This is a genomic window from Pseudobutyrivibrio sp. ACV-2, from assembly GCF_900107545.1.
Lineage (GTDB): Bacteria > Bacillota > Clostridia > Lachnospirales > Lachnospiraceae > Pseudobutyrivibrio.
This window is the reverse complement of the sequence record NZ_FNQZ01000011.1, coordinates 1-57,671: the sequence shown is the minus strand read 5'-3', so window position 1 is coordinate 57,671 and position 57,671 is coordinate 1. Positions and strand designations below refer to the sequence as shown.

52 protein-coding genes and 3 pseudogenes (1 of these 55 running past the window's edge) are annotated in these 57,671 nt (G+C 39.2%); 50 read left to right on the top strand and 5 right to left on the bottom strand.

Annotated elements, in window-relative coordinates; genetic code table 11:
- Nucleotides 1-1,634 carry the 3' portion of a glycoside hydrolase family 3 protein gene (locus BLV53_RS12000; protein WP_090301176.1) on the top strand. Its footprint begins 1,183 nt before the window's first position, so the window shows 1,634 of its 2,817 coding nt (coding positions 1,184-2,817); its start codon lies off the left edge, out of view; it ends in the stop codon at nt 1,632-1,634.
- A gap of 64 nt (nt 1,635-1,698) precedes the next feature.
- Here the strand turns inward: BLV53_RS12000 and BLV53_RS11995 are convergent, their stop codons facing one another.
- Complete coding sequence (locus BLV53_RS11995; protein ID WP_090301174.1) at nt 1,699-2,781, bottom strand: PTS sugar transporter subunit IIC; 1,083 nt, start codon at nt 2,779-2,781, stop codon at nt 1,699-1,701.
- 243 nt (nt 2,782-3,024) lie between these two features.
- Here BLV53_RS11995 and BLV53_RS11990 point away from each other — a divergent pair, with 243 nt between their 5' ends.
- The 4 genes from BLV53_RS11990 (at nt 3,025) to BLV53_RS11975 (ending at nt 5,774) form a co-directional block, all read left to right on the top strand.
- On the top strand, nt 3,025-3,837 hold the full coding sequence (locus BLV53_RS11990) for a flagellin (RefSeq protein WP_090301171.1): 813 nt from the start codon (nt 3,025-3,027) through the stop codon (nt 3,835-3,837).
- A 207-nt stretch (nt 3,838-4,044) separates the two neighbouring features.
- Nucleotides 4,045-4,911, top strand: a complete 867-nt coding sequence (locus BLV53_RS11985) for an NAD(P)/FAD-dependent oxidoreductase (RefSeq protein WP_090301169.1) — start codon at nt 4,045-4,047, stop codon at nt 4,909-4,911.
- A 35-nt stretch (nt 4,912-4,946) separates the two neighbouring features.
- The gene (gene trxA, locus BLV53_RS11980) at nt 4,947-5,258 is read left to right on the top strand and encodes a thioredoxin (protein ID WP_090301167.1); all 312 of its coding nucleotides are present in this window, start codon (nt 4,947-4,949) and stop codon (nt 5,256-5,258) included.
- A gap of 60 nt (nt 5,259-5,318) precedes the next feature.
- Nucleotides 5,319-5,774, top strand: coding sequence for a MarR family winged helix-turn-helix transcriptional regulator (locus tag BLV53_RS11975; protein WP_090301165.1), 456 nt, complete (start codon nt 5,319-5,321; stop codon nt 5,772-5,774).
- On the opposite strand, the gene BLV53_RS11970 is transcribed toward BLV53_RS11975, so the two are convergent.
- Together BLV53_RS11970 and BLV53_RS11965 are read right to left on the bottom strand one after the other, a co-directional pair.
- Nucleotides 5,771-6,958: a hypothetical protein gene (locus BLV53_RS11970; RefSeq protein WP_090301163.1), complete on the bottom strand. Its 1,188-nt coding sequence runs from the start codon at nt 6,956-6,958 to the stop codon at nt 5,771-5,773. The two genes, BLV53_RS11975 and BLV53_RS11970, sit on opposite strands and share 4 nt — an antisense overlap.
- 47 nt (nt 6,959-7,005) lie before the next feature.
- The gene (locus BLV53_RS11965) at nt 7,006-7,953 is read right to left on the bottom strand and encodes a hypothetical protein (RefSeq protein ID WP_090301161.1); all 948 of its coding nucleotides are present in this window, start codon (nt 7,951-7,953) and stop codon (nt 7,006-7,008) included.
- Between the two features lie 141 nt (nt 7,954-8,094).
- Here BLV53_RS11965 and BLV53_RS11960 point away from each other — a divergent pair, with 141 nt between their 5' ends.
- The 7 genes from BLV53_RS11960 to BLV53_RS11930 all read left to right on the top strand — a co-directional run bounded on the left by BLV53_RS11960 (nt 8,095) and on the right by BLV53_RS11930 (nt 16,805).
- Complete coding sequence (locus tag BLV53_RS11960; RefSeq protein WP_170830842.1) at nt 8,095-10,434, top strand: ATP-binding response regulator; 2,340 nt, start codon at nt 8,095-8,097, stop codon at nt 10,432-10,434.
- A gap of 29 nt (nt 10,435-10,463) precedes the next feature.
- A complete protein-coding gene (locus BLV53_RS11955; protein ID WP_090301157.1) occupies nt 10,464-10,703 on the top strand; it encodes a hypothetical protein in 240 nt (79 codons plus the stop codon).
- Nucleotides 10,704-10,745: 42 nt separating this feature from the next.
- A complete protein-coding gene (locus BLV53_RS11950) occupies nt 10,746-12,110 on the top strand; it encodes an MATE family efflux transporter (protein WP_090301155.1) in 1,365 nt (454 codons plus the stop codon).
- A gap of 241 nt (nt 12,111-12,351) precedes the next feature.
- Nucleotides 12,352-13,914, top strand: a complete 1,563-nt coding sequence (locus tag BLV53_RS11945) for a family 43 glycosylhydrolase (RefSeq protein ID WP_242879096.1) — start codon at nt 12,352-12,354, stop codon at nt 13,912-13,914.
- A 171-nt stretch (nt 13,915-14,085) separates the two neighbouring features.
- Nucleotides 14,086-15,615, top strand: coding sequence for a glycoside hydrolase family 43 protein (locus BLV53_RS11940; protein ID WP_090301151.1), 1,530 nt, complete (start codon nt 14,086-14,088; stop codon nt 15,613-15,615).
- 1 nt (nt 15,616) lies between these two features.
- Nucleotides 15,617-16,570 (top strand): glycoside hydrolase family 43 protein, encoded by a 954-nt coding sequence (locus BLV53_RS11935; RefSeq protein WP_170830841.1) that lies wholly within the window; start codon nt 15,617-15,619, stop codon nt 16,568-16,570.
- Nucleotides 16,557-16,805, top strand: coding sequence for a DUF6171 family protein (locus BLV53_RS11930; protein WP_090301238.1), 249 nt, complete (start codon nt 16,557-16,559; stop codon nt 16,803-16,805). The genes BLV53_RS11935 and BLV53_RS11930 overlap by 14 nt, the downstream gene beginning before the upstream one ends.
- 23 nt (nt 16,806-16,828) lie before the next feature.
- Here BLV53_RS11930 and BLV53_RS11925 read toward each other — a convergent pair whose 3' ends face one another.
- A complete protein-coding gene (locus BLV53_RS11925) occupies nt 16,829-17,749 on the bottom strand; it encodes an ArsR/SmtB family transcription factor (RefSeq protein WP_090301147.1) in 921 nt (306 codons plus the stop codon).
- Nucleotides 17,750-18,144: 395 nt separating this feature from the next.
- Here BLV53_RS11925 and BLV53_RS11920 point away from each other — a divergent pair, with 395 nt between their 5' ends.
- The 38 genes and pseudogenes from BLV53_RS11920 to BLV53_RS11735 all read left to right on the top strand — a co-directional run bounded on the left by BLV53_RS11920 (nt 18,145) and on the right by BLV53_RS11735 (nt 56,984).
- Nucleotides 18,145-19,575 carry an ABC transporter substrate-binding protein gene (locus BLV53_RS11920; RefSeq protein WP_090301145.1) on the top strand — a complete coding sequence of 477 codons (1,431 nt, stop codon included), beginning with the start codon at nt 18,145-18,147 and terminating at the stop codon, nt 19,573-19,575.
- 214 nt (nt 19,576-19,789) lie between these two features.
- On the top strand, nt 19,790-20,686 hold the full coding sequence (locus BLV53_RS11915; RefSeq protein WP_090301236.1) for a carbohydrate ABC transporter permease: 897 nt from the start codon (nt 19,790-19,792) through the stop codon (nt 20,684-20,686).
- 1 nt (nt 20,687) lies between these two features.
- Complete coding sequence (locus BLV53_RS11910; RefSeq protein WP_242879095.1) at nt 20,688-21,557, top strand: carbohydrate ABC transporter permease; 870 nt, start codon at nt 20,688-20,690, stop codon at nt 21,555-21,557.
- A 51-nt stretch (nt 21,558-21,608) separates the two neighbouring features.
- Nucleotides 21,609-23,129, top strand: coding sequence for an alpha-N-arabinofuranosidase (locus BLV53_RS11905; RefSeq protein WP_090301143.1), 1,521 nt, complete (start codon nt 21,609-21,611; stop codon nt 23,127-23,129).
- A gap of 171 nt (nt 23,130-23,300) precedes the next feature.
- Nucleotides 23,301-23,540, top strand: coding sequence for an FMN-binding protein (locus tag BLV53_RS11900; RefSeq protein WP_090301141.1), 240 nt, complete (start codon nt 23,301-23,303; stop codon nt 23,538-23,540).
- A 190-nt stretch (nt 23,541-23,730) separates the two neighbouring features.
- Nucleotides 23,731-24,618, top strand: a complete 888-nt coding sequence (locus tag BLV53_RS11895; protein ID WP_090301139.1) for a DegV family protein — start codon at nt 23,731-23,733, stop codon at nt 24,616-24,618.
- A 42-nt stretch (nt 24,619-24,660) separates the two neighbouring features.
- Nucleotides 24,661-25,227, top strand: a complete 567-nt coding sequence (locus BLV53_RS11890; RefSeq protein WP_090301137.1) for an HdeD family acid-resistance protein — start codon at nt 24,661-24,663, stop codon at nt 25,225-25,227.
- 2 nt (nt 25,228-25,229) lie between these two features.
- Nucleotides 25,230-25,463: a hypothetical protein gene (locus BLV53_RS11885; protein WP_090301135.1), complete on the top strand. Its 234-nt coding sequence runs from the start codon at nt 25,230-25,232 to the stop codon at nt 25,461-25,463.
- A 9-nt stretch (nt 25,464-25,472) separates the two neighbouring features.
- The gene (locus BLV53_RS11880; protein ID WP_090301133.1) at nt 25,473-26,042 is read left to right on the top strand and encodes a TetR/AcrR family transcriptional regulator C-terminal domain-containing protein; all 570 of its coding nucleotides are present in this window, start codon (nt 25,473-25,475) and stop codon (nt 26,040-26,042) included.
- A 151-nt stretch (nt 26,043-26,193) separates the two neighbouring features.
- The gene (locus BLV53_RS11875; RefSeq protein WP_090301131.1) at nt 26,194-26,778 is read left to right on the top strand and encodes a manganese efflux pump; all 585 of its coding nucleotides are present in this window, start codon (nt 26,194-26,196) and stop codon (nt 26,776-26,778) included.
- Nucleotides 26,779-26,816: 38 nt separating this feature from the next.
- The gene (locus BLV53_RS11870) at nt 26,817-28,022 is read left to right on the top strand and encodes a hypothetical protein (protein WP_090301129.1); all 1,206 of its coding nucleotides are present in this window, start codon (nt 26,817-26,819) and stop codon (nt 28,020-28,022) included.
- 62 nt (nt 28,023-28,084) lie between these two features.
- Complete coding sequence (gene asp1 / locus BLV53_RS11865) at nt 28,085-29,698, top strand: accessory Sec system protein Asp1 (protein WP_090301127.1); 1,614 nt, start codon at nt 28,085-28,087, stop codon at nt 29,696-29,698.
- Entirely contained in the window at nt 29,699-30,133 is a 435-nt protein-coding gene (asp3, locus tag BLV53_RS11860) for an accessory Sec system protein Asp3 (protein WP_090301125.1), read from the top strand. It begins immediately after the preceding gene.
- Complete coding sequence (gene secA2, locus BLV53_RS11855) at nt 30,133-32,481, top strand: accessory Sec system translocase SecA2 (protein ID WP_090301122.1); 2,349 nt, start codon at nt 30,133-30,135, stop codon at nt 32,479-32,481. Before asp3 ends, secA2 begins: the two co-directional genes overlap by 1 nt.
- A gap of 149 nt (nt 32,482-32,630) precedes the next feature.
- Entirely contained in the window at nt 32,631-34,124 is a 1,494-nt protein-coding gene (gtfA, locus tag BLV53_RS11850; RefSeq protein WP_090301120.1) for an accessory Sec system glycosyltransferase GtfA, read from the top strand.
- On the top strand, nt 34,097-35,452 hold the full coding sequence (gene gtfB / locus BLV53_RS11845; protein ID WP_090301118.1) for an accessory Sec system glycosylation chaperone GtfB: 1,356 nt from the start codon (nt 34,097-34,099) through the stop codon (nt 35,450-35,452). Before gtfA ends, gtfB begins: the two co-directional genes overlap by 28 nt.
- 198 nt (nt 35,453-35,650) lie before the next feature.
- On the top strand, nt 35,651-38,290 hold the full coding sequence (ppdK, locus tag BLV53_RS11840; RefSeq protein ID WP_090301116.1) for a pyruvate, phosphate dikinase: 2,640 nt from the start codon (nt 35,651-35,653) through the stop codon (nt 38,288-38,290).
- 306 nt (nt 38,291-38,596) lie between these two features.
- Nucleotides 38,597-38,932 carry a helix-turn-helix transcriptional regulator gene (locus tag BLV53_RS11835; RefSeq protein WP_090301114.1) on the top strand — a complete coding sequence of 112 codons (336 nt, stop codon included), beginning with the start codon at nt 38,597-38,599 and terminating at the stop codon, nt 38,930-38,932.
- Between the two features lie 80 nt (nt 38,933-39,012).
- A complete protein-coding gene (locus tag BLV53_RS11830) occupies nt 39,013-40,215 on the top strand; it encodes an MFS transporter (RefSeq protein WP_028236229.1) in 1,203 nt (400 codons plus the stop codon).
- A 123-nt stretch (nt 40,216-40,338) separates the two neighbouring features.
- Nucleotides 40,339-41,382 (top strand): DUF5688 family protein, encoded by a 1,044-nt coding sequence (locus BLV53_RS11825; protein ID WP_207646237.1) that lies wholly within the window; start codon nt 40,339-40,341, stop codon nt 41,380-41,382.
- Between the two features lie 127 nt (nt 41,383-41,509).
- On the top strand, nt 41,510-42,439 hold the full coding sequence (locus tag BLV53_RS11820; RefSeq protein ID WP_090301112.1) for a DUF6017 domain-containing protein: 930 nt from the start codon (nt 41,510-41,512) through the stop codon (nt 42,437-42,439).
- 9 nt (nt 42,440-42,448) lie between these two features.
- Nucleotides 42,449-43,273 carry a ParA family protein gene (locus BLV53_RS11815; protein WP_090301110.1) on the top strand — a complete coding sequence of 275 codons (825 nt, stop codon included), beginning with the start codon at nt 42,449-42,451 and terminating at the stop codon, nt 43,271-43,273.
- Nucleotides 43,230-44,162, top strand: a complete 933-nt coding sequence (locus BLV53_RS11810) for a ParB/RepB/Spo0J family partition protein (RefSeq protein WP_090301108.1) — start codon at nt 43,230-43,232, stop codon at nt 44,160-44,162. Before BLV53_RS11815 ends, BLV53_RS11810 begins: the two co-directional genes overlap by 44 nt.
- 11 nt (nt 44,163-44,173) lie before the next feature.
- Nucleotides 44,174-44,653, top strand: coding sequence for a PcfB family protein (locus BLV53_RS11805; protein WP_090301106.1), 480 nt, complete (start codon nt 44,174-44,176; stop codon nt 44,651-44,653).
- Nucleotides 44,650-45,606: pseudogene (locus BLV53_RS11800) on the top strand (type IV secretory system conjugative DNA transfer family protein); the annotation flags it as partial. The gene BLV53_RS11805 and the pseudogene BLV53_RS11800, both read left to right, overlap by 4 nt.
- A 63-nt stretch (nt 45,607-45,669) precedes the next feature.
- Nucleotides 45,670-47,538: a recombinase family protein gene (locus BLV53_RS11795; RefSeq protein ID WP_090301102.1), complete on the top strand. Its 1,869-nt coding sequence runs from the start codon at nt 45,670-45,672 to the stop codon at nt 47,536-47,538.
- Nucleotides 47,539-47,963: 425 nt separating this feature from the next.
- The gene (locus tag BLV53_RS11790; RefSeq protein WP_090301099.1) at nt 47,964-48,239 is read left to right on the top strand and encodes a hypothetical protein; all 276 of its coding nucleotides are present in this window, start codon (nt 47,964-47,966) and stop codon (nt 48,237-48,239) included.
- A 47-nt stretch (nt 48,240-48,286) separates the two neighbouring features.
- Nucleotides 48,287-48,508, top strand: coding sequence for a hypothetical protein (locus tag BLV53_RS11785; protein ID WP_090301098.1), 222 nt, complete (start codon nt 48,287-48,289; stop codon nt 48,506-48,508).
- Nucleotides 48,495-49,418, top strand: a complete 924-nt coding sequence (locus tag BLV53_RS11780; protein ID WP_090301096.1) for a DNA-methyltransferase — start codon at nt 48,495-48,497, stop codon at nt 49,416-49,418. The genes BLV53_RS11785 and BLV53_RS11780 overlap by 14 nt, the downstream gene beginning before the upstream one ends.
- A 19-nt stretch (nt 49,419-49,437) precedes the next feature.
- Nucleotides 49,438-50,268: an EcoRI family type II restriction endonuclease gene (locus BLV53_RS11775; RefSeq protein ID WP_207646236.1), complete on the top strand. Its 831-nt coding sequence runs from the start codon at nt 49,438-49,440 to the stop codon at nt 50,266-50,268.
- A 16-nt stretch (nt 50,269-50,284) separates the two neighbouring features.
- The gene (locus BLV53_RS11770) at nt 50,285-51,202 is read left to right on the top strand and encodes an adenine-specific methyltransferase EcoRI family protein (protein ID WP_090301094.1); all 918 of its coding nucleotides are present in this window, start codon (nt 50,285-50,287) and stop codon (nt 51,200-51,202) included.
- 90 nt (nt 51,203-51,292) lie between these two features.
- Nucleotides 51,293-51,637 carry a hypothetical protein gene (locus tag BLV53_RS11765; protein WP_090301092.1) on the top strand — a complete coding sequence of 115 codons (345 nt, stop codon included), beginning with the start codon at nt 51,293-51,295 and terminating at the stop codon, nt 51,635-51,637.
- A 247-nt stretch (nt 51,638-51,884) separates the two neighbouring features.
- A complete protein-coding gene (locus BLV53_RS11760; protein WP_090301090.1) occupies nt 51,885-53,159 on the top strand; it encodes a MobA/MobL family protein in 1,275 nt (424 codons plus the stop codon).
- Between the two features lie 33 nt (nt 53,160-53,192).
- Nucleotides 53,193-53,330: a hypothetical protein gene (locus BLV53_RS11755; protein WP_090301088.1), complete on the top strand. Its 138-nt coding sequence runs from the start codon at nt 53,193-53,195 to the stop codon at nt 53,328-53,330.
- Between the two features lie 19 nt (nt 53,331-53,349).
- Nucleotides 53,350-54,156 (top strand): annotated as a pseudogene (locus BLV53_RS11750) (VirD4-like conjugal transfer protein, CD1115 family); the annotation flags it as partial.
- A gap of 63 nt (nt 54,157-54,219) precedes the next feature.
- Nucleotides 54,220-54,972 (top strand): hypothetical protein, encoded by a 753-nt coding sequence (locus BLV53_RS11745; protein WP_090301086.1) that lies wholly within the window; start codon nt 54,220-54,222, stop codon nt 54,970-54,972.
- A gap of 135 nt (nt 54,973-55,107) precedes the next feature.
- Nucleotides 55,108-56,448: a M48 family metallopeptidase gene (locus BLV53_RS11740; protein WP_170830840.1), complete on the top strand. Its 1,341-nt coding sequence runs from the start codon at nt 55,108-55,110 to the stop codon at nt 56,446-56,448.
- Between the two features lie 32 nt (nt 56,449-56,480).
- Nucleotides 56,481-56,984, top strand: coding sequence for a hypothetical protein (locus tag BLV53_RS11735; protein WP_090301082.1), 504 nt, complete (start codon nt 56,481-56,483; stop codon nt 56,982-56,984).
- A gap of 294 nt (nt 56,985-57,278) precedes the next feature.
- Here the strand turns inward: BLV53_RS11735 and BLV53_RS11730 are convergent.
- Nucleotides 57,279-57,671: pseudogene (locus BLV53_RS11730) on the bottom strand (ISNCY family transposase); the annotation flags it as partial.

Genomic DNA, 57,671 nt, shown 5'->3' with positions numbered 1-57,671 from the left:
GCTTTGAACAGGAAGAATTAGAGGTAGTAGAACAGCTTTCTGAAGCAATGGCACCAGTAGTAGAATTTGAGAGAATGAAGCCAGCCCTTAATGCAGATGGAAGCTTTAGCATTTCATATGAAAAGACTCCTAAAGCTACGGTTGATCCAAGCAATCTAAGAAATGAAAATCTTAAGTCTGATATACAAAAGACTGAGGATAAGGGCATCAAGCTTGTAGATGTCTACGATAAAAAAGCTACTATGAATGATTTTATAGCACAGCTTTCAGATGATGAGCTTTGCTGCATCGTAAGAGGTGAGGGTATGAGCTCACCAAAGGTTACACCAGGTTGCGGTGGTGCCTATGGCGGTGTCACAGACTCATTAATCGAAAAAGGGATTCCAGTAGCCTGCTGTACAGATGGTCCCTCGGGAATTCGTATGGACTCTGGTAAAAAAGCATTTGCCATGCCTAATGGTACTTGCCTTGCATGCGCATGGAATCTTCCACTTACAGAAGAGCTTTACAACTGGGAAGGTTTAGAGCTTCGCAAAAACAAAATAGATTGCCTCCTTGGCCCTGGTATGAATCTTCATAGAAATCCACTTAACGGACGTAATTTCGAGTACTTCAGCGAGGATCCATTCATTACAGGAAAAAATGCAGCAGCCCAGCTTAAGGGGATGCATAAATATGGAGTCACTGGCACAATAAAGCATTTTGCAATGAACACTCAGGAGACAGGCCGTCATACTGTTGAGCATGTGGCATCTGAGCGAGCAATCCGGGAGATATATTTAAAGGGCTTTGAGATAGCTGTAAAGGAGGCTGGTGCTCACGCTGTTATGACAACCTATGGTTCTGTTAATGGTTACTATACATCCTCTAATTACGATTTAGTTACCAGAATCCTTAGAGGAGAGTGGGGCTTTGATGGCATCGTTATGACTGACTGGTGGGCAAAGGGCGGCAAGTCTTATAATGGAAACAATGCCGATATGGCATCTATCGTAAAGGCGCAAAACGACCTTTATATGGTTACAGGTTCTGCCGAGGACAACACCAATAAGGACAATCTCAAGGAAGCGCTTGCAGCGGGAAATCTGACCAGATTTGAGCTTCAGAGATGTGCTTCAAATATCTGCAAATGGATTATGGAAAAGCCAGTATTTGCCAGATTTATTGAGCGAGGAAATGAGCTTGATATCAAGCTTGCTGAAGAAGCAGATGATGATGAACTGGCATTTGATAACATGATTGACCTTCGAATTGATGAAAGCGGAGTAGCTGAAATTGATCCTGCTGAGATTAAAACAGGTCGCAACAATACTACAATGGTCACTGTTTCATTCAAGGAAAGAGGAGACTACAAGCTTTCACTTACAGTTCGTGCAACTGAATCCTTGAGCGAGCTTGCTCAGATTCCACTTAGCATTTTTAAGGATAAGGAATTGGTAAAGATGGTTACCTTAACTGGTGAGGATAAGGATTGGCAGACAATAGAGGTTCCTTTCGAGGGCTGTGCTATGACATTCTTTATGAAGCTTTATTTTGCTCAGGATGGTATGGAAATAAAGGATGCAAAATTCACCCTGGTTAAATCAAGAGAAGAAGAATTTAGATTAATGTTTGCCCGTATGGGAGAACAGTAAAATTAATTAAATTAAGGCGCCCACTCGTTATGAGGGGCGCCATTTTTTGACTTAAAAATATTTTTTATTGTAGCTTTAAATCTCCACTTTTTACCCATCCGATTTTACGAAGATAGTTATTAATGAATGGACAAATGATAGCTGGAAGCACAAAGCATATAAGCACAAGACCAGCCCAATCCATAGGAGTAATGGCTGTTTTACTTCCGGTTGCGATATCATTAATCCAGCCTGTGTACACTCCAATCTGACCTACAAGTCCGCAGGTTCCCATTCCGGAAGAAACTGCAGCACCGTTCATCTCCATTTTAAAAATGCAGGTAGCAAGAGGACCTGTAATGGCTGAGCAGACAATTGGTGCAATCCAGATACGTGGATTTTTGATGATGTTTGGCATCTGAAGCATTGAAGTTCCAATCCCCTGTGATACGAGACCACCCCATTTATTTTCCTTAAAGCTCATAGTTGCAAAGCCTACCATCTGTGCACAGCAGCCTGCTACGGCAGCTCCACCGGCAAGCCCTGTAAGGGAAAGGGCAGCGCATATTGCAGCAGATGAAATAGGAAGTGTAAGGGCAATTCCTACTATTACAGAAACTAATATTCCCATAAGGAAAGGCTGCTTTGTTGTGGCCCACATAATAAGAGTACCTACAGAGCTTGCAGCTCTACCAAGTGCTGGTGCCCACCATGCCGAAAGGAATATGCCCACACCTATAGTCACTAAAGGTGTTACGAGAATATCGATTTTAGTTTCCTTTGAAATGGCCTTTCCGATTTCAGCAGAGAGGATAGCTACAAAAAGTACTGCAAGTGGACCACCTGCTCCGCCTAAAGCGTTAGATGCAAAGCCTACGCTAATTAGTGAAAACAGTACAAGTGGAGGAGCCTGAAGCGCATAGCCTATAGCAACAGCCATTGCAGGACCACTCATTGCAACAGCAAGTCCGCCTACAGTGTAATCAACACCTGCCACAGTAGCTACAGGAGTAGTGAGATAGCTGATATGAAATTGTGCTCCTATAGTATTGATAATTGTTCCTATTAATAGTGAACAAAAAAGTCCCTGAGCCATAGCTCCAAGGGCGTCAATTAAATATCTCTTTACAGAGATTTCAATATTTTTCTTTTTTAAAAATTGTTTCATGATAATAATCTCCTTCAAGGAAATATTTTATAGGAAGTGAATATTTAAAACAATAATTATCCTAATAAACAACGAAGGAATATTAAATTGCACACAATATGGTTTATGCAACAGAAGAATATATTTGGACTCAGGTTCAACATTTCTTCACATGACATTTGGAAAATAGAGTGTTATCATTTAAGTAGAAGATGAGGTATTTTGTAGTTTTATAACAGATTTAATTGATTGAGGTGATGTTATATGAAAATCCAATCTAATTTTAACAAGGCACAATTCCAAAATAGCATGAATCACATGAAGGCTACTGAGGCTGTACATAAAAAAGCTGGTAAGGAGCTGGCAACTGGTAAAAAGGTAAACACAGCAGCAGATGATGCGGTGGCACTTGCAATCAGTCATAAGCTTTTGAAGGAGGCATCTTCCCTCAAAACAGGAAGCAGTAATATTTCCTATGGTAAGGATGCATTAAATATCGCAGATGGTGCAATGGCAAGCATAGCAGACTCCTTAGGTGATATTGAACAAAACACAGTTCGTGCTATGAATGGTCTGTATTCTGAAAGTGATAGACAGATTTTGCAGAGGGCAAATGAGGAGTCTGTAAAGACAATTAATCAGACAATTAATCAGGCACAGTATAATGGAAAGAATCTTTTAGATGGTTCTAATGGTGATTTCAATATTCACACTGGTGCAGGTAGTATTTCCATCAAGCAGACAGATGCAAAATCTGCAATGTCTGTTCTTGAGAATTTCGATGTTACAGGAGATCCAAATAAGATTACTAAGGATGCCCTTGATAGTGCATACTCATCACTTAATGCCATGAGAAGCCAGGTAGGCGCTCAGACAAATGGACTTACTGCAGCTTACAATCAGAATGAAAATACTGCAGAGAATATTACAGCGGCACAGTCTCGTAAAGAGGATACTGAATTTTATGATGCAGTTACCCGCTATAAAAACAGTGGGGTACTAGGTGCTGCACAAAATATGGCTATGAAGAACCAAATGGAAAACCAGGAAAATCTGGTTAACAAATTGCTTCAGTGAGTCACACAATAAATTAGTAATAAAATTTAATTGTGTGTACACAAAAAAGACATTATTTGATAATATAATATATATGGGCTTTGGAAGAGACCAAACTCCGAAGCCTATATTTTTTTGATCACCTGTTGACAAAAACAATTTAATTGAGTACAATTCGATTATATTAAAAGTTGCGTACAATTAAATTTGTTTTACGGAGGTATTAAAATGGAAAGATTTGATATAGCAGTTATTGGAACAGGCCCTGCAGGTCTTGAAGCTGCTATTACAGCAAAAGTTAGAAATAAGTCAGTTCTTCTTTTAGGAAGCAAGGGATCTTCAGATAAAGTGGAAAAGGCTCACAGCATTCAGAACTATCTAGGTTTACCTAATATTCCTGGAGACAAGATGGCACAGACATTCCTTGATCACGCCGCTTCAATGGGTGTAGAGATTACAGAGGACAAGGTTAATGCAGTTTACTCTATGGGTAGCTATTTTGCATTACAGTGCCATGGCGGTGATTACGAGGCTAGTTCAGTTATCGTAGCTGCTGGTATGTCAGCCATGAAGCCATTTCCTGGAGAAATGGAAAATCTTGGACGAGGCGTTAGCTATTGCGCAACCTGCGATGCAGCTTTATACAAAGGAAAGACAGCTATCATCCTTGCATATAGTGCAGCAGATGAAGAAGAAGCAGAGTTCCTTGCTGAGAGAGCTGAAAAGGTTTTTTACCTTCCGCAGTATGAATATGCAGGAAATCTTGGAGGCAATATCGAGGTTCATGATGGCATCAAGGCTACATCTATTGAAATGGCAGATGGGCAGGCAGTTCTTAATGCAGAATCTGATACCTTCAAGGCAGATGGTATTTTCATTTTAAGAGAGCAGATTGCACCATCCCAGTTGGTTCCAGGACTTACAATGGATGGCAATCATATAAAGGTAGACCGATCAATGGCTACAAACATCAAAGGTTTATTTGCCTGCGGTGATATTACAGGTACACCATATCAGTACATTAAGGCTGCTGGTGAGGGAAATGTTGCAGCACTTTCTGCTGTTTCATATTTAAATGAATTAAAGAAAAACTAATATATTAATTTGATAATCGAAAGGAGATATTTACCATGGTAAAGAAAATCACAACAGAAGAATTTAACTCAATGGATAAGGCTGGCATTTCAGTTTTAGATTTTAATGCTGTTTGGTGCGGACCTTGCAAGATGCTTGGACCAGTTTTAGAAGAGGTTTCTGAGGAAATGGCTGATAAGGCAAAGTTCTACAGCATTGACACAGATGAAAATCCTGAATTAGCAAAGGAATATGGCATCATGAATATCCCAGCTATCATCGTTTTAAAGGATGGCGAAAAGGTTGATGCTAATGTTGGCTTTGCTCCAAAGGAAGCCTTAGTTGATTTTATTTCAAAGAATCTTTAAAATAGAGTAAATACAATAAAATCGAGTAAATACAATAAAATCGAGGAGAGTTAATTAATCATGGGTGATAAATTTGATTGCTTGAAAATTTCTAACCAACTATGTTTTCCATTATATGCTTGTTCAAAGGAGATTGTAAAAAGATATAAGCCATATCTTGATCCAATCGATTTGACATATACACAGTACATTACAATGCTAGTAGTATGGGAAGAAAAAGAAATAACAGTTAAAGCTTTAGGAGACAAGCTGTTTCTCGATTCAGGTACTCTTACACCTGTCCTTAAAAAACTTGAACAGAAGGGGTATGTAAAGCGTACGCGTTCTAAAGATGATGAGAGAAACCTTATCATTACTTTAACAGCAGATGGCGAAGCATTAAAAGAGCAGGCATGTGCTATACCTGCTAAAATGGCCAAATGTGTTTCGATTTCTCAAGAGGAAACAATTCAGCTTTATAATCTTTTATATAAGCTTCTTGAGAAAGCTCCAAAAATGGAAGATATGGAACCTTAATTCAATAAATTAAATACTTCTACATTCTTACGAGCTTGTGAAATGACATCGCTTACAAAAGAGGCGGTGTCATTTTTTATTGTTGCCCAATCAATGACAGTTGCTTTATTTTTGTCAAAGCCTGCAGTCTCAAATATATCATCCAAATCATCTACAGGAGCCACGTTACCTTTGACATAGCCTTCAGCTACAATTGCTTTATTTTCAGAAATCTTGATATTTGTGGCTTCAAAATTCATACCTTCACCAGCATAGTCAATTATAGTGTTAAAATCTGCAACATAGATTACACCCTTGTTTGTAGTATAAGTAATATTGTTTGTGAAAGAATTGGTGTAGGAATTTTTTCCGTTTCTTTTTATTGTGGCTATTACAGTTTCGCCATCTGGAAGAGGAGCATACATTTCGATAGTGTTGCAGTTTTTGCCGTAGACAGAAATGTAGGCACCCTTTGTTTTGTATGAAAGATCAAAGGTGATTTTTCTGGTGTGATTATGTGAATCAAGATATAAATAGCAGGTGATATCGTGGGTAGGGGCATCCATACCAAGCATCTGCCAGATGAAATTACCTTCACCCTTAGGAATCACGATTTTGTATTCGCTGCTTTCAGTTCCATCTTCATCAATATATTTGCTTTCTGTTTTTGAAACCTCAATGTTTCTGACGAAATTCAGGATATTTCTTTTGTTGTTATGAAACCATTCTTTATTTAAATCATTGTTCAGGTTAGGAGCCTGAAGAAATAGATTATTTCCAGTGTCAAAGCCGTAGGAAATATCACCTAAAATTGGAGCGTCAAGATAGACTGTCTCATTTTCTGCATAGACACCCATTTCACCTACATTTAACACAAGTACATCCAGATTTGATTTACAGGAAAATTTGCGCTGAGAAGAGGAGCGCTGCCCACTAACACTTCCGGTGATGGAATATGGAAAGCCCTTTAGACGTTTAATATAGGCGTTGCCGGAATACTCTAAATCTGAATTGGCATAATTGCGGAATAAGTCCTTAAGGTCGATATTGTAGGCAAGATAATCAGGGCTTTTCAAGGTAGATTCTGAAAAGTCGATTACAGATGCCAATACCCGCACAGAAGGATTGAAGTCAAATTCTGCTTTGAATAATGCCACTATGGCCAAAATCAAAACGATTATTACACCTATTTTTTTCTTATTCATTCCCTTGATATATAATCCTTTCCCTAAGTTTTAGGACCTGTATATCATTATATTAACTCATTAGGAGTGTCAGCAATAGACAATGCAATCGATGTGTCCATCTCTACTAAGTGTTCTGTGGCTATTGCGTTTTCATAGGCCAGGGCTTCTTCAGCGTATCGAACGCAGGCAGAATGGTACTTTTCTTTATTATCTGAGTTCTTAAAAACAAACATGTAAAGCTTGGCGGTTTCCAGCTTTAAATGTTGATTACTTGAAATGGTGGCTATAGAGTCCAAGTTTTGTGCAACAGCTTCAGCTCTATTATATTCACCCATATCACAGAAGGTTTCTACCAGCAGATATAAATCCTCAAGGTAATCCTGAATGGTCACCTCTGGACTTTTCATGAAACCGGCAAATTCATCCAAATGGTCATAGACATACTTGTCATCCCCTGATTGATGATGGAGACTTGCAGTAAGTATGGCAAGAGACAGGTCGTGGAAATGCATGTCATTTTTAGTGGTTATTTCTTTTGCTCTTTTTAAAAAAGTCTCGGCTTCAGAAAAACGGTGGGTGTGGAGATAGGAGTATGCCAGATTAAGACATGCCACTAAATAATGAACTGGCTCATTATTAAAACAGGTGCCATAATCCTCCAAATCCTGCAATGCCATGCGTCCATAGTTTACAGCACTGTCATAATCTCCAAGAGTCATATATCTGTTGCAGATGATGGTATAAAACAAGTGCTTTGCGCCCTGAATTTTATTTTTATCCAGATAATCAAAGGCATTAAGACATTTATATAGCATTTTAGAGTCGTAGCCCATAATTCCATAGGCAATAGCAAGCCCACGAAGTGTCATGACATAATTTGTGGTGTCGTTCAATTCTTCGTATATGCTTTTTGCCATATTCAGATTGTCTATACCAAGCTCAATGCTGTTAATGTGAATCAGATTAATACCTTTATCATAATATTCCTTTGCGATTTGTTCAGAACTTGCCATTGGCCACCTCCTTAATGAATAGCACCCTTATTATAGGAAAAAAGTGTGACAATTTTCGTAACTTGTTGTTTAATCTCCGGGGAAAAATTATACTTAGGGTAATAATATTGGTTTATTATCGGCTTAATGGGGAAATGTATTATGAAACACACTAATAGTTTTTTATACGGAATTATATTTGTCTTTGGAATGTTGATTTTTTTATTCGTCGTCGGATTGATGTTTATAGGAGAATACACACTTCCTGATGAGCGCACTTATACAGATATGACTGTTGAAGATTATGGTGAAGGATGGGAAAGAATTCGATGGAATGGAGTGGCTGAACATATTGAACTTCCTGGCAATTATGATGTTGAGGGAAATCATTTATTTATCATTCGAAAGAAGCTGGATGTCTGGACAGACAGAGACAGTTTTTTAAGCTTTAATTCTGAAATGCAGGATGTGAAGGCATATGTAGATAACGAGCTAAGATATGAGTTTTCTACTAAGGATACAAGATTATTCGGCAGCCATAGTCCGCATACTATTTTGTATGTGCCACTTCATCCTTCCGATAATGGTAAAACTATTAAAATTATTTTTGATGGGGATAATAATTATTCCGGCATTATGAGTAAATTTATGCTTGGAACTCAGTACGGAATTCTTATGGCAACCTACAATTCGGAGCGTTACACACTGCTTCTTACACTGTTCTTGCTGACACTTGGTATAATTGCCTTTATCATAGGTGTAAGTATTAAGCTTTCTTATAACAAAACATTGCCACTTTTCTTTTCAGGGTGGACAGTTATCTGTGCTGCTATGTGGCAGTTGGCGGAAAGTGCCAGCAGACAATTCTTTGTGCCTAATTTTTCATTATTATCTTATCTGACATACTTGAGTCTTATCATGTTGCCTTTTGCCACATGTATGTACTTCGACTGTTTACAGGATGGCAAATATCGATTCGCCTATATGGTACTTATTGTTTTAGAGGAGTTTTCTGCCCTTACAGCTATTTTGCTTCAGTTCTATAACAACACAGATTTAAGCGAATTACTGCCTATAGCCTTTTTGGCAATTGTGCTCACCATGCTTTTGTATCTGGTTACAGTCATCCCGGATTTAGTGCATGGAGATGTAAAAAAATACTTCCTTGAATTTTTAGGAATTCTTGGTGCAATCATTATGGGAGTGGTTCAGATTGTTGATTATCAGACCAATCATCCTACTTCTATAAATGGCTTGTATCTGATAATTGGTCTGTTATTCATGATTATAATGTCTTATTTTAGAGCTCTTAGAGACATTAGAACCATGGAGCGTGATATGTTTGCAGCAGTTCAGGCTCATGATGCAAGTACAGCATTTATGACAAGAATGTCTCATGAGATGCGCACACCAATAAATGCGATTCTTGGTATGAACAAGATGATTCTCAGGGAAAGCAAGGAAAAGGAGGTTTTGGAATACGCCAGAGATGTTAACAGTGCCGGTAATTACCTGCTTAGTGTTGTAAATGAGGTGTTGGATCTTGCAAAGGTTTCGGCAGGCAAAATTGAAATAGAGCCGGATGAATACGATTTAATGAGTATGGTTCGTGAATGTTATGCTTTGGTGCGTCCAAGAGCAAAAGCAAGCAGACTGTCATTTGAGGTGGATATGAGTGATGAGCTGCCTGCAAAGCTTCGTGGTGACAAGGAACGCATCATCCAGATAATTACAAATCTTTTGACCAATGCTGTTAAATATACTCCGGAAGGAAGAGTTACTCTGACAGTCAGAGGAAAAATTCATGACGGAAAGCTTATACTTATAGTTACTGTAACTGATACAGGTATTGGTATAGCAGCAGAAAATATCCCTTATTTGTTTGATTCCTTTAAACGAGTAGGACAGTTTAAAAATATGCACCTTGAAGGAACTGGTCTTGGCCTTACCATCACCAAACAGTTGGTAGATTTGATGGGTGGTACTATTTACTGTGAATCAGAGCTTGGCAAAGGCTCATCATTTACTGTACATATTCCACAGGAAATCCGTTCGGTTGAGCCTTGCGGATTGTTTTCCATGGGACCAAATGGTGATAGACGTGTGGCAGACAGACATGAAGTGTTTGATATCATAGGCAAGATTCTAGTGGTGGACGATGTGGCCATCAACCTTAGAGTTTTCACAGTGCTTCTCAGTAACACGGACATAAGTGTTGACACTGCTATTAGTGGCACTGAGGCACTTGAGATGATTAAGCGAAATAAATATGACATCATTTTTGTGGATCATCTTATGCCTGGAATGGATGGAGTGGATTTGAAAAAGGCTATGGACAGCATGATTGACAATCCAAACAAATTAACTCCTATTGTTATGCAGACTGCAAATGCAGTAGTTGGAGCAAAGGAGGAGTATGAAAAACTTGGTTTTACAGATTATATTGCAAAGCCAATTAAAGAAGAAGAGTTGCGAAAGTTGATTCGTAAGTATATAGTTTAGAGAGAATTTATATAAAGGAGACTACCATTATGGCAATTAATCCAGCAGATTTATTTAGAGTTAGAAGCGCGGCGGAGACATTTAATGCAAATCATCCAAAGCTTATTCCATTTTTTGGAGCTGTAAAAAATAAGGCAATGACTCCAGGATCTGTTATTGAAATTTCAGTTACAGACGAGGCAGGAGAGCGTATTGAAACAAATCTTAAGGTTCAGGAATCTGATCTTGAGTTAATCAGACTTCTAATGGAGATTGGCGCCAAGGGCTAATTCATTTAATACAAGACTGATAAAATAGAATAGGTGAAATTAATGGCTAAAGAAACTACTAAAAAGATGACCGAAGGAAATCCCCTCACTTTGATATTGGGATTTTCTATTCCTATGCTTGCAGGACTTTTGTTTCAGCAGATGTATAACCTGGTGGATACAATTATTGTAGGCCAGATACTTGGAGATTCAGCACTTGCAGCAGTAGGTTCCACTGGCTCTATCAACTTTTTAATTAATGGATTTTGCATGGGAATGTGTTCTGGTTTTGCCATTCCTGTGGCCCAGAGATTCGGTGCGGAATCCTATGATTCCATGAGAAAATTCGTAGGCAATGCGATAGTGCTGTCTGCAATTTTTTCTGTGGTGATTACTTTTTTTGTCAGTATTTTTTGTTACAAGATACTTGGAATAATGCAGACTCCGGATGATATTATTGATTTGGCATATTCATACATCTCAATCATATTTTTTGGGATACCTGTTACATTTCTTTACAACCTGACCGCCGGAATCATGCGTTCATTAGGAGACAGCAAGACTCCAACGTATTTTTTGATTATGGCAGCAGGAATTAATGTGGTATTGGACATCGTTACCATTTTAGGATTTAAGATGAGTGTAAATGGACCGGCACTTGCAACTGTGCTGGCACAGCTTATTGCAGGCTTAAGTTGCGTGGTTTACATGAAAAAGAAATTCCCTATACTGAAAATGTCCAGAAAGGATTTAACTCCTGGACCTCATCATACAAAAGTTTTGATATCAATGGGAATTCCATTTGGACTACAGTATTCGATCACAGCTATAGGCTCTGTTATCCTTCAGACTGCAGTAAATGGACTTGGAACTATTGCTGTAGCATCCATGACAGCAGGCGCCAAGGTTTCAATGTTTGTGGTATGTCCTTTTGATGCTTTAGGTGGCACCATGGCTACCTACGCAGGACAAAATGTAGGTGCAAAAAATATTGCCAGAGTAAAAAAAGGAACCTGGACAGCTCAGCTTTTGGGAACTATTTATTCTGTCTTTATTTTGATAGTACTTTTTTTTGCAGGGCGATATATGCTTAGGCTTTTCACCAAAACAGACATTATAATAGAGCAGGCTATGATGTTCTTGCTTGCAAACGCAGTTACATACACACTTTTGGCTGCGGTTAATATTTTTAGATTTGCAATCCAGGGCATGGGCTTTTCCACCTTTGCCATATATTCAGGTGTAATGGAAATGATTGCCAGAATCCTTGTGGCATTCACCTTCGTTCCAATGATAGGCTATGCCGGCGCCATCTGGGCCAGCCCGGTAGCATGGCTATTTGCAGTATTCTTCCTGATCCCAGGATTCTACTCATGCTGCAACAAACTAGAAAAAAAATACAGAACCGAAAACTCCCACTACCTCTAAGAAAATAAAAGCCTTCCCCTAGAGGGGAAGGTGGCCCAAAGGGCCGGATGAGGTGTGCCTTCCCCCTAAGGGGGAAGGTGTCAGCGAAAGCTGACGGATGAGGGCGTACCTACCGCCTTAAACCATCTCCATTTCAGGAGATGGTCTTTTTTTTTATCTTGAGAATCCCCCAATCAGATGATATAGTATTATCTAAAGTAATTTAACTAATACTAAAGCAATGTATCGGGAGAACAATCAAATGAAGAAAAGAGCAATTCTATTAACAACCACGGCACTACTCTGTGCTATGACAGCCACAGCCTGCGGCACACCAAAGGAAATCTCAATTGAAAAATGTACCACAGGCAATCCTATGGTAGCAGACAATCAAAATATCACCTATGGCGGTGACCCATCTATCCTTGTAGATGGAGATACAGTATATCTGTACACTGGACATGATGCTTCCACAGATGAAGAGGTGGCAAAATCAATCTACAACATACCAGAATATCTTTGCTACTCTTCAACGGATTTAGTGAACTGGAAGCCTGAGGGCACAGTAATGTCCATGGAGGATGTAAAGTGGGATAGTAACGACACCAGCGCCTGGGCCAGTCAGGTGATGAAGCATACGGATCCAGCTGATGGAAAGGACAAATATTATCTATATTATTGCAGCTGGGATAAAACAGGAAAGCAATGCATTGGAGTGGCGGTTTCTGATTCTGCCACAGGAAAGTTTGTGGATATTGGGGAGCCTCTTGTAAAAAGCTCTGTAACTAAACCTAACACCAGCACTTTCAACGATATAGACCCAACGGCTTGGATAGAAACTGATGCTGATGGTGTAGAGCATCGATACCTGGCTTGGGGAAATGGAATGTTTTTTGTCTGCGAGTTGAATGAGGACATGATTTCCATCAAAGATGTAAACGGAGATGGCAAAATAACAAACGGTAAAATAGCAGGTGAGGATGACATCATTACCAGAACTGATGGCCTTGATAGCTACACAGAGGCTCCATGGATTTATCGCAGAGCTGATGAAAATGGTAACTATTATGGTGATTACTATTTGTTTTTTGCCCATCAGTGGAGAGAGTGCATGGCCTATGCCACCACAGATGATTTACTTTCAGGCAAGTGGTCTGAAACTGATAAAATCATGAATCCAACAGCTACCTCCAACACAAATCATATGGCGGTATTTGATTTCAAAGGAAAGACCTATTTTGTTTATCACAATGGTTCTCTTCCTGCGGGAAGTGGTTTTAGAAGAACAGCCTGCATAGTGGAGCTTAAATTTAATGAGGATGGAAGTATTAATCTTTTTGAGGAGAGTGCAGCAGGAATCGATGGACAGATTTCAACAATAACATCTATGGATGGAGCATCGGCTATAGCTCATGAAACATTTATAAATTCATCTGTCGATAGTGATTATCCATACAAAAATGTCAAGCTGGTTGCAGGGACTGTAAAATCTGATAGCAATGACTTCAAATGGGTGATTCGACCAGGCAAAGCTGATGTAAAGAATGAGGCTTATGTTTCGATAGAATCTGAAAACAAGCCTGGACTGTTTATCACAGCAAATTCTGATGGAACAGCAACCCTTAGCCAGGACACAAAGGCTTCTGATGCATCAGCTTCTAATCAGACATTCAAGACTGTGCAGGGCCTTGGCGATAAAAACGGAGTCAGCTTTGAAAGTGTGGCTCAGGCAGGAAAATATCTCACTTTTGTGGATGGAATACTTACACTTACTGATGGTAAGGATAAAGATAGTTCTACATTTATAGTAAAAAATTTAGAGTAATAATTAATTTGTGTTACACCTCCTATTTGCTAGGAGGTGTATTATTTTAGATTGAATTAAAATAATTATTGAAAACCTAAAGACGATTTGTTATAGTAAATATTGATTTAAATAACTTAAGCATTTGAGGCTTGATGCTTAGACGATAAGACAAAATAGGAGGAAAGAACCATGAAGCGGTTTTTATCATGTGTTCTAGCTGTTTCTATGGCAGGTGGTCTTGTGGCATGCTCAGGCTCAAATTCAGAAGTCAAAAATTACAACGTTAGCTATGATGGCATTGCCACTGGCAACGTTTCTTCGGGCGTTTCTGTCCATGACCCATCCATTTTAGAAGTAGACGGAACATACTACATTTACGGTTCTCATATGTCTGCAGCAAAAAGCGATGACCTGATAAATTGGACAAAGGTAGCTGATGGCTACGGGAAAAGCAATCCAGTCTATGGCCGGATTTATGATGTGGCTGATAAATCCTTTGCTTATTCCGGTAGCAAGGATAGCATCATAAAAACAGACGATGGCAAGACCCATGTGTGGGCACCAGATGTAATATTCAATAAAACAACTGGAAAATATTATATGTACTATTGCACCACCAGTACCTTTAATGCATCAAATCTTTGTTTTGGTGTAAGTGATACACCAGAGGGGCCATTTGAGTGGCAGGGAGCATTGATTTATTCAGGCTTTACAGGTAAAAATATTGAAGCTACAGATGTCCTTGATTATGTAGATGAGGACTACGCAAAAAAGAATTATATAAAGGGTGGCTCTTACAATTACGAGGATTATCCAAATGCCATTGATCCAACAGTTTTCTATGACAAGGATGGCAGAATGTGGATGACCTACGGTTCCTGGTCTGGTGGAATATATTTACTTGAACTTGATCCAGAAACTGGACTTGTAATTCACCCTGAAGCTGCTGAAGCAAATAACGTAGATGCGTATTTTGGTAAAAAGCTTTTAGGCGGGGGACACATTTCCATCGAGGGTCCATACATTATGTATGATGCGGATACAGACTACTATTATTTATTTGTATCCTATGGTGGTCTTACCAGCAATGGTGGATATCAAATGAGAGTGTTCCGGTCAAAGACTGTTGATGGTGAATATGTGGACATGAATGGTGCTTATCCTGAAAAAAGTGCACAGCATCAGAATTTTGGCTTAAAGCTTTCTGGTAATTATAAGCTACCTAGCCTTGAAAAGGCATATATGGCTACCGGTCATAATTCAGCCTTCGTTGATACAGATGGTAAAAAATATGTTGTGTACCACACCCGCTTTAATGATGGTGGTGAAGGACATTCTCCAAGAGTTCATCAGATTCTCATGAATGAAGAGGGCTGGCCATGTTTCCTTCCTTATCAGACACAGGGGGAGACTGCTTCTGAAAATGGCTACGCAGAGGATGACGTAGTTGGAAGATACTATGTGATTAATCAGGGAACAGATATTTCAAGCGACATAGCAAATCCATTTATTGTTTATCTGAACAAGGATGGCAGCTGTGATGGAAAAGAGGTTAGCGGTACCTGGGAAATGAAGGGCGGCACCTATTACATGAATATCACAATTGATGGAACAAGCTACAGCGGTGTGTTCTGCCAGATGAAGGATGAGGCAGGAACAGATGTAATGACATTTTCAGCAGTAGGAAATAATCAAACTATATCGGGAGTGAAATATTAATATGGACAAGAATTTTGAATACAATAAACCATGGATTTTGCAGAGAGCAGATCCATACGTATATCGTCACACAGATGGTAAATATTATTTTACAGCATCTGTACCAGAATATGACAAAATCATATTGAGATGCAGTGATACTTTAGAAGGCTTGAAGGATGCCCCAGAGCTTGAGGTATGGCACAAGCATGAATCAGGTCCAATGTCTAAACACATTTGGGCGCCAGAGCTTCATTATCTATTTGGAAAATGGTACATCTATTATGCTGGCGGTGAGATGGAGGACATCTGGAAAATCCGTCCATACGTATTAGAGTGTCAGGGTGATGACCCTATGAAGGACCCATGGATTGAAAAGGGCAAGATGACTAGAGCAGAGTCTGATGAATTTTCATTTGAAGCCTTCTCGCTAGATGCAACAGTTTTTGAAAACAAGGGTCAGTGGTACTATATCTGGGCTGAAAAGGTTGGTGTAGGTAAACAGATTTCAAATCTTTACATTGCTCGCATGAAAAATGGTTATACACTTGAAACAGACCAGGTGCTTCTTACAACTCCAGATTATGACTGGGAGCGCAGGGGCTACTGGGTAAATGAGGGACCATCTGTAATTCAAAGAGATGGAAAAATATTCATGACCTATTCTGCCAGCGATACAGGTATAAATTACTGTATGGGTATGCTTACAGCTGATGCAGATAGTGATTTACTAGATCCACTTTCATGGAAAAAGGAGCGCTATCCAGTTCTTGCATCATCAGCAGGGCATGTAGTTTATGGCCCAGGTCATAATTCATTTACAGTTGATGAGGAGGGCAATGATATTTTGGTATATCATGCCCGTACAGAGACAGAAATAGTTGGTGACCCATTGTACAATCCTAATCGTCATGCTATGCTTATGAAGTTTAGTTTTGTAGATGGAAGACCAGTGTTTGATTATGATAGAAAATAGAGTATGTACCAGGTGTCTGCTGAGAGATATGATCGATGCAGACACCGCTATGATTGAAAAATATAAAGGGGCATTAAAGCCTGAGGATATGGCAAACGATGAAGAATACGAAGCCAGACTCTCGGTGTGTAAGCAGTGTGACAAGCTTAATGCTGGCACTTGCATGTCCTGTGGCTGTTACGTGGAGCTTAGAGCATCAGCAAAGGTTTCAAGATGCCCTAATAAAAAATGGTGACCGTTTTTAACGGCCACCATTTTTTATTCTATAGGTTTGTAGTTAAGAGTTACTTTGATATCCTGTCCGTAGTTTCCAAAGGTTTTACCAAATAGTGTAACACCACCGATGTGTGCTGCATCATCCTCTACAGCAATTCTAAAATCAAGAGGCATTCCCTGCTTGATATCCAAATCTGAGATAGTAATATCTGAAATCTGAAGACCATCTATAAATGTTCCGTGCTTGTTAATAACAAGAAGCTTTAACAGACCATATTGATTCCAGTTTGGTGGCCACCAGTCAGGTGTAAACATTCCGAGGATGTCACCGCCGAAATCTCCAGGACTGGTCCACATACCAAGCTTTGTTCCGTTAAGTGAGAAGGAAATATCTGATGGCCAGTTGCTGTCTACACCAGGAGCTTCAGATGAAATCTCAAAGGATATGGAAATCTGTGTGATTCTATTGTTAATAGGAATAAGGTTTGGTAAAGAGTATTCAACAAAACCTTTTGTAAACCATATAATATCTGCATTGAAACGATCTGGATGGCTGAAGTATCTGGCATCGTCAATTTCACCAATAACAGAAGCGCTGTTGGCCAAACCACAGGTAGGGCAGATGCTGTATTTTGAGAACTGTCCCACCTTTATATCTGTAGTAAATACATTTGCAAGGTCTTCTGGTTTATCTATTTCTACTACTATTTTATCCTGGATAACTGAGCAAATCTTTGAGTTACCATGACTTGCTGATTCGTTTGAAGTGGAGATAAGACCACATTCTTCAAGCTTTTTGATGTGACCAGTGAGAGCACCATTACTGAGATTCAGCTGTGTTGCAAGCTGATTCATGCTCATATGGTCATTTTCTAATAAGATATTTAATATCTGGATTCGCACGTCCGAGCCTAATGCTTTAAATAATTCTAGTCCTTCGTCCAGAGAAGTGATATGAATCATCGTACTGCTCCTTTTTGTTTTAATAAATTAATTCATATAATTATAAATTATAAACGAAATGTCTGTCAACTAACCGAGGGTGATAAGCTGTAATATTTTAGAAAAAATCTAAAAACAAGGGGATATTTTATAGATAAACACTGAGTTTATACATACTTTTAGCAAATATTACCAAAAAGGATGTGTCCAATTTGTGTATTATAAAAGAATATCCAAAATACTTTAGTTTTTTCTAAAATAAATATTGACTATCGGTAGTTGGGGTCTTATTATAATTACATAATCGTTAATGAGTTTTTGCTGAACACCCCGAAAGGCTATCAAGCCTCAGCCTTTCATTATTATACAGTAAAAACCTGGCGGAAAAAACATTTCTTTTTTAAAGGAGGAGAAGAATGAAGAAGAAATTGCTTAGTGCAATGCTTTGCACATCAATGGCAGCTAGCTTATTTGTTGGTTGCGGGGGAGCATCATCAGAGGGTGGAGTTGATCCTGACGCTGCTGAAGCTACAGAAGAGGAAGCTGCTGAGTCAGCTGAAGCTGAAGTAGTTACAAATACTTTTGGTGATCCAAACGGAACACATCTTGAGATGTGGACATTCGTTGAACTTCACGGACAGCACTACGGTGTTATGGCTGAGGAGTGGAACAAGGAACACCCAGACAACACAATCGAAATCACATGTACAACATATCCATATGGCGATATGCACACAAAGCTTCTTACAGCTTTAGAGGCAGGTACAGGTGCTCCTGATATCTGTGATGTAGAGGTTGGTCAGTTCCCTAACGTAGTTGAAGGTCTTGATCAGTGGTTAGTACCTCTCAATGATTACGCTAAGGATTACCTTGATACAATGGTTACATCAAGAATGGAAACATATCAGGGTGAAGATGGAAACTACTATGGCGCTCCATACCACGTAGGTGCTACAGTAATGTACTACAACGTAGCAGCAATGAGCGAAGCTATGGGACTTAGCCAGGATGAAGTAATCGCAAAGATTGACGCAGTTAAGACTTGGGATGATTACGCAAAGCTCGGTGAAGAGTATCTTGGTTCTGTTTCAGAGGAAGGAAAGTATTGGACATCAGTTGATACAGGCGGAGTTGATTGGCTCTGGATTGCAATGGCTGAAAACGGTGATGACTGGACAGGTGGATTTGACAACCCAGCAAACGTTCAGCTTGATTCAGTAAAGACAATGCTTACAATGCAGCAGGATTGGTTAAAGTCAGGTCTTGCAGAGGTTTCTCCAGACGGACATGTTGATCTTGAAGCTGGTTTCCAGAATATCATGGATAGAAACATCGTTTCATTCCCTAAGGCTATGTGGTATATGTCTCGTTTCACAAACTACATGCCAGAGGAATCAGGCAACTGGTACATTGCAAAATGTCCTGTATTCAAGGCTGGCCAGAAGTGCTCAGTTGGTATCGGTGGTACAGGTACAGTTGTAACACAGCAATCTGAGAATAAAGAGCTTGCAGCAGAATTTACATGCTGGGCAAAGATGTCTGCAGAGGGTGAACAGCACATCTGGGATACACTTGGATTTGATGTATGTAACTCAGCTTTATGGGGTGATGATGCATTCGCACATGATGACAACAACCAGTACAACAAGTTCTTCATCAACTATCCATACGATGTATTAAATGAAATTGGAATGGACAACATTGGAAAGATTTCTGTTGTATCTATCAGCCCAACAATCAATGAGTACTTCTGCACAACAACACTTAATGAAGTACTTGAAGATCCAGATTACTCTGTAGATGATGCTCTTCAGGAAGCACAGGATGCAGTAGATATGGAACAATAGGAAATAGTTTTCAGCTTGCTGAAAAGTGTTTCCCACGACACACCTCATTGCCGTAGGCAATCATGGATGGTGTGTCTTCCCGTAAGGGAATATCTAAACACAATGATTTAATCATGTTTCCCAAAACAGGAGAAATTATTATATGGATATTAATATTTCTAGGGTGCCTGCCGAAAGGCAGGCATCCTCTTTTAAAAAGGATGGAGTAGGATTTATGAAGTTTAAAAAGCTATTTTATTCACAAAAGGTTGCACCATATGTGTTTGTAATTCCTTTTATACTTAGCTTTTTCTTTTTCTGGGTTTACCCACTTATCACAGCTTTTACAATGAGCTTTCAGGATATTGGGGCAATCAAATCAGAATGGATCGGCTTTGCGAATTATGCCAAGCTTTTAAAAGACAATGTATTTCATATAGCAGTTATGAATAGCTGTAAATACATGTTCTTTACATTAGTGTTATTGATTCCTTTCCCTATGCTATTTGCAGTTCTTATGGATAGTCATTTAGTAAAGGCAAAAGGAGTATGGAAGGCAGTTCTTTACATGCCAGCTTTAACATCAGTTGTTATTTCTGGTACATTATTCCGCCTGATGTTTACAGAGTACACAACAGGCCAAATGAATATGATTACAGCGGCTCTTGGCCTTGGAACATATAAATGGTTAAAGATGGGCTGGTCAGGTATGGTTGCACTTTTGATTGTTGCTTGCTGGAGATGGACTGGTGTAAATATGCTTTACTTCCTGTCAGGACTTAAGTCTATTGATTCATCTTTATATGAAGCAGCAGATATCGATGGTGCTTCAGGTTGGCAGAAATTCAGATATGTTACATTACCTTTACTAAAGCCAACAACAGTTTATGTACTTACAATTTCAGTATATGCCGGTCTTTCAATGTTCCTTGAGTCATACATGTTATGGGCAGGAAACTCATCACCAAACAATATCGGTCTTACAATTGTAGGTTACTTGTATAAGCGTGGTATTGAGAAAAATGACATGGGCTACGCATGTGCAGTTGGTGTAGTACTTCTTGTGGTAGCGCTTATCATCAACTTTGTACAGTTAATATTTAATGGAACATTTAAGAAGGAGGAGCAGTAATATGGCAAAGCAAAAAACAATGTCAGGTACTCCTCAAAGAAGAGTAGGAACTATTTTAGGAACAGGATTTTTCCTGATTCTCAGTTTGATTATTATTTTCCCAGTGTTCGCAGGCTTACTTGCTTCATTTAGACCTGGTACACAGCTGATTCGTAGAGGTTTAGCGATAGACTTGGATATTTCCACTATGAATCTGAACAACTATACATATTTGTTCAGTGGAAATGCTGACAGCCAGAAATATTTCATGTGGTACAAAAATTCACTTGTTATCACAGTTGTATCAGTAGCTTTAACATTACTTATCTGCTACTTCGTTGCATATGGTTTGACTATGTACGAATTCAGATTTAAGAATGCATTATTTACAATCGTGCTTGCAACAATGATGGTACCTTTTGAAATCCTTATGCTTCCATTATATAAGGAAATCATAGCATTCAAGCTCATCGATACATATACAGGCGTTATTATTATCGGTCTGTGTGGAGCATCAACAATTTTCTTCTTCAAACAATACCTCTCAGGTCTTCCTAAGGATTTGCTTGATGCTGCCCGTATCGATGGCTGTAATGAGTACAAAATCTCTGTAAAGATTATTTTACCTTTGGCTAAGCCAGCATTTGCATCAATGGGTATCCTTTGTGCGATGGGTAGCTGGAATGCAATCCTTTGGCCACTTCTTGTACTTAAGGGAGCAAACAAGTTCACACTTCCTATTGGACTTAATACATTGCTCACTCCTTATGGAAATAACTATGATGTGCTTATCGCTGGTTCAATGTTTGGAATTTTACCTATTTTGGTAATTTTCTTAATCTTTAACAGATACATTATTGACGGAATGACTGCAGGAGCGGTAAAAGGTTAATAAAACAATCATAGATTGTTTTATTAACCCATGAAAGGATGAATAATAATTATGTCAAAATTAGTTATCAATAACGAGAACAAAAAGAGCACCATTGCTCCAGAAATCTATGGACACTTTTCTGAGCACCTTGGTCGATGCATCTATGAAGGACTTTATGTAGGTGAAAACAGTGATATTCCAAATGTTAACGGAATGCGTACAGATGTCGTGGAAGCTCTTAAAGAGATGAAGGTACCTGTACTTCGTTGGCCAGGTGGATGCTTTGCAGATGAGTATCACTGGATGGACGGAATTGGTCCAAAGGAAACACGCAAAAAAATGATCAACACACACTGGGGCGGTGTAGTAGAGGATAACAGCTTTGGTACACATGAGTTCTTTGAGCTCTGCCGTCAGCTTGGATGTAAGACATACGTAAATGCGAATTTAGGCTCAGGTACTGTTCGTGAAATGAGCGAATGGGTTGAGTACATGACCTTCAACGGAGTATCTCCAATGGCAGATCTTCGTAAGCAAAATGGTCATGAGGAGCCATGGGTAGTTGACTACCTTGGAGTTGGTAATGAAAACTGGGGCTGCGGTGGAAATATGCGTCCTCAGCACTATGCAGATGAGTATAGACGTTATCAGACATATGTTAGAAATTACAATGGCAATAAGCCAATTGCAAAGATTTGCTGTGGTGCAAATGTAGATGACTATCATTGGACAAAGGAAGTACTTGATACCTGCTTTGATCATACTCCAGAGCATTTACATGGCCACATGGATGGACTTTCACTTCATTATTATACACTTCCTGAGACAGAGGACGATTGGAACTTCAAGGGAAGTGCTACAGATTTCACAGAAGAAGTCTTTTATCAGACTCTTAAGAGAAGCTATTTCATGGAAGAGCTTATCAATAAGCATGGTGCAATTATGGATCAGTATGACCCAGACAAAAAGATTGGCATGATGATTGATGAGTGGGGTATCTGGACAGATGTTGAGCCAGGTACAAATCCAGGCTTCTTATATCAGCAGAATACAATGCGTGATGCACTTGTTGCTGGTATGAACCTTAATATCTTCAATAAGCACTCAGATAGAGTAAAGCTTGCATGTATCGCTCAGATGATTAACGTGCTTCAGGCAGTGATGCTTACAGATGGCGAGAAGATGATTAAAACCCCAACTTACTACGTCTTCAAAATGTATCGTCATCATCAGGGAGCAACACTTCTCGACTCAAGCCTTATCTCAAACGGAACAGTTGGTTCTGGAAAGAACGAGCTTCCAAAGGTATTTGAATCTGTTTCTGAGGACGAAAATGGTGTTATCACAATCACACTTACAAACAACTCACTTGAGGCAGCAGAGGATGTAGAAATCCAGCTTACAAAGGATGGTGCAGCATATCAGGTATGCGAAGCTACTTATGTAGCAGGTACAATGAATGCACACAACACATTTGAAGCTCCAGAAGTTGTAAAGGAGACAGAATTCACAGATTACAACAAGACAGAGGATGGACTTTGCGTAAAGCTTCCAGCTTGCTCTGTTGTTAGCATCAGAATCAAGAAATAATTTTTTCTTTTTCATTAATTCCTTCCATATTTATAATCAAAAAAAATCTTTCCCGGTTTAATCGCTCGGGAAAGATTTTTTATGTTTATGGAATTACCATCTTCCAAAAAGGAACTTTAATACGTTCTGCTGAATAATCTGTAGCTGCTTTACAACTTTCCAAAGCGTCAGATGATAGCTGTATCAGTAGCATTGCTTGTTAGCACTGCCTCAGTTGCTGCCATAAATGCAAGTGGTGAGGAAGCTTCCGAGAAGATAGAAAATCCCAAAACAGCAGAACAGATAAATGAAGAAACAGATACTATTCTAAAGGCTCAAAGCTGTGACGTGGATATGGTTTCAGGCGCTACCTATTCATCTGAAGGATTGTTAGATGCAGTAGAAGCTGCAATTATGCAGGCAGGACAATAAAATTTGTATTTTAAATACAATAAAAATGGGCGCAAAGTTACCTGCGCTCATTTTTTATTTGAGAGTGACAAAGTCCACTTGTTTACACGTATTATTACAGGAGGGGCGCCGTTCGGTTGCATTTTTATAGATGAATGAGTTATACTTTATAGGTTACAAAGGTTAATATTTTAGTTTAAATAGGTGAATTATGTCAGAATATGTAATTAGTTGCTGTTCTACAGTAGACACAACAGAGGAGTTTCTAAAGGAGAGAAATTTAGAGCACATTTGCTTTCATTATTATTTAGATGATAAGCCATACAAGGATGATCTTTTTAAATCCATGTCTCCACAGGATTTCTACCAGGCTATGGTAGATGGAGCAATGACCAGAACATCACAGGTAAACGCAGATGAGTTTACAGAATATTTCAGGAGCTTTTTAAAGGAAGGCAAGGATGTGATACATCTTACTCTTTCCAGTGGTATTTCAGGAGTTATCAATTCAGCAAGAATTGCTGCAGACCAAATGAAAGAAGAGTTTCCTGATAGAAGGGTAGTTGTCATAGATAGCTTATCTGCTTCAGCAGGCTACGCCATAATTATGGATAAGCTTGCTAGCCTTAGAGATGAAGGTTACAGCTATGAACAGCTTGTGACATGGGCAGAGGAGCATGTACAAAATCAAAATACCTGGTTCTTCACCACAGATCTTACATTCTTTATCCGAGGTGGTAGAGTTTCAAAGCTTTCTGGTTGGTTTGGAACAGCCCTTAATATTTGTCCATTGCTCAATATCAATGATGAAGGAAAGCTTATCCCTCGTCAAAAATGCAGAGGTAAAAAGACAGTTAAAAAGGCTGCCCTTGCTGCAGTAAAGGAGCGAATTGAAAAAGGTGCAGATTATGCAGAAAACATTTTCATAACCCATTCAGTTTGCTATGAGGATGCTCGTGAGATGGCAGATATGCTAGAGGCTGCATTCCCTAACATGAAAGAAAAAATCCGTATTTTCGATATTGGTCCTACAATCGGAGCACACACAGGTCCAGGCACAGTTGCTATTGCTTTCTGGGGCAAAGAAAAGGAACACTAAATTTTTATAGCTTAAGGCTACGAAAAGGGGGATAAATCTATCATGAAAGAAAAGATTAAGGATTTACGCCTGAACATTACAGTTTCAGGAATACTAAGCATTGTCATTGGTATTTTACTTCTTATATATCCGGCACAAAGTCTTTCTACCATCGGAAAAGCTATTGGAGCCATCATTGTTTTAGCAGGCGTGTTTGTCATTATAAGCCAGCTTTTTGAAAATGGATTCAATGCTATGGGCATGGTTGTTGGTGGAGTTCTTGCTGTAATAGGTATCTGGATTTTTATGGCTCCAGGAGCAATTGTTTCTATTATTCCTATTGCTATCGGCGTACTTTTAGTTGTGCACGGCCTACAGGATTTAGGTCTTGCAATCGAGGCCACGAAATTCCATGCGCCTAGACCATGGCTTTCATTTATTATTGCAATTGTAAACATCCTTCTTGGAGTAATATGTATTGCCGATGCATTCCACATGGTCACACTTGCCACAAGAATCATAGGCTTAATGCTTATGTACGATGGTATTACAGATATTTTTACAGTTCACAAGGTTAGAAAAGCCACAAGGATTGTGGACGTTGATATCATTTCAGAGGAAGATATTTAAAAATGGGACAGATGGAATTTAAGATGGAACGCACAGGCCTCCTTGAAGTAGGGGATGTGCTTTCCATTACAGAATATGAGTTACCAAACTCTTACTACTATGTGCTCGGCAGGTCTTACGCCATGTCGGGCAATTTTACTACTCTGCAGAGAATCAAGGCGAAAGAAGGCACGGTAGTAGATGTAAAAGAAACGCCAAAAGGATTCTACGTTACAGTGGAATATCAGGATTCCTAAGGAGCAACTATGAACAATCAGACACAAAATCCAATTGACATTGTATTAGCAGATAGCTTGAAGGAGCTGGCTATTATAAAGCCAATCGAGAAGATAACTATAAAAGAAATTACAGATAAGGCTGGAGTAATCAGACCCACCTTCTATAATCATTTCCAAGATAAATACGAGCTTTTAGAGTGGATAACCATCCATGATTTGTTTGCTCCAGTGGAACCATTCCTTTCAAATGGCATGATAAAAGAAGGCATCACTTACATCCTAACCACAATGGAAAAGGAAAAGGAATTCTATAAAAAGGCTATCGATTTAGAAGGGCAGAATTCCTTCAACGAGATTTTTAACAATTGTGTAGCTAAAACTGTTTCTAAGTATCTGGATTTAAATAGCCTGGCGAAGGCTGCAAACTATCCTTGGCTTACTGAAGAAACTGTGGCAGATTTTTTAGCCCATGCTATCAGCTGGATAACCATTCAGTGGATAAAACGAGGTATGAACGCTCCAGTGGAAGAGCTAACAGATGTTTATGTGAAGATTTTTCATAGCCCAATCATAGATGTGGTTACAAAAAACATTTAGTATTTAACATACATTTTCGATACATTGTATCTTGTAGTCACACGGACTGAGGTGATTATATATTTCTATTAGGACACAGAAGTTTTAAGATTAAATTGTGAGAAATCTGAGAAATATTATTCGAGTTTATTTGATTGGAGTATAATTATATATGAGTTTGATAGAGAACCTGCTTATTATAGCAGGAATTTTATTGGATGTATTTGCCGCAATGGAGATACAGGGGGCTATGGTGGCTCACATCAGAAAAAGGACCCTTGTCATTGCCTGTTCAGTTGTGGCAATAATTGAGTTGACTTTTTATTTTGCAGGCTACGCTGGTTGTCGAGCCCTTCTGAGTCAGGGATATTTTGATGATCCCCTTTTCTATGGAGAGGAGATTACAGCCATTGTTCTTGCAGCCCTAGGCGTTAGGCTTGTGGTTAAAGCCATCAAGCGAGAGTTTATACAGGAGCATCTCAAGGAATCCTTAAAGGTATTTGAATATGCCAGAATGATAGTTATGTCCAGCATTTATACAGCTATAGCAGGTCTTACCTGTGCGCTGGTGGGAGTTACGATTTGGCATCTGATTATCATAATAGTTGTGATATCCATAGTGATGGTTGTTCTTGGTTTATACACAGGACTTCACTTTGGTTTTGAAAATAAAACCATTGCCTACGTTGCAGGTGCTTTGCTACTTTGGGCAGTCAGCCTTGAAATGCTTTTGCATAGGATACTTAATATTATTTAATGTTACTATGTTGGTACTAAATATTTTGGGGACTGAGTTTGAAAAAACATTTTTTTCCTAAGACGTTAGTTCAAAAGCTGATTTATACACTGTTTATCATGGCAGCATATTTAGTTGGTAGAGAGCTGCCTCTTTTCGGTGTGGATTTAGCAGCCTATGACGCTTTTAGGGACAAGTCCGCAGATTTAATAATGCAAACAATCGGAGGAGATAGATACAAGACAAGCTTGCTTGCTCTTGGTATATCTCCTTTTATGTTTTCTACTCTTATTATTCAAATGTTAGTTTCTGTCAAAAACGCTGACAGCAAATCTAAAACATCTCCTAAAAAAGTTACATGGGCCACTTTGCAACTCATGTTTGTCTGGGCCGCTGTTCAGGCCTATTTCACCACACAATCTACTCTATACATATACGACGGTGGCGTAGAGCTTATTATTGCAAAAATTGTTTCAGGCGTGGAAATGGTCACAGGAGCCTTTGTGATACTGTGGCTTGCCACCAGAAATGGCAAATATGGCGTGGGGGGACAGACCGTTTTAATCTATGTAAATATACTGGATAGTATCGTAAATACGGTAAGAACCGTAGAATTTGAAGAGCTGAAAATAATAGGTATGGTTTCCATATTGGCGCTTTTATTCACTATCATCTTTGAGAACAGTGAATATAGAATTCCTATGCAAAGAATTTCTATTCACAGTATTTATTCCGATAAAAATTATATTCCCATAAAGCTTAATCCTATTGGTATGATGCCTGTAATGTTTTCATCAGCTTTTTTTATGGTTCCCACTTATATATGCACACTTCTTACAATACTTTTCCCAGATAATGCCAGTTTTGCATGGGCAAAAGAAAATATGGACACAGCACATCCACTTGGTATCACAGTGTATGTGGCAGTGCTTTATGTAATTACAATTGTTTTTTCTTTTATTTTTATCAGTCCAAAAAATCTGGCTGAAAGTCTGCAAAAAAGTGGAGACAGTATTACAGGCTTAAAGGCAGGAAGAAGAACCAGAGCCTTCATAGCTCATAGAATACTTGTAATAAGCATTTTTTCTGCCACCTTTATGAGTATATTTATAGGATTACCTTTATATCTTTCACTAATTGGCTTCGTGCCTGCATCGGTAATGAGTCTGCCATCTATCTTGATTGCCATGGCCAGTATTAATTGCAATCTCTACAGAGAGTTTAGGGCAGTGAGAGATTATGACGCATACATACCTTTTATTTAAAGCAGGTCCATTGCCGTAGGCAAGTTGCAGGGGCAGGCTTTCCCGTAAAATGAGGTGCATATATGTTTTATTTCATTCCTGCATGGTATCAACAGAATAAATGGAAGGAGCTGGAGCAAAGCTGGCACACCAGACGTATGCATACTGAATTCGACGATACGGTTAAACAGGTGCAGATGTTTCATAGAAGCGGACAGCGTGATTTTAAAATTCTGCTGTTAAGTTATACTCCAAACTTTAGACATTTCCTTCACAGACAGGGTGTGTTCCATGCCCCTTATTGGTCATGTTTTGATGCAATCCAGGAGGTGAAAAGAAAAAAGGCTGAGGTTTTCTCTTTTCACAATTTAAGCTGGCCGGAGGATATTGAATTCGTATATACCCCGTTTGTAGTTGTGGGATATTTGCATGGTCAAAAGTATGCCCAGATAGAATTTGGTGAAGCGGGAAACCCAATTGAGGTAGCCATGTATTCAAATGGGCTTATCATTCGAAAAAATATTTATGATGACAGAGGCTTTGTATCAGCTACAGAGGTTTATACAAATGGGCAACTGTCTTATACAGATTATCTTACAGAGGATGGTGCTACAAAGCTTAGGTTGTACGCTGAGAATGGTAATGTTGAAATAAATCCTAAGTCAAATACATTTTATGTGATAGATGATGGTGAGCCTGTCAGAAGAACTTTTGCTCATCTGAGGTACGATAATATTGGTGAAGTAATTCGTGAAGTTTTGTATTCTCATATTTTGGCAAATGACAATGAAGAAGATATTTTTTGTATTGCAGTACATGATAAAAATATCTATGCAATGGAAGAATGTATAGGAAGAAAAAAATGTATTTTATCTTTCTATGGCGATAGATACAGAATAAAGGATCATCCAGAAAAAAAAGATTTAATCAAAAAAGCCAGCTATATCATTACTGATGCGGAGGCGACCTCCAGATATTTGATTCGTGAAATGGAAACAGATATAGAAAACATTATCGATATTTCACCATATGATTCCAGAATGGATTTTGGCATTAGTGGCGAGCTGACAGTTCAAAAGATACTGGTGCCTGTGGACGGACTTCCAGTGGAAAGATTTGAAGCGCTGATGATTCAGTTGGCAAGTTATCTTCCACAAAATGAAAATGCCATGATTCACATCTTTACCAGAAATGCCACCTACAATATTGAGGAGATGCTTCTAAATCGAATAGCAGACATTTTGGAAAATGCCGGTTTTGACAGAAGAATTGTAATTCCTGAGGTGATAGATGATGACACCGAGGAAAACGCCAAGGAAATGGATGAAGATATAGAGGAAATACCTGTAAGATTTTTTGTGGAGCAATGCGTGGATGAGCTTTCTGTGAGCAAATGTATCCGTGAACAAAGAATCATGGTGGATATGAGACATAATCCTGATTTATATCTGCAGATTAACTGTATCAGCTCGGCTATTCCCCAGATTATCAGGCGCGAGACTCAGTATATGCAGAATATGTATAACGGCTTTGTTGTGACAGAATTTGATCATATTCCACCCGCTTTGGATTATTTCTTAGGCTCCCTTGCCAACTGGAATCAGGCCAAGGTTTATTCCTATGAGATAGCACAAAGATTTACCACCCGAAAGCTTTTGGAAAAATGGAAGATGGTTAGAGCCACCCTGGAGAATTAAATGGTTAATGCAAGTTGGACGATTTACTGGAACGAATATAGTGCTGACACCTACCTATACGGTTCGGAAATAGAGTATAGGGCAAGGAATGATGTGCATTTTAAAAATACACTGATGCCACCTGGAACGGTTATTAAGCAGTGGCATTCCCTGACCAATTATCAGGCTCAGAGGATTGAGCCTACGCTCCCAATGATAGATGGAGAAAGCAGATACCGAATCAAAATCAATGTGGAAACTCCCGATAAAACTGGATGTCTGATACGTCTTGTTTTTCTTGATAGATATGAGCGTGAGGCTGGGGATTTTACCATAAGAGGCGATGAAGCAGAATTTTCCTGCCCACTTAAAACCTATAGCTATAAGATGCAGCTTATAAATGCAGGAATGAAGGAATTTACTTTTCACTCAGTTGTTATTGAAGAAATAGAATAATGGAAATTAAAAAGACCAAGGGAATCGTAAAGAAACTTTATAAGGAGCTCAAAAAGGTAAAGGCCTATAAAGAGGAAATGGCGGCACTTTCTGATGAAAGCTTAAAGGCGAAAACAGCAGAGTTTAGGTATCGATTTGAGAATGGGGAGGATTTGGACAAAATGCTTCCTGAGGCTTTTGCGGCCATGTGCGAGGCTGACAAAAGAGTCCTTGGAATGTTTCCTTTTGATGTGCAGATATTGGCGGGCATTGCCATGCATCATGGATATCTGGCAGAAATGAACACAGGCGAGGGCAAGACACTTACTGCTACTTGCCCTATGTATCTGAATGGTCTCACAGGAAAAGGTGCTATTCTTGTGACAAACAATGAATACCTGGCACTGCGTGATGCAGAGGAGATGGGGCCGGCCTATAGATTTATGGGGCTGACAATTGCAGCAGGTGTTAAGAGAGATGCCGATGATAAATTTGAAAATGATGAAAAGAAGGAAATATATGCATCTGACATAGTTTATACCACTCATTCTGCATTGGGCTTCGATTACCTAATCAACAATCTGGTAAAGTCTGCCAAAGACAGATTTATGCGCGAATTTTATTTCATAATCATCGATGAGGCAGATTCGGTACTACTTGACAGTGCAAGTACTCCGCTTGTAATTTCTGGAGCTCCTCGTGTTCAGTCAAATTTATATGAGATGGCAGATTTCTTTATCCATACCCTAAAGGAGGATGAAGATTATGAAATTGAGGAGAAAAATGTCTGGTTCACAGAAAAGGGACTTGAATATGCAGAAAGCTATTTTGGAATAGATAATATTTTTGATCCGAAATATTTTGAGATATACAGACATCTTGTGCTGGCGCTTCGTGCAAACAAGATTATAGAAAAGGGTACAGAATATATGATTTCTGAGTCTGGAGAGGTGGCTCTTATAGATGCCAGCTCTGGTCGAATGCTAAAGGGAGTTAAGCTGCGCGGTGGACAGCATCAGGCACTGGAGTGTAAGGAAAAGGTGGCGATTACCCAGGAGAACCGCTCCATGGCATCCATCACCTACCAGAATTTTTTTTCAATGTTTCCTAAAATGGCTGGCATGAGCGGAACTATTTACGATGCCAAGGATGAGCTGTATGACGTATATGGTAAGCGGGTTGTGGTGATACCTACCAACAATCCTATTCAGCGAGTGGATTGTCCTGACTGGTATTTTAGCGATTCAAAAAAGCAGTTTGATGCAGCTATAAAGCTGGCTATCAAAAAGCATGACACAGGACAGCCGGTGCTTATAGTGACCACAATGATTGCGGATACGGAAATCCTTTCTCACTTACTTGTAAAGGAAGGTCTGGCGCATTCTGTACTAAATGCCAACAATGCCTTTTGGGAAGCAGATATTATAAAAGAGGCAGGTCAGATGGGCGCCATTACTGTGGCTACATCTATGGCAGGGCGAGGCACTGATATAAAGCTTGGCGCCGGAGTCAAGGAGCTTGGAGGACTTGCTGTAATAGGGGTAGGGCGAATGCTAAACATTCGTGATGAACGCCAGGCAAGGGGACGTGCCGGACGCCAGGGAGACCCAGGTTATAGCAGGTTTATCGTTTCTTTAGAGGATGATATCGTCGAAAAGGGAACTGACCCGGAGAAGCTAAAAAAATACATAGACGGTGAAAAACGTATAAGCGATAGGAAAATAAAGAAAATAGTAAATGGCGCACAGAAAATAAACGAGGAGACAGGCGTCACAAACAGAAAAAATGCAAAGGATTATGATGTGGTGCTGCAGCTTGAAAGAAAGCTTATCTATGAAACCAGAGATATGCTTTTAGATGGTGGAACAGTTGCCTGGAACAAACTTATTGATATTGCCATGGAAAATACCGATGGATTTTTAAAGGAGCATCATAATCTGACCTTGCCGGAGTTTAACAGATATATTTTGGATAATATTTCCTACAAAATGGAACGGAATATGTCCTCAATAAATCTGGCAAACAAATCCAGAGTAAAGGCCTATATCAAAAGTAGGGTAGAACAATCCCTCAACGAAAAACTAGAGCAAATCGGCTCTGAAAAGGGCATGAATGATTTTATCAGAGTATCAGCTCTATCCGCCATCGACGAAGCCTGGATAGAGCAGGTTGATTATCTGCAACAGCTCCAGGGGGCAGTCTCCGGCAGAAGCTCAGCCCAGCGAAATCTGATTTTTGAATACCAAGGGGAGGCTCTTGAGTCCTTCAGAAAAATGGAAAGTCAGATAAAGCGGAATATCATCAGAAATGTATTGCTAAGCGAAGTTAGTTTGGATAAGAAAAATAAATTAAGGATAATATTGCCATGATGAATGCCTTCCCCTTGAGGGAAGAGATAATGCTTTAGCGTTATCTGCCACCCCGGCGAGGGGGAAGGTGGCCGAAGGCCGGATGAGGTGTCGTACCTAATGAATTTATTTAACTCTCCATTTATTATTTATAACCGAGGTATCCAAAAATGATCTACAACTACAACATAGGCATAGGCTGGGCATCCTCAGGTGTTGAGTATGCCCAAAGCTACAGAGCTAAAGTCCTAAGAAATATAAATAAGCCAGCTAAATTCATATTTACAGATATGTTTCCAAGAGACAATCTGATTGATATGACTAGAAACATAGGCTTTAAGGATGAAGAAATAATCTGGCTTTATACCTTCTTTACAGATTACTCACCAGAGCCTGTTACTTATACCCTTGATGATTTAAAGCAGTCTGTAACCAAGCCCTTTACCTTTGACAGGGAGGGCAAAACAGGTCGGATGGTATTTAGGGGTAATAACAATTATTTTAAAATCTACTTCGTAAATGCGAATCAGGATTTTGTCCACAGGGTAGAGATGGTATCAGAAGGTTGTCTGATTCGTAAGGATTATTTCATGAGTGGCCGCATATTTACCGAATACTATGCACCACTTGATGGAAAGGCCCATCTGTATCAAAGACGCTTTTTTAATCACGATGGCAGTGTGGCCTATGAAGAAATCATAGATGACGATGTGGTTATGTATAAATTTAAAGATAAGCTTATATGCTCCAAGGAAGAGCTGATTGGCTACATGACTTCAAAGCTATCTCTTACTGACCAGGATATCATCATTATAGACAGAGCTACAGGCCAGGCACAAAGCATTTTGGAAAATGCAGGCGCAGCCAGGGTTGGCGTTGTTATCCATGCAGACCATTTTAGCGAAGGAGCTACGAATGATGACAATATTCTTTGGAATAATTATTACGAATATACCTTTTCAATGAACAGGCATATTGATTTTTATATCACTGCCACAGAAAAACAGCGCACTTTACTTATAGAGCAGTTCGAGAAATATCTAAATGTTAGTCCTAACGTATATACGATACCAGTCGGCAGCCTTTCAAAACTAAGAAAGCCTGAGGCTCAAAGAAAAAAGCATTCCTTCATCACAGCTTCAAGGCTTGCCACAGAAAAGCATGTGGACTGGCTGGTTGCAGCAGTGGTTGAAGCTCACAAGGACGTGCCTGATATTACACTTGATATATACGGTAAAGGTGGTGCTGAAAACGACTTAAGGACGCAGATAGAAAAACTAAATGCCACGACCTATATACGATTAATGGGGCAACAGGATTTACGAGAGATATACAAAAAATACGAGGCATATTTATCAGCCTCCACAAGTGAGGGCTTTGGGCTGACTCTTATGGAGGCAATCGGCTCGGGGCTTCCAATCATAGGATTTGATGTCAGATACGGAAACCAGACCTTCATTGACGAAGGGAAAAACGGATACAAGCTCCCGTATGCTACAGGAATGGAACGAGGTCGCAGACAAGGAAAAATGGTGGAGGCAATCAAGAGGCTTTGCTTAGAGGATGACATGGATGCCATGAGCAGATATTCCTACAAAAAAGCCGAAAAATATCTTGCCAGTGAGGTAGAGAAAAAATGGAAAGACCTGGTGGAAATGAAGTAATTTTATTATTTGACTATTTTAACAGGGGAAGTCTTGACCTTTTTGACTCCTTTAAAAATACTGACATTCCCTTTAAGGCTGTAGTTATCAACGATGAAGGATTTTTGCCAGATGGGATTATTAATGTTTTTGAGTATTTTTTAGGAGATTTCAAGTCTAGTGATAAATGCCAGGGCAGGCCACTGTATTTCAACCAGATAGTGGTTCCAGATTTTTGGGAAATCAGTGCAAATAACACCAGCGGAAGCATCCATGACAAGGAAAGAGAGCGGGGCAGAATATTTTTTTCAAAGCCCACACACAGACGTTATGTAAAGGTGGTGGACTACCTGGATGAGTATGGATTTGTCCGCTGCTCAGAGCATTACAATAAATACGGTGCCATGTACGCTCGTACAACCTTCAACAAGGATGGGAAAAAGTTTAATAAATCCTATTTCGACGTAGAAGGATGTGAAGTAATAGTCGAAAATTTTGTAACCTCAGATATTATTTTAAATTATCAGGACAAAATCCTTAGGTTTAAAAACCGTGTGGAGTTTGTATGCTACTTTATTAGGCTCATGGGCTGGGAGGCCAATCCATTATATTTCAATTCATTATCCATACCATTTTTTGTTTCAAACATCCTTAGACCGGCAGCTGATTGCAAAAAGGATATTTTATTCTGGCAGGAGCCGACAGGAGATAGTATTCCAGGCAACATGACAGTTATTTTTCAGGATAAAGCAACTCGCTGCAGCAAAGTAGTTGTTCAAAATCATCCATCATATTTAAAGCTTTGTGAGCTTAATGCACCGCAGGATAAGCTTAAGGAACTGGGCTTTATCTACAGCTTTAAAAAGCAAAATAGAGCAAGACCTGAGGCTTTGATTTGCACTAATAGTGAAAATGTGGAAAAGCTTAGGGAGATAGTGGAGGCAGTTCCTGAAATAAAATTCCATGTGACAGCTTTGACCGAAATGTCAGGAAAACTGCTTGCCCATGAAAAATATGAAAATGTGATTATGTATCCAAACATAAAGGCTGCTACCTTGGATAGACTTTTCATGCAATGCGATTTTTATTTGGATATTAATCATGAAGGTGAAATTGTAGAGGCTACAAGAACAGCATTTATTCATAATCAGCTTATTTTAGGTTTCAAAGAAACACTGCATGGAGCAGAGTACATGTCAGCTGAAAATATTTTCAAGATAGATAACTATATGGAGCTGATAAGGAAACTAAAGGATATGCTAGGTGACAAAAAATTACTTGAAGCTGCTGTTATAAGTCAGCAAAAGGCCGGACTTACGGCATCGAAGGAAGATTATATTTTTAATTAGACACAATTTATGGAAAACTTATATTGGCGATGGTGATTTATGTGAAAAATTGCACAAAAATTACCATCGTTTTTTTGTAGTAATTACAACCCCATATTGTTTGAATATGTGTACAATTTGTGTTTAAATGATTAAGTACTCTCTCAACCCCGAAATGCAGAGGGTACGAGAATAATGTTTTTTTAGGAGGATTTTGTAATGGCTAACAAATGGGTGTATATGTTTAGCGAAGGTGACATGACAATGCGCAACCTTCTCGGCGGAAAGGGAGCAAACCTTGCAGAAATGACAAGTATTGGTCTTCCAGTTCCACAGGGTTTCACAATTACAACTGAGGCTTGTACTCAGTATTATGAGGATGGTCGTAAGATTAACGACGAAATCATGGCTCAGGCTATGGAAGGTGTTAAGAAGATGGAAGAGATCAACGGCAAAAAGTTCGGTGACCTCAAGAATCCACTCCTCGTTTCAGTTCGTTCAGGTGCTCGTGCATCTATGCCAGGTATGATGGATACAATCCTTAACCTTGGTCTTAATGATGAAGTAGTTGCAGCTATGATCGCTGGTAACCCAGATCCAGCTTTCGAGCGTTTCGTATATGATTCATACAGAAGATTTATTCAGATGTTCTCTGATGTTGTTATGGAAGTTGGTAAGAAGTACTTCGAACAGCTCATTGATCAGATGAAGGAAAAGAAGGGTGTTAAGTTTGACGTAGACCTTACTGCAGCAGACCTTAAGGAACTTGCAGAGCAGTTCAAGGCAGAGTACAAGAATCAGCTTGGTTCAGACTTCCCTTCAGATCCAGTAGAGCAGTTAAAGCTCGCTATTGAAGCAGTATTCCGTTCATGGGATAACCCACGCGCAAACGTTTATCGTAGAGATAACGATATCCCTTATTCATGGGGTACTGCAGTTAACGTAATGCCTATGGTATTCGGTAACTTAAATAATGAGTCTGGTACTGGTGTTGCATTTACTCGTGACCCAGCTACAGGCGAGAACAAGCTTATGGGTGAGTTCCTTGTTAATGCACAGGGCGAGGACGTAGTTGCTGGTGTTCGTACACCAATGCCAATCGCTGAGATGGAGCAGCAGTTCCCAGAAGCATACGCAGAGTTCATTAAGGTATGTGATACTCTTGAGAATCACTACCATGATATGCAGGATATGGAGTTCACAGTAGAGAACAAGAAGCTTTACATGCTCCAGTGCCGTAACGGTAAGAGAACAGCTCCAGCTGCTCTTAAGATTGCTTGCGACCTTGTTGATGAGGGACACAAGACACCAGAAGAAGCTGTAGCAATGATCGACCCACGTAACCTTGATACACTTCTTCACCCACAGTTCGAGGCAGCTGCTCTTAAGGCTGCAACACCTCTTGGAAAGGGTCTTGGCGCTTCTCCAGGTGCTGCTTGCGGTAAGGTTGTATTTACAGCTGATGATGCAGAAGCTTGGGCTGCTAGAGGAGAAAAGGTAGTTCTTGTACGTCTTGAGACATCTCCAGAAGATATCACAGGTATGAAGGCTGCTCAGGGTATCCTTACAGTTCGTGGTGGTATGACATCACACGCTGCCGTTGTTGCTCGTGGTATGGGTACATGCTGTGTATCTGGTTGCGGCGACATCGCTATGGATGAGGAAAACAAGAAGTTCACTCTTGCAGGCACTACATTTACAGAGGGTTCTGAAATTTCTATCGATGGTACAACAGGTAACATCTACGCTGGTATCATCCCAACAGTTGATGCTACAATCGCTGGTGAGTTCGGTCGTGTAATGGCTTGGGCTGACGAGTTCAGAACACTTAAGGTTCGTACAAATGCAGATACTCCTGCTGATGCTAAGAAGGCTAGAGAGCTTGGTGCAGAAGGTATCGGTCTTTGCCGTACAGAGCACATGTTCTTCGAGGCTGACAGAATCGCTGCATTCCGTGAGATGATTTGCTCAGATACAGAGGAAGAGAGAGAAGTTGCTCTTGATAAGATTCTTCCTTACCAGCAGGGAGACTTCAAGGCTCTTTACGAAGCACTTGAGGGATGCCCAGTTACAATCAGATTCCTTGATCCACCTCTTCACGAATTCGTTCCTACAGAGGATGCTGATATCGAGAAGCTTGCAAAGGCTAAGAATAAGTCAGTAGAAGAAATCAGAAACATCTGCGAGTCACTCCACGAGTTCAACCCAATGATGGGTCACAGAGGATGCCGTCTTGCAGTTACATATCCTTCAATTGCTAAGATGCAGACAAAGGCTGTTATCCGTGCAGCACTTGAAGTACAGAAGGCTCATCCAGATTGGAATGTTAAGCCTGAAATCATGATCCCACTTGTATGTGAGGTTAAGGAGCTTAAGTATGTTAAGGACGTTGTTGTAGAGACAGCTGATGCTGAAATCGCTGCAGCAGGCGCTACACTTGAATACGAAGTTGGTACAATGATCGAGATTCCACGTGCAGCTCTTACAGCTGATGAAATCGCTAAGGAAGCTGACTTCTTCTGCTTCGGTACAAACGACCTTACACAGATGACATTTGGTTTCTCTCGTGATGATGCTGGTAAGTTCTTAAATGCTTACTATGACACAAAGATCTTCGAGAACGATCCATTTGCTAAGCTTGACCAGACAGGTGTTGGTAAGCTTATGGAGACAGCTATCAAACTTGGTAAGCCAGTAAATCCAAACCTTCACGTAGGTATCTGCGGTGAGCACGGTGGAGACCCATCTTCAGTAGAGTTCTGCCACAAGATTGGTCTTGACTATGTATCATGCTCTCCATTCAGAGTACCAATCGCTAGACTTGCAGCAGCACAGGCTGCTATCGCCGAGAAGCACTAATAAAAAACGAGATTTTTTAGGTCTTCAAAATGAGTTTTAGAACTCGATTTTTCCTTGATTTTCAGGGGAGAAGAAAGATTTTGAAACTCCCAGAAGCCTTGAATTTAAAGCGTTTACAGTATAGAGAGTCTTCGGACTCTCTATATTTTTTGCCTAAAAAAGTGTCGTAGCTGACAGTCCTATTTTTGAAGTTCCATGCTTTCAAAATAGGGCTTTTATTTTTAAAATTTATTCAAAATAGGACATAAAATATAAGGTGATTTTTTCAAAACCGGAGGATTTCTTCCGGTTGAAGGAGGTTTTGGTATGGGACGATTTACAGCAAATAAACTTAAAAAAGTAAGAGAGGAAAGAGGATATTCTCAAAGCGAAGCAGCTAAATACATGCACATCTCAGATAGAACTTTGAGAGCAATTGAGGCGAATGAGCGTCAGGTCACTACAGATGAGATTATTCAGTTTTCCAGAATCTATCGAGTAGATGTCAGGGAACTTCTATTAGAAGAATACGTAGAGCAGTCTGAAGAACAGATTCTATTTAATAGGTATATTTCGTTATATCGTCTCTTTGATCAGTTGGGTGATAAAGATAAGGAAGATGTGGCCTGGGTTTTGAAGCAAAGAATAGCGGGACTAATATAGATTTGATATTTCATGAAGACCAAGGATTTTGTATAATTAAAGGCAGTGAAATTTACAAATCGGGATTAGTGGAGTAGAACATGGATAAAAAAAAGGCTTTGTCTGGCGCCATAACATTTATAACCCTGATGGGAATCGTAAGTCTGTTTTCGGACATGACTCATGAAGGCGCAAGAAGCATATTGGGCGAATATCTGAACCTCGCAGGGGCATCCGCTGCAACCATCGGATTTGTGTCCGGTATAGGAGAATTGTGCGGGTATTCACTAAGGCTCATATCCGGATTTATAGCAGATAAAACGAAGAAATACTGGACATTTGTTATCACAGGCTATGTAATACAGGCTCTGGCGATTCCTGCACTGGCACTCGTACCTGAACATGGCTGGATTTGGGCCTGCGGTCTTGTGATCCTGGAGCGTATCGGAAAAGCGATAAAAAAGCCTGCCAAAAACACATTGGTAAGCTTTGCGGCAAGCGAAATCGGAACCGGAAAAGGCTTTGCCTATCAGGAGTTTCTGGATCAGCTTGGCGCGTTTCTCGGACCTGTACTGCTTTTTGTAACAGCTCTTGTAAAAGGTATAGACGACCTTTTTACAACGTATAGGATCTCTTTTGCGATACTGCTTGTTCCTGCAATGATCACCATAGCTCTTGTTTTGGCAGCAAAGATAAGATACCCTGATCCGGAGATCTTTGAAAAGCAGGAAGATAAACCGGCAAGCTTTGAATTCAGGAAGTCATTTGTTCTGTTCATGGCGGCCATCTGCTTTTTTGCTTTTGGCTTTGCAGACTTCACCCTGATCACACTTCATTCGGCTAATACCGGAGCATTTAATGAATCCATGCTCAGTCTGCTATATGCTGGGGCAATGGCTGTGGATGCCTTTGCTGCACTATTCTTTGGCTGGCTTTATGATAAGGTCGGGCTGAAGGCTCTGATCATTTCCACACTATGCAGCACATTCTTCTCATGTTTTGTTTTTATGACTGGAAATGCCTGGTTGATCGGAGCTGGGATAATTCTGTGGGGGATTGGAATGGGGGCGCAGGAAAGTATTATGAAAGCAGCTGTCAGCGGAATCGTCCCGCGTTCCATGCGAAGCACCGGTTTCGGAATATTTGAGACAGGATTTGGTATTGCGTGGTTTCTGGGCAGTTGGCTTCTCGGTGCCCTGTATGATTTGAATCCTGTGTATCTTGTCACTGTGTCTGTGGTATCACAGTTTCTGGCGATTGCATTTTATGCTTTATGCCTCCGGTGCAATAAGACAGAGTGCTAACAATTCAAATTTGTCGCCCTAATTGAATATTGAACGTTACATAGCAGTTATCTCAATCGAGGTAGCTGCTTTTTTTGTGCTCATTTTGAGCAGTAACTATTCACTATTCAAAGGAGGTAGACAATGGACTACGAGAAATTCAAACAGGACATGGAGCAGGATGTGCTAAAGAATCTTGCAAACAGGGGAATCGAAGCAGAGACCGATGTTCAGCATATTGATAAGTTGAACGATGGGTATGATGCTTTGACAGTGAAGGCACCGGGAAGTGTGATTGGTGTAAATATCAATCTCAGCAGTGCTTTTGCAGCGTATGAGGATGGAAAGGATTATATCGATATCGTGGAGAGAGCTTCTGATCAGGCTGCGAAGGGAATCACAGAATCGAAGAGCTTTGATATCGATAAGGTCAATGATTATGACCAGATGAAACAGACGCTTTCCATGGAAGTGGTATCGGCAGAGAGAAATGCTGACATGCTTCAGAAGGTTCCGCACAAGAACATCGAAGACATGGCGGTAGTATATCGCTTTGTTTTAGATACTTCGGATGAGGGAAGAGCCAGCATTCTGGTGACAAACCAGCTTTTGGATTCCTATGGTATCACAGCAGATCAGCTTCATGAAGATGCCATGACAATCGCTCCGGAACTTCGTCCAGCAGTGATCAAGACCATGTCTGAGACATTGCAGGAAATGATGGGAGACGAGGCCTTTATGATGATGGGCATGCCGATTGCCCCACCAGAGAATGAGCCTCTTTTTGTAGCCACAGTTCCAGATAAGGTGCAGGGAGCTAGTGTACTTGCTTACCAGGATTTCATGGAACAGGCGGCTGAGAGGGTTGGCGGTGACTTTTATGTTTTACCATCATCAATCCATGAAATTCTCTTAGTAAGAGACGATGGAAGCATGAATCGTGCTGACTTGGAAGATATGGTTCGCACAGTAAATGCTACCGAGGTTCAGCCGGAAGATATCCTCACAGATAGTGTTTATCACTATGATTCCAAGGATAAGGTCTTCGAACTGGCTGAGAAGTTCGAGGAGCGTACCGCCGCAAAGCAGCGTGAATCAGCTCTTGATAAGCTTGCTGATAAGAAGCGTGAAGCTCCAATTCATGAAAGTGTCACTCGTCCTCATGACCGTGGTGGCGAGGCGTTGTAATGAATAAAAAGACAGGCAAGAAGCCCTCTGCCTGTAGAGGATGTCCTTACGGGAAGCATCAGCCATGCATCGGCTGGTGCACCCGTAAAATCCTAGAAGAGATGAGATTATTAAAGGAGAAGAAAAGATGACGTTTGATTATTTCTATGGCCGCGAAAGCGACCTTTTTTCATTTGTACGAATTCCCAAGCTCCTGTTTAAGGAAGAACGTCTAAAGCGTCTGTCATCAGATGCCAAGATTCTGTACGGACTTCTCCTGGACCGTATGAGTTTATCCGCAAAAAACGGTTGGCAGGATGATGATGGCAGAGTGTATATCATCTACACCATCGATGAAGTGCAGGATGATCTAGGATGTGCCAACAAGAAGGCTGTAAATATCCTCGCAGAACTTGAAGATATCGGGCTTATCGAAAAGAAACGTCAGGGTTTAACCAAGCCAAATCTCATCTATGTAAAGAACTTTTCATCTGAAGTGTTAAAAGAACATTTCCAGAAATGTCAAAATGACACTTCAGGAAATGTGGAATTGACAGGTCAAGAAGTGTCAAAAGGACGAACAAATAATACTGATAATAACAATACTGATTTTAGTAATACTGATTCTATTCCATTCCATTCTGACCGGATACGGCTCTATCGTGAGTCACCCCAGGAAAATGGAATGGAAGGGAATGGAAATGATGCATTACAGATTCGTAAAAAATATCAGAATTATGTGGCTGAGAACATCAGCCTGGAGATTTTAAAAGAGCGATATCCATATCAACGAGAACTGCTAGATCAATTAGCAGAGCTGATGGTGGATGTCCTTTGTTCGACCAAGGATCACATCTGTGTTGGAAAAGAGGACAAACCGGCACCGATAGTGAAGGCACAGTTTATGAAGATTAATTCCATGCATATCGAGTACGTGTTAGAAGGGCTTCAGAAGAACACGACTCTCGTTCGTAATACCAGGCAGTATCTGATTACGACGCTTTATAATGCGCCGCTGACGATAGATGCCCATTACGATACGCTTTTTAACCATGACAGAGCAAATGGATTGATTTAGGAGGAGAAAATGAGTAAGTCACAGGTGATTGCACTTGTTAATCAAAAAGGAGGTACCGGGAAGACACAAAGCACAGAAAATCTTGGTGTTGGGCTAGCTTCTGAAGGAAAGAAGGTTTTGCTTGTGGATATGGATCCGCAGGGTTCACTTACCATCAGCCTTGGACATCCAAAAGCAGATGAGCTTCCTGTTACCGTGGCGGACATTATGGCGAAGGTTCTTCGGGAAGAGCCAATCGCTCCGGGAGAAGGGATTCTTCATCATCCGGAAGGTGTGGATTTGATGCCAGCCAACATTTCTTTATCAGGAATGGAGGTATCCCTTGTAAATGTCATGAGCCGAGAACAAGTGCTAAAGGAATACATTGATTCCATAAAAGGCAATTACGATTATGTGCTGATTGACTGCATGCCATCTCTTGGGATGCTTACCGTAAATGCGTTGGCTGCAGCGGACAGATTAGTGATTCCGGTTCAGGCTCAGTACCTTTCAGCCAAAGGTTTAGAGCAGCTGCTTCAGACAGTAAACAAGGTTAGGCGACAGATAAATCCGAAGCTAAAGATTGATGGCATTCTGTTAACTATGGTAGATGGCAGAACAAATTATGCAAAGGATATCAGCAACCTGATTCGTGATACCTACGGTAGCAAGCTGAAGGTTTATAAGACAGAGATTCCACATTCCGTCAGGGCTGCAGAAATCAGTGCAGAAGGAAAAAGTATCTTTGCTCATGATCCAAAAGGGAAGGTAGCAGAAGCCTATAAGAATTTAACAAAGGAGGTGCTGAAGAATGAAGAAAGAGCGCTCAAACATTCAGCTGAGCAGTTACGATGATATTTTTGGAAATGATGCATCGGCTGATAAGGCAGGGGCCGTGAATGGTGATACGGTGGTTGATATTCCACTAGATGAATTGCATCCCTTTCGGAACCATCCCTTTAAAGTTCGTGATGATGCTGATATGGAAAAAACAGTGGAGTCCATTCAAGAGTTTGGTGTATTGCAACCAGCTATTGTTCGACCAGACCGCGATGGAGGCTATGAAATCCTGTCAGGACATCGAAGACATCATGCATGTGAAATAGCAGGGCTTCAGACACTTCCTTGTATTGTTAGAGATTTAGATGATGATGCAGCTACGATTTTGATGGTTGATTCGAATTTGCAAAGGGAAGAGATACTGCCAAGTGAGAGAGCTTTTGCTTTTAAGATGAAGTTGGATGCGATGAAACATCAGGGCGAACGAAGAGATTTAACCTCGGCCCAAGTTGGGCCGAAGTTAGCTACTGAAAGAATAGGAGAAGAATCAGGATTATCTAGAAACAGTGTTAAAAGATTTATTCGACTCACTTATCTCGACCCTGAGCTTCTCCAATTAGTAGATGATAAACTGATGGGCTTTAATCCAGCCTACGAGATTTCCTTTTTGAACCCAGAACAGCAAAAAGACCTTCTCTCAGCTATTGATTATGCGCAGGCAATTCCTTCTTTATCACAGGCCCAGCGAATTAAAAAGCTAGCATTGAATGGTGAGATTACTCAGGAAGGAATGAACATTATTCTTTCTGAAGAAAAGAAACAGGACTTGGATCGAGTTACTTTAAAACATGACACTTTAAAGAAGTATTTTCCGAAGTCTTATACACCAAAGCAGATGGAAGATACCATTATCAAGCTACTTGATCAATGGCAGAAGAAACGTAATAGAGATATGGAACGTTAGGAGGTGATTCTATGCAGGAAGAGATTGAAGAGAAAACTGTCCGACTTGCGATTACTACCACAAAGCTTTCTGTTAGATCATTCATTGCTGGAGTGAAAGCTTACTTGAGACATCGGCAGAAAAAGCAGCTGGCAGCTATTGATGAACATATCCAGGGCAAGCAATCTATCGATGAGCTAGTAAAGCAGTATCAGGGAGTAACCAGCATGGTAGTCGGCGATGAAGGGCTTCGTACTTTTGAGCGTATTGCAAAGAAGTATGGTGTAGACTTCGCCGTTATGAAGGATACTTCTGAGAAGCCACCGGTGTTTACGGCTTTTTTTAAAGCCAGAGATACCGATGCCATGGAAGCTGTGGTGAACGAATACAGCAAGAAGATGGTAAAGAAGCAGGAGCGACCAAGTGTGCTTGCGAAGCTTCATAAGTTTATTGAGATTGCAAAGAAACAACCAAACAAGGCAAAGAATAGAACACAGGAGATGACGCGATGACCAAAAAGCAGAAACGACTGATCCTGTTAAACATCCCGTATGTGCTTATGGGATTATTTGCAACAAATCTAGGAGAGGCTTGGAGAATATCGCAGACAATTGATGCGGTAAATGAAGTGGGAGCTCTAGCGCAGGCATTTCCAATAGCTATGGCGAATTTCCTGCCAAGCCTGCATCCCTTTGATTTGATGGTCGGTATTGCTTTTGGTATTGGAATGAAGGTTGTTGTTTATGTAAGAGGTAAAAATGCTAAGAAATACCGCCATGGTGCAGAATATGGAACAGCACGATGGGGTACAGCGCAGGACATTGAGCCTTATATGGCTCCAAATTTTAAGGATAATATCATCCTTACCCAAACCGAGCGACTGATGATGAGCAGCCGCCCGAAGAAACCAAAGTATGCAAGAAATAAGAATGTACTTGTAACCGGTGGCTCTGGATCAGGTAAGACCAGGTTTTTCCTGCTTCCGAATCTATTGCAGATGCATTCAAGTTATGTTGTCACAGATCCAAAAGGTGACGTGGTGATCAAAGCTGGTAAGACTCTTTTGAAGCATGGATACAGATTGAAAATCTTTAATACCATCAACTTCAAAAAGAGCATGCACTACAACCCATTTGCCTACATTCATTCAGAAAAGGACATCTTAAAACTGGTGAATACTCTTATCGCAAATACGAAGGGGGATGGCAAAGCAGGAGATGAATTTTGGACGAAGGCCGAGACTCTTCTTTATTGTGCACTGTTTGGATATATCCATTATGAGGCGCCAGAGGAAGAGCAGAACTTTAATACGCTACTAGAATTTCTGAATGCTTCAGAGGTTCGCGAGGATGATGAGGATTATGAAAATCCAGTAGATATGATGTTTCATGATCTGGAAAAGAAGAGTCCAAATCACTTTGCAGTAAGGCAATATAAGAAGTACAAGCTGGCGGCGGGTGTGACAACATCTATTTAGTAACGTATATCGTTACAGTTACATAAAAATAGATGTTGAAAGGAGCCGCAAATGAAGAATATTCATAGATACACCGCATTGTATGAGCGTTTAAGTCATGATGATGAACTACAAGGCGAATCTAATTCTATATCAAACCAAAAGCAACTTTTAATGGAGTATGCAGTATCTCATCAACTTCCCGAACCAAGACATTTTTATGATGATGGTATTTCTGGAACACGTTTCGATAGACCCGCATTTCTTGAAATGATAAAGGAGATTGAAGAGGGCAACATAGGAACAGTTCTAGTAAAGGACATGAGCCGATTGGGACGTGACTATCTGAAAGTAGGACAGATAGTGGAAATGTTTAGGCAAAAGAACGTAAGACTCATAGCGGTAAATGATGGAACAGATACCCTTTATGGGGATGATGATTTTTTACCATTCAGAAACATCATGAACGAGTGGTATGCGAAAGATACAAGCAAAAAGATTAGGTCTACATTTAAGGCAAAAGGGGATTCTGGAAAGCACGTAGCAAGTGCGCCGCCTTATGGCTATAAGAAAGACCCAGAAGATAACAACCAATGGATTGTTGATGAAGAAGCTGCAGAGGTTGTTCGTAGAATTTTTAAGCTAACACTTGAGGGAAAAGGTCCATATCAGATATGCAAGATTCTTGAAGCAGATAAGATAGAAATCCCCGCATATCATCAAGCAAAAATCGGTATGGGATTATGGCAATCAAGAGAAATTCTTTACCCATACAGATGGAACAGTTCAACAGTAGCAAGTATTCTAACCAAGAAAGAATACTTAGGACATACAGTTAATTTCAAAACCAGAAAGCATTTCAAAGATAAGAAAAGCCATTATGTTCCACAGAAGTATTGGCAGATATTTGAGAATACGCAAGAGCCGATAGTTGATGAAGAGACATTTAATAATGCACAGAAATGTAGAAAAGGCATTAAGCGATATCCTAACGGATGGGGCGAAGCACATCCGCTTGATGGGAAAATGCGTTGCTTTGATTGTGGTGGCTTGATGTATTGTCACAGAACATCAAACGGAAAGCGAATAGCTAATTTTGTGTGTGCTAATTATGGCAAAGCTCCCGTAGGTAGCAAGTGCTCTTCTGGTCACAGAATCAATGCTGATGCGGTAATTGATATTTTGCGAGATACACTCCGGTATCTTAAATCTATGATTGAAGATGATCCGAAGCTTTTTGTTGAACAGATAACACAAGTTGAATCCGACAACAGAGATGCAGAGATTAAGAAAAAGCAAGATAGATTGAAGGTCTGTAAGAAAAGGATTGATGATTTAGAAAAGCTGATTTGTAAAATCTATGAGGACAATGCTTTGGGGAAGATGCCAGAGAGCAGATACGACACTTTGATATCTAAGTATTCAAAAGAGCAGAGCTCATTGAAAGCAGAGTGTGAAGTTATCGAGGAAGATTTAGCAGAGATTGAAGCTAACAGACACAATGGAAAGAACTTTGTAAATCTTATGGCAAGGTACAATAACTTTGATGAAATCACACCTTTTATGGTTAGCGAATTCATAGATAGAATCGAGGTTCATGAGCGAGATAGAAAAGGTTCACAACAGACAACTCAGAAGATAGATATCTATTTCAATTTTATCGGTAATTACTGTATGCCGACACCGGAATTAACACCAGAAGAGATAGAAGAGCGTAATCGTATTGAAGCTATAAAAGACAAGCGACATAAACAGTATCTAGACAGAAAGGAAAAGCAGAAAGCATATGAAAGGGCATACGAACCTAAGAGAAAAGCTAGGTTGAAAGCGTTAAAAGAGCAGAATCCCGATACCTTTGGTATTCCTGCAGAGCAATACGACAAGGAACATTATTCGAGAGACAGTGTTGTTCTTGCTAATTCTGAGGAAGCAGATTTTTAGCCAATTTATTAAAAGTTAATACAGTAACTATCGAGAAGATAGAAAGTCTAAAGGCGCTAGTGGAGAAGAATCTATTAGTGCTTTTTTATTTTCTAGAATCACAGTAATTAACATGGAGTGGTTTTCCTTCTCCTTCCTTCCCTTCCTTCTTCCCCTAGAAAGAAGAGAAAAGAAAGTAGCAAAGAAAAAGAGAAGAAAGATATACCCTATTATCTATGCTATCTATTCTTTTCCATTCCCTTCCATTCCGATTTTATCAGTTCTCCAGATAAGAAGAGATTGATATTACTCAAGTCAGTATTATTAAGCTTATTATTACTTGGTGGTGATTTTCACCACTCCGGACTAATGATTTTCATTACACAGGAGTAATGATTTTCACCACTCTGGACTAATGATTTTGTTATTGAAAGGCGGTGAGCTTTATGAGCAAGTTATCAAAATATGAGCAAGAAACAATAATCAATTTTAATGTTGCTGAGTCTGATGCAGTAGTTTATACCCGAGATAAAGCCGTTATGAGAAAACTTGATGCATTAGTTAACGAGTTCCCAGAGGTTTATAAGTGCTTGAAGGTAACTGATATCGACAAGACATATTCAATGCCAAAAAAGTACGTTAGTTATCGTAAGCCAAGGAAGATATCCGAGAAATTGAAAGAGCAACGAAGGGAACATATGAAAAGAATAAATCATCATTGAATTTGTTCCGAGAATGGAATATAATAAAAAATCGTGGAGGGCATATTATGGAATATGTAACTGCAAATGAAATGGCTGAAAAATGGAATATATCTAGTAGAAGAATACGAATCCTCTGTAATGAAGGAAGAGTTGATGGTGCTATTCAAAAGGGCAATCTATGGTTAATTCCTGATACAGCTAAAAAGCCACAAGAATTTAGAAGAGGAAGAAAAAGATTGTTGGCTCAAGAAAATAAGAAGGTTGGAGCATATAATGGCAATTCATAATAAATCACATCAGAATCATGCTCTATTATCTTTAAATAAGCAAAGAAGAGACAATAGTTTGAAAAAAAAAATAGAATCAGATTTCATAAAACCTGAAAATGTTAAGATTCTTCATGCTATTGAGGATTGTTATGAGTTCCTAAAAAAAGTACCAGATAATTCTGTACAGTTGATTTGTGTTGACCCACCTTACAATCTTGAATTAGCGGGATGGGATATATATGACAATTATATTGAATGGGCATCAAAGTGGATTGATGAAGCGTATAGAGTGCTATCACCTAATGGTAGCATGGTGATTTTTGGTGGAATGCAGTTTAGAGATATAAAGTCAGGAGACTTGATAGAAATAATTCATTATATTCGTTATAATACGAAATTTAAGCTTATAAATACTATTATTTGGCATTATAAAAATGGAATGTCGGCACATAGATTTTTTGCTAATAGACATGAAGAGGCGATATGGCTTACAAAAACAAATGATTATTATTTTGATTTAGATTCTGTAAGGATTCCGTATTCACCAGAAGATTTAGCACTAGCATTAAAGGACAAAAGATTAAATCCAGAAAACACCAAAAAAGGAAAGAATCCTACTAATGTTTGGGAAATCGGAAGATTAAATGGTAATAGCAAAGAACGAGTGGGGCATCCTACGCAAAAGCCAGTAAAAATAATAGAAAGATTTGTAAAGGCATTATCGTATCCAGGCTCTACTGTTTTAGATTTTTTTGCAGGCAGTGGAACGATAGGAAGAGTCTGTATAAATGAAGGGCGAAATTGCATGATGTGCGATAGTGATAAACAATCTCTTGAATATTTTAATAAGCATATCGAACAGATGAAGATACTAGGGCAAAATACAAATTATGTGTCCGTTAAAACTATAGAAGAATTTTTTAATTAAGTATTTGGAGGAAAGAATAATGAAAAAAGGACAATCAAACAGATTATCAGTACAGCAAATTGAAGGACAGGGACCTGTTTCAATCTTCCATGAGGATGCGTTGGTTCATGATAAGGAAGTCTATAATACTTCTACTATAACAATGAAAAAGTTGAGAGAAGAGTTTCCTACTTTAAATTTTAGATACAGAAAAGACCTTCCTAAAAAAGAAATAAATGCCGCTTTAAAGAAAGTTGATAACTATTTGGGACAAACATTATTTGTTGAAAATGCACGAATCATACCAGATGGTGGATTGATTGAGGTTCAGGATGATAATGGTGATTGGAGGGTTGTTTTAGTATCTGAGGCTAAGCATCAAGGTAAAGATATTGAAAACATCTCAAAAGGAATTCTCGTAGGAAAAAACAAAGACCAAGATACGATGGTGGCTGGTAATGCAATAGAAAGAGCTCACAAAAATATTAGTGAAATTGCGAATTTTATGTTAGCTGAGAAGCATTTTCCATATATTCTTTTCTTAGAAGGTTCTAATTTTTTGACAGAAGATGTAACTATTACTAGACCAGATGGACGAATTGTTACACTTACTTATAATGCAGGAGATTTAAATAGGCTTGACAGACTTACTGCATCAAATTATGGAATGCCAATTAATACAAATCTTTGCGAGAATAAGTATGTAAAATGTAACGATACAACAATCATGCTACAAGCAGCGTCAATTTACACGAAGGGTGAAGGCGGGCATTGGAATGATGATGATATGATCAAGGTAATGTTGGATGTTGCTAAAACATCTATAAAAGTTTTGAGTAAGGATTTGTTTGAACAAATCACAAAAAAATAAGGAGAAATTTGTTTTAATGAAAAAAAGAGTTGTAGACCATGCTTTATTAGATAATGCAAAGGCAAATAAAAAAGATGAATTTTATACTCAATTAGTGGATATAGAAAAAGAAATGGTTTATTACACAAAGCATTTTAAAGATAAAATTATTTATTGCAATTGTGATGACCCAGAGGTTTCTAATTTCTGGAAATATTTTTATGATAATTTTGAAGAACTTGGACTAAAAGAACTATTTGCCACTTATTATGGGGATGATGCTTGCTTTTGCAGATATAATGGAAAAGACATGATAAGAGAACCATTAGTTGGTAATGGAGACTTTAGAAGTGAAGAATGTGAAGAAATCCTTAAACAATGTGATATTGTAATTACTAATCCACCATTTTCACTATTTAGAGAGTTTGTTGGGCAGATTGATAAAAATGGAAAAGACTTTTTGGTTATTAGCAACATTAATGCTATCACTTATAAAGAAATATTTGCTCTTATTCAAGCAAATAAAGCGTGGTTAGGTGTAGGTTTTGGACGAGGAATTTCAGGTTTTATTGTTCCAGAGGATTATGATTTATACGGAACAGAAACGAAAGTTTTGGAAAATGGAGATAGAATAGTTTCACCTAATAATTGTATGTGGCTAACGTCACTTGATAATGATAAAAGACATCAGCCAATAAATCTGGTCAAAACATATAAAGGAAATGAAGAACATTATCCTAATTATGATAATTACGATGGAATTAATGTAAATAAAACACAAGACATTCCTGCTGATTATATGGGGGCTATGGGAGTTCCTATTACTTTTTTAAATAAGTTTGATCCAGACCAATTTGAGATTATTAAATTTAGAAAAGGTGATGATGAAAAAGATTTGAGGATTAATGGTAAAACACCATATTTTCGAATCCTTATTAAGCGTAAATTAGCATAGTTTGAATATCAATAAAAGATAGATGGTAAGAAATCAACTAATGGTTTCTGCCATCTTTTTTTATATCAATTTTTAAGGAGGAACAAGAAAATGATTAACACAGAAATCACAACAACAAAAGGAATTGAGCAAGCCCAGAAACAGATGGAGCAAGCAAAAAATCGATTGGCTATGGAGAAGAAAAAAGCTAATGAGGAACGGAGAAAACGAGAGAATCATCATAAGTACATGATGGGCGGTGTCATTCACAAATACTTTCCGGAGTGCTACTGCTTTGAAGAATCAGAAATTGATGAAATTATCAGAGCTGCGTTTAGAACCGGAGAAGTGCAAAAAACAATATCTGGCATTAAAGCCAGAGCTAATCAAGTCTTGTCTAGTCCTGTCGAAAGTGAGGTGAAAGCGGATGAACCTGAGAGTAACGAAAGCCGATAACGTGTGCTCACCCAACTTGTTGGGTGCGCACAGATATACCACCCTTCGGATGGTATGTGCGCTCTCCGAGGGGTCTTGCAGACGGCATTGCCCACAAAAGCCGTGGGCAAAAGGGGAAAATACCTTTCCCCTACGGAGCAAAAAACGCTCCTACCCCTTTGTGCATCCCCAGACAAGGATATCCATAATAAAATATGGCTATCCTGATCTGAGGATTTTTCGTGTGCCCAACCGTAGGTACTAGTCCATGCCGAAATGGATGAGCACACGTTTTAGCGTAGTGACGAGAGGTGGCAATAAGCATTGTTTTTGTCCCTCCGCTATTGATGCAGCTGGTTATATCAGCCGTGAAGAACTTTATAGCGAGTATGATGGGCACACATACAAGCCAGACCCTAAAGAGGATTTAGTTCACAAGGAGATTGATTTACCAGAGAATGCACCAAAGGAATATCAAGATAGAGCCGCACTTTGGAACTCAGTAGAGGCTATTGAGAAGCAACATAATGCACAGCTTTGTAGGATGTTTAAAGCTTCACTTCCAAATGATTGGACTTATGAAGTTGCGGAAGAAGTGGTTAGAAAATATGTGAAAGACAATTTTGTTTCTAAAGGTATGTGTGCAGATTGGGCAATCCATGATTCAGTTAATGAAAAAGGACAACGCAATCTGCATTTTCATTTATTGCTAACATTAAGGGCAATTGATGAAAACGGCAAGTGGATGCCAAAGCAAAAGAAAATCTATATTCTTGATAAGGACGGAAATAAAATCCGAACCAAGAAAGGTTACAAGTCTAAGACAGAGAAAACCACAGATTGGGATGAGCCAAGCAAAGCAAAAATGTGGAGAAAGAATCTCACGGAGCTTATCAATGAAACCAATGATGCATTGAAGATAAATGAACATTGGGAGCATAGGTCATTCAAAGAACTAGGCATGGAAGAACTACCAACCATTCATCTGGGAAGTCGAGCTAATGCATTGGAGAAAAAAGGCATTCATACAGAGCGAGGAGATTACAACCGCAAGGTTATGGAAATCAGAGGACTCATTGACTTTATCACAAGGACTTCTGCAAGCATTGAAAACTTCAAAGCTAAAATTAAAGATACAAGTAATGAAGTTATCGAGCTTATTGAGTCAGTTTGTAAACGTCATAAGATTTTACAGTTGCCGATTATCAGTGGTAAGTTTTTGAGGAAGGTTTCTCATAGAGAAAGACTCCAAGATCCCAACAACATGGTGGCTTTCGTAGAGTCAAAAAACATCACAACCTTTGATTCTTTGCAGGGCTACCTTGCTGAGCATGAGAAGAAATACGATAGGTTAAATAAAAAGCTCAGCAATGGCGAAGATGATCCAGAGCATATCAAGAAAGAAATTAAGTCGGAGCTTTCTGGTTTAGCTTTTGCTGAGGTTCTTGATTACAACAAGACTAACGAAGACAGAGAGCGAGCAAACGACAAGAGAACTAAAGAGCAACACAAGGTTGAGAGGAAGCATAGACAAGAGAGATAGCTATGCTTTCTCTTTTTTTTGAAAGGAGAGTTTATGGACGAGAAAAAAACTTCAAATCAAATTATAAAAACTATTGGAAAGACTACGTACATTGTGAGTCTGCATTTTAAGGACAAAGGAAAAACTTTTTCTGAAACCTTAAAAAGAGTCCTAAAAGCGGATTCAAAATAGTACACGTTACTATTGACATTTAGTCACTGGTAAGACAGCAAAATCGATTCTTGTGAGCTGCGGTGCCAGACTGGCTCCCTTTGATATTGCAGAGCTTAGAGAAATCACAAGCTACGATGAATTGGAACTGGACACCTTGGGAGATAGAAAGACAGCATTATTTCTCATTATGAGTGATACAGATGCTACCTTTAATTTCTTGATTTCCATGGTCTACAGTCAGCTTTTCAATCTGCTTTGCGAGAAGGCTGATGATGTGTACGGCGGCAGACTTCCGGTTCACGTCAGATGCCTCATTGATGAGACAGCCAATATCGGACAGATCCCGAACCTGGAGAAGCTGGTAGCAACCATACGAAGCCGTGAGATTAGTGCATGCCTGTTCCTGCAGGCGAAGTCACAGCTGAAAGCCATCTATAAGGACAACACAGATACCATCATTGGAAATATGGATTCCCAGTTGTTCCTTGGTGGTACCGAGCCAACCACGCTGAAGGATTTATCACAGTTCCTTGGAAAAGAGACCATCGACATGTATAACACCGGCGAAAGCAGGGGCAACAATCCATCCTACTCCATGAATTATCAGAAGACTGGTAAGGATCTCATGACCGTGGATGAAATCGCAGTCATGGATGGCGACAAATGCATCCTGCAGCTTCGAGGTGTACGTCCTTTTTTGTCGGACAAATATGATGTCACGCAGCATCCACTTTATAAGGAGACTGGCGAGTATGATGAGAGAAATAAGTTGGATATACAACGGTTTCTGCATCAGGGATTGAAAGTTAGACCGGGAGAGGTTTTTGATGTGGTAAAAATCTAAAAAGTACACCTCTTCAATTCGTAATTGCGATATAATGAATTACGTTGAGAAGAGGTGAGTTTTATGAGCAATGAGACATCAATAGAGCAAAAAGTTTATGAATATGAATATGAGTATTGCATGTTCATGGGCATTTCTTCATTACCGGAGTATAGAATTGAGCCGTATCATTTTGTCCCGCAAAAAACTATTGCTAAAGCTCAGGCAAGATATGATTTTTGTGCTAATCAATACGTTTTACGAGTGTGTGAAGACTTTGAGTTGAGTAGAAACACTCTTTTTCATGAATTCACACATATTTTAGACAATGAAGAAGTTGGTGGAACAGATATAGGAAATTACTTATTTTCTATTGGATATACAGAGTATCACGCAGCGCAAATTGCATTATTGGAATTGTTGGGATGTAGATCAGCTAAAGATGAAAATTTCAGATTTTCAATGAAGGTTCAATGTGCAGATTATCCTAGTGTTTCGGATTATATTTTAGATAGGCGGCAGAGGTATCTAAATGATATGAAGTCGATTATTATTCCTAATGATATGGGACTTATTAAAGATGAGTTGGGAATACTGTTTAACTATCTTGGTTTTGTTTCTGTATGTAAAATGTATGGTACTGACTATGATGAAATCGCAGATGATGAGCTTTTCTCTTTCTTTTCGATGGGGGATGGAATGAGTATAAAGAATCTAATGGTTGGTTGGCTTGATAATGAGAAAGTCAAGGAATCGATGTCTTTGTTTAAAAGGATACTATTACCTTTAATATCAGAGAAGGATAAGCGGGACTTAGCTTTCTACAATATAATTTAGTGTTGAAGTTTAAAGATATTTTAAATAAATCTTTTTCAACAATATAATGACTTTTTGCTAAGATTATACTTGGTTTTTGGTTCGCACTATATGGTGGGGGTTAGTATAAACAGGATTTTTGGGAGGAAAATAATAATGGAACTAGATTCAAATCTTTTTTTACATGAGTCAGATAGGGCTGCAATGAATACCTTAAAATCAATCCCAGGTTTTCATCAGGTAATGAAAGCGTTTATGAAAATCTGGAATGAGCAGCAATATAAGTTGATGAATATGTCAGGTAATTTAAAGCTAAGTGAAACGCAGATGGGAAAGTATTACGATATGCTTCCTCCTATTTGTGAAAAACTGGGAATTGAGGTACCTGAAGTTTATGTTACATTAGATGTTGAGTGCAATGCTGCTACATATGGTGACACAAATCCATTTATTCTGATCAATTCGGGTTTATTTGAAACAATACCTGATGAATTGATACCAACTGTGCTTGCACATGAATGTGGTCATATAGCGTGTCATCATACTTTATATAGAACTATGTATTCAATTATTGTTAAGATGGCTGCTATGAATAATAGTCTTTTAGGAAGTGTTTCTTTGTATCCTATATTAATTGCATTTTACCATTGGATGAGATGCAGTGAATATTCAGCAGATAGAGCTGCGATGATCTGTGATGGAACATCTGAAAAAACAATGGAAGTATGTATGCGTTTGGCTGGATACGACAAAGATATAAATGCTTCTGTGACACTTAATGAATTTATGAAGCAGGCTGAGGACTACAAAGCGTTGGTTAATGATTCGAAATGGAATAAAACTCTCGAATTCTTAATGCTTCAAAACGCTACTCATCCATTTACAGCAGTAAGAGCATATGAAGCGCGTGAGTGGGGAAAATCAGATAGATTTAATAATATTCTTGGGTATATTAATAGTTCTCCAGAGAATAAAGATATGTCACTACCGGTAGAAATAATTCCAGATAAAATAATTGGAAAGAACAATTCCGATATTACAACAATGCTTTTGAGCAAGGGTTTTGTAAATGTTAAGAATGAAAGACTAACAGAATGTGATAAAAAAGCGAAAGATGGAGAAATACTATCAATAGAAATAAATGGAAAGAAGGATTGTAAACAGGATTTCTATAAGAAAGATGCAGATATTGTAATTGAATTCTTTGAACCAAAGACCGCTGATGAAATCGCTGCTGAACATCCAGGAGAAATACAACCTTTGGAAGGTTATAAATATTTCCAAGGTAAGGAAACTGATATAGTAACGACTATGCTAGAAGGCGCTGGTTTTACGACCATCGAAGTAAAGGAGATGGCTATACCAAAGTTTGGATTACTTGTTAAAGAAGATACAGTAGCTAAAGTGATCATAGGAGATAATGAAAAATTTGGTGGTGAGGATTGGTTTGATCCAGAAACTGCAGTTACTATTTATTCTTATGTTTCGGTAAAATAGTTTTTAAGAAAATAGAAATATAGGTGCAAAAAATGAAAAAGGAGTTTTATCAACGCAAGATAAATGACATAATTACAAAATGTCCTATCGAGGCAGGTGTAGAGATACTTGTTTATAGGCTGTTGGATGAATGCATTGATGATACCAAGTTATCGTTAGTTGATATCAACAGAATTTGGAAAAATCAAGATGAACGATTAATAACTGACGGTGGGGTTCCTGACATAGCTGTATTATCAAATGATTTCGTGTTTAAAGATACTGATAAAGGGAAATGTTATGGTTTTGTAGAGGTGAAGTCTACTGAAATATCTTTAAGAGAAACAGAAAAATTTCTTGGTGAATCAAAGAATGTAGAACATTTTATATATACTAATGGCTTGGTTTGGAAGTATTATAAAGGTAATAAGTTAGAAAAAGAGTACAATCTTATAAAAGGAAAAAAGCTACCATATTCTATTAGTCCTGTCGAAATAGATGAACACGAGTTTATTGAACTCCAGTCATTTATTAAGACTATTAAATGGAATAATTAGCGAAATCTTATATAGGCCAATGCAGGGGATGTACAGAGAGAACTGGTCTATTAGAAATTATTAGGTAATTGCGAAACTAGCTGACGCTCGTCCGCAATCTTGATTATAAAATCGGATATTTCGCGCATAGGCGCGGAATTACTTTTGAAAGATAATTTTAGGCGCACTAAATAAGCCTGACTTATGAAGTTGGTAAGTCCTAAGCGATTAAAGGTTTCAGGCTACGGACAAATTCATGGTGGTTAATTTTATCAGCCAAAATGACAGTTACAAGCTGAGTTATTCCAGCAAGTATCAGATCAGCATGAAGAGTTTTTTCGTTTTGAGTTCTGCGTCCAGCAAGGCAAAGGTTTTCTTTGATGTGATTAATGTCTCGCTCAACCGCGGTCCTAATTTTATAAGTTGATTCCCATTCTTGGGTTCCACGAATAGCTCCTGGATAAGCTCTAAGATCTTTTTCGGGATAGATATGAATCATTCGACCGCAAGAAGATGATGTACATGGATTATCACATAGGCATTTGCGATGCGATTTCTTTGTGTTTTTATCATAGACATATTTGATTTTTGGGCATACAAACTTGAATCGAACAAGCCCATTCTTTCTGGTTGATGAACTTTCAAATTTCATTGGAAGACTATCATCATTAGGGCAACAAGGTATTCCATCTACATTTATTTTACAAT

Bases quoted from the DNA above. Each gene is read 5' to 3' on its own strand.
- BLV53_RS11995 (WP_090301174.1), bottom strand. From the start codon at position 2,781: ATGAAACAATTTTTAAAAAAGAAAAATATTGAAATCTCTGTAAAGAGA.
- BLV53_RS11990 (WP_090301171.1), top strand. From the start codon at position 3,025: ATGAAAATCCAATCTAATTTTAACAAGGCACAATTCCAAAATAGCATG.
- BLV53_RS11985 (WP_090301169.1), top strand. From the start codon at position 4,045: ATGGAAAGATTTGATATAGCAGTTATTGGAACAGGCCCTGCAGGTCTT.
- trxA (WP_090301167.1), top strand. From the start codon at position 4,947: ATGGTAAAGAAAATCACAACAGAAGAATTTAACTCAATGGATAAGGCT.
- BLV53_RS11975 (WP_090301165.1), top strand. From the start codon at position 5,319: ATGGGTGATAAATTTGATTGCTTGAAAATTTCTAACCAACTATGTTTT.
- BLV53_RS11970 (WP_090301163.1), bottom strand. From the start codon at position 6,958: ATGAATAAGAAAAAAATAGGTGTAATAATCGTTTTGATTTTGGCCATA.
- BLV53_RS11965 (WP_090301161.1), bottom strand. From the start codon at position 7,953: ATGGCAAGTTCTGAACAAATCGCAAAGGAATATTATGATAAAGGTATT.
- BLV53_RS11960 (WP_170830842.1), top strand. From the start codon at position 8,095: ATGAAACACACTAATAGTTTTTTATACGGAATTATATTTGTCTTTGGA.
- BLV53_RS11955 (WP_090301157.1), top strand. From the start codon at position 10,464: ATGGCAATTAATCCAGCAGATTTATTTAGAGTTAGAAGCGCGGCGGAG.
- BLV53_RS11950 (WP_090301155.1), top strand. From the start codon at position 10,746: ATGGCTAAAGAAACTACTAAAAAGATGACCGAAGGAAATCCCCTCACT.
- BLV53_RS11945 (WP_242879096.1), top strand. From the start codon at position 12,352: ATGAAGAAAAGAGCAATTCTATTAACAACCACGGCACTACTCTGTGCT.
- BLV53_RS11940 (WP_090301151.1), top strand. From the start codon at position 14,086: ATGAAGCGGTTTTTATCATGTGTTCTAGCTGTTTCTATGGCAGGTGGT.
- BLV53_RS11935 (WP_170830841.1), top strand. From the start codon at position 15,617: ATGGACAAGAATTTTGAATACAATAAACCATGGATTTTGCAGAGAGCA.
- BLV53_RS11930 (WP_090301238.1), top strand. From the start codon at position 16,557: ATGATAGAAAATAGAGTATGTACCAGGTGTCTGCTGAGAGATATGATC.
- BLV53_RS11925 (WP_090301147.1), bottom strand. From the start codon at position 17,749: ATGATTCATATCACTTCTCTGGACGAAGGACTAGAATTATTTAAAGCA.
- BLV53_RS11920 (WP_090301145.1), top strand. From the start codon at position 18,145: ATGAAGAAGAAATTGCTTAGTGCAATGCTTTGCACATCAATGGCAGCT.
- BLV53_RS11915 (WP_090301236.1), top strand. From the start codon at position 19,790: ATGAAGTTTAAAAAGCTATTTTATTCACAAAAGGTTGCACCATATGTG.
- BLV53_RS11910 (WP_242879095.1), top strand. From the start codon at position 20,688: ATGGCAAAGCAAAAAACAATGTCAGGTACTCCTCAAAGAAGAGTAGGA.
- BLV53_RS11905 (WP_090301143.1), top strand. From the start codon at position 21,609: ATGTCAAAATTAGTTATCAATAACGAGAACAAAAAGAGCACCATTGCT.
- BLV53_RS11900 (WP_090301141.1), top strand. From the start codon at position 23,301: ATGATAGCTGTATCAGTAGCATTGCTTGTTAGCACTGCCTCAGTTGCT.
- BLV53_RS11895 (WP_090301139.1), top strand. From the start codon at position 23,731: ATGTCAGAATATGTAATTAGTTGCTGTTCTACAGTAGACACAACAGAG.
- BLV53_RS11890 (WP_090301137.1), top strand. From the start codon at position 24,661: ATGAAAGAAAAGATTAAGGATTTACGCCTGAACATTACAGTTTCAGGA.
- BLV53_RS11885 (WP_090301135.1), top strand. From the start codon at position 25,230: ATGGGACAGATGGAATTTAAGATGGAACGCACAGGCCTCCTTGAAGTA.
- BLV53_RS11880 (WP_090301133.1), top strand. From the start codon at position 25,473: ATGAACAATCAGACACAAAATCCAATTGACATTGTATTAGCAGATAGC.
- BLV53_RS11875 (WP_090301131.1), top strand. From the start codon at position 26,194: ATGAGTTTGATAGAGAACCTGCTTATTATAGCAGGAATTTTATTGGAT.
- asp1 (WP_090301127.1), top strand. From the start codon at position 28,085: ATGTTTTATTTCATTCCTGCATGGTATCAACAGAATAAATGGAAGGAG.
- asp3 (WP_090301125.1), top strand. From the start codon at position 29,699: ATGGTTAATGCAAGTTGGACGATTTACTGGAACGAATATAGTGCTGAC.
- secA2 (WP_090301122.1), top strand. From the start codon at position 30,133: ATGGAAATTAAAAAGACCAAGGGAATCGTAAAGAAACTTTATAAGGAG.
- gtfA (WP_090301120.1), top strand. From the start codon at position 32,631: ATGATCTACAACTACAACATAGGCATAGGCTGGGCATCCTCAGGTGTT.
- gtfB (WP_090301118.1), top strand. From the start codon at position 34,097: ATGGAAAGACCTGGTGGAAATGAAGTAATTTTATTATTTGACTATTTT.
- ppdK (WP_090301116.1), top strand. From the start codon at position 35,651: ATGGCTAACAAATGGGTGTATATGTTTAGCGAAGGTGACATGACAATG.
- BLV53_RS11835 (WP_090301114.1), top strand. From the start codon at position 38,597: ATGGGACGATTTACAGCAAATAAACTTAAAAAAGTAAGAGAGGAAAGA.
- BLV53_RS11830 (WP_028236229.1), top strand. From the start codon at position 39,013: ATGGATAAAAAAAAGGCTTTGTCTGGCGCCATAACATTTATAACCCTG.
- BLV53_RS11825 (WP_207646237.1), top strand. From the start codon at position 40,339: ATGGACTACGAGAAATTCAAACAGGACATGGAGCAGGATGTGCTAAAG.
- BLV53_RS11820 (WP_090301112.1), top strand. From the start codon at position 41,510: ATGACGTTTGATTATTTCTATGGCCGCGAAAGCGACCTTTTTTCATTT.
- BLV53_RS11815 (WP_090301110.1), top strand. From the start codon at position 42,449: ATGAGTAAGTCACAGGTGATTGCACTTGTTAATCAAAAAGGAGGTACC.
- BLV53_RS11810 (WP_090301108.1), top strand. From the start codon at position 43,230: ATGAAGAAAGAGCGCTCAAACATTCAGCTGAGCAGTTACGATGATATT.
- BLV53_RS11805 (WP_090301106.1), top strand. From the start codon at position 44,174: ATGCAGGAAGAGATTGAAGAGAAAACTGTCCGACTTGCGATTACTACC.
- BLV53_RS11795 (WP_090301102.1), top strand. From the start codon at position 45,670: ATGAAGAATATTCATAGATACACCGCATTGTATGAGCGTTTAAGTCAT.
- BLV53_RS11790 (WP_090301099.1), top strand. From the start codon at position 47,964: ATGAGCAAGTTATCAAAATATGAGCAAGAAACAATAATCAATTTTAAT.
- BLV53_RS11785 (WP_090301098.1), top strand. From the start codon at position 48,287: ATGGAATATGTAACTGCAAATGAAATGGCTGAAAAATGGAATATATCT.
- BLV53_RS11780 (WP_090301096.1), top strand. From the start codon at position 48,495: ATGGCAATTCATAATAAATCACATCAGAATCATGCTCTATTATCTTTA.
- BLV53_RS11775 (WP_207646236.1), top strand. From the start codon at position 49,438: ATGAAAAAAGGACAATCAAACAGATTATCAGTACAGCAAATTGAAGGA.
- BLV53_RS11770 (WP_090301094.1), top strand. From the start codon at position 50,285: ATGAAAAAAAGAGTTGTAGACCATGCTTTATTAGATAATGCAAAGGCA.
- BLV53_RS11765 (WP_090301092.1), top strand. From the start codon at position 51,293: ATGATTAACACAGAAATCACAACAACAAAAGGAATTGAGCAAGCCCAG.
- BLV53_RS11760 (WP_090301090.1), top strand. From the start codon at position 51,885: ATGCCGAAATGGATGAGCACACGTTTTAGCGTAGTGACGAGAGGTGGC.
- BLV53_RS11755 (WP_090301088.1), top strand. From the start codon at position 53,193: ATGGACGAGAAAAAAACTTCAAATCAAATTATAAAAACTATTGGAAAG.
- BLV53_RS11745 (WP_090301086.1), top strand. From the start codon at position 54,220: ATGAGCAATGAGACATCAATAGAGCAAAAAGTTTATGAATATGAATAT.
- BLV53_RS11740 (WP_170830840.1), top strand. From the start codon at position 55,108: ATGGAACTAGATTCAAATCTTTTTTTACATGAGTCAGATAGGGCTGCA.
- BLV53_RS11735 (WP_090301082.1), top strand. From the start codon at position 56,481: ATGAAAAAGGAGTTTTATCAACGCAAGATAAATGACATAATTACAAAA.